Source organism: Chryseobacterium sp. JAH (genome assembly GCF_001507335.1).
GTDB lineage: Bacteria > Bacteroidota > Bacteroidia > Flavobacteriales > Weeksellaceae > Chryseobacterium.
The window spans coordinates 576715-634385 of record NZ_LMAH01000001.1 but is presented as its reverse complement, the minus strand read 5'-3'; the positions used below and the strand labels follow the sequence as shown (position 1 = coordinate 634385).

47 protein-coding genes and 1 tRNA gene (1 of these 48 running past the window's edge) are annotated in these 57671 nt (G+C 35.8%); 24 read left to right on the top strand and 24 right to left on the bottom strand.

What is annotated here, in order from left to right; translation table 11 throughout:
- Window positions 1-279 precede the first annotated feature (279 nt).
- Together AR685_RS18240 and AR685_RS02935 are read left to right on the top strand one after the other, a co-directional pair.
- Entirely contained in the window at window positions 280-858 is a 579-nt protein-coding gene (locus AR685_RS18240; protein WP_228376375.1) for a hypothetical protein, read from the top strand.
- The gene (locus tag AR685_RS02935; RefSeq protein WP_228376374.1) at window positions 859-3282 is read left to right on the top strand and encodes a LamG-like jellyroll fold domain-containing protein; all 2424 of its coding nucleotides are present in this window, start codon (window positions 859-861) and stop codon (window positions 3280-3282) included.
- Between the two features lie 150 nt (window positions 3283-3432).
- Here the strand turns inward: AR685_RS02935 and AR685_RS02930 are convergent, their stop codons facing one another.
- The 4 genes from AR685_RS02930 to AR685_RS02915 form a co-directional block, all read right to left on the bottom strand.
- Window positions 3433-4590, bottom strand: coding sequence for a hypothetical protein (locus tag AR685_RS02930; RefSeq protein ID WP_059123664.1), 1158 nt, complete (start codon window positions 4588-4590; stop codon window positions 3433-3435).
- A gap of 158 nt (window positions 4591-4748) precedes the next feature.
- Entirely contained in the window at window positions 4749-5231 is a 483-nt protein-coding gene (locus tag AR685_RS02925; RefSeq protein ID WP_059123663.1) for a CPCC family cysteine-rich protein, read from the bottom strand.
- Window positions 5232-5405: 174 nt separating this feature from the next.
- Window positions 5406-5717 carry a nuclear transport factor 2 family protein gene (locus tag AR685_RS02920; protein ID WP_047446473.1) on the bottom strand — a complete coding sequence of 104 codons (312 nt, stop codon included), beginning with the start codon at window positions 5715-5717 and terminating at the stop codon, window positions 5406-5408.
- A 259-nt stretch (window positions 5718-5976) separates the two neighbouring features.
- Window positions 5977-6771, bottom strand: a complete 795-nt coding sequence (locus tag AR685_RS02915) for an SDR family oxidoreductase (RefSeq protein WP_059123662.1) — start codon at window positions 6769-6771, stop codon at window positions 5977-5979.
- Window positions 6772-6896: 125 nt separating this feature from the next.
- Between AR685_RS02915 and AR685_RS02910 the strand changes: the two genes are divergently transcribed.
- Window positions 6897-7262: a winged helix-turn-helix transcriptional regulator gene (locus AR685_RS02910; protein ID WP_059123661.1), complete on the top strand. Its 366-nt coding sequence runs from the start codon at window positions 6897-6899 to the stop codon at window positions 7260-7262.
- 32 nt (window positions 7263-7294) lie between these two features.
- Here the strand turns inward: AR685_RS02910 and AR685_RS02905 are convergent, their stop codons facing one another.
- The 9 genes from AR685_RS02905 to AR685_RS02860 form a co-directional block, all read right to left on the bottom strand.
- Window positions 7295-7498: a hypothetical protein gene (locus tag AR685_RS02905; protein WP_059123660.1), complete on the bottom strand. Its 204-nt coding sequence runs from the start codon at window positions 7496-7498 to the stop codon at window positions 7295-7297.
- Window positions 7499-7812: 314 nt separating this feature from the next.
- On the bottom strand, window positions 7813-8184 hold the full coding sequence (locus AR685_RS02895; RefSeq protein WP_059123659.1) for a hypothetical protein: 372 nt from the start codon (window positions 8182-8184) through the stop codon (window positions 7813-7815).
- Between the two features lie 4 nt (window positions 8185-8188).
- The gene (locus AR685_RS02890; RefSeq protein ID WP_047446242.1) at window positions 8189-8923 is read right to left on the bottom strand and encodes a YggS family pyridoxal phosphate-dependent enzyme; all 735 of its coding nucleotides are present in this window, start codon (window positions 8921-8923) and stop codon (window positions 8189-8191) included.
- Window position 8924: 1 nt separating this feature from the next.
- Window positions 8925-9638, bottom strand: coding sequence for an AAA family ATPase (locus AR685_RS02885; RefSeq protein ID WP_059123658.1), 714 nt, complete (start codon window positions 9636-9638; stop codon window positions 8925-8927).
- 15 nt (window positions 9639-9653) lie between these two features.
- On the bottom strand, window positions 9654-10265 hold the full coding sequence (locus tag AR685_RS02880; RefSeq protein ID WP_047446252.1) for a MarR family winged helix-turn-helix transcriptional regulator: 612 nt from the start codon (window positions 10263-10265) through the stop codon (window positions 9654-9656).
- On the bottom strand, window positions 10266-10532 hold the full coding sequence (locus tag AR685_RS02875; RefSeq protein ID WP_047446260.1) for a DUF2024 family protein: 267 nt from the start codon (window positions 10530-10532) through the stop codon (window positions 10266-10268).
- Window positions 10533-10618: 86 nt separating this feature from the next.
- The gene (locus AR685_RS02870; RefSeq protein WP_047446267.1) at window positions 10619-10852 is read right to left on the bottom strand and encodes a thioredoxin; all 234 of its coding nucleotides are present in this window, start codon (window positions 10850-10852) and stop codon (window positions 10619-10621) included.
- 163 nt (window positions 10853-11015) lie between these two features.
- Window positions 11016-11519, bottom strand: a complete 504-nt coding sequence (locus AR685_RS02865; protein WP_059123657.1) for a MepB family protein — start codon at window positions 11517-11519, stop codon at window positions 11016-11018.
- A 578-nt stretch (window positions 11520-12097) separates the two neighbouring features.
- Entirely contained in the window at window positions 12098-12829 is a 732-nt protein-coding gene (locus tag AR685_RS02860) for a DNA-formamidopyrimidine glycosylase family protein (protein ID WP_059123656.1), read from the bottom strand.
- Window positions 12830-12900: 71 nt separating this feature from the next.
- Between AR685_RS02860 and dgt the strand changes: the two genes are divergently transcribed.
- On the top strand, window positions 12901-14256 hold the full coding sequence (gene dgt, locus AR685_RS02855) for a dGTP triphosphohydrolase (RefSeq protein ID WP_059123655.1): 1356 nt from the start codon (window positions 12901-12903) through the stop codon (window positions 14254-14256).
- Between the two features lie 76 nt (window positions 14257-14332).
- On the opposite strand, the gene AR685_RS02850 is transcribed toward dgt, so the two are convergent.
- From AR685_RS02850 to AR685_RS02825, 6 genes are all read right to left on the bottom strand, one after another.
- On the bottom strand, window positions 14333-15406 hold the full coding sequence (locus AR685_RS02850) for an NAD(P)H-dependent flavin oxidoreductase (protein ID WP_059123654.1): 1074 nt from the start codon (window positions 15404-15406) through the stop codon (window positions 14333-14335).
- Window positions 15407-15437: 31 nt separating this feature from the next.
- Window positions 15438-15818 carry a nuclear transport factor 2 family protein gene (locus tag AR685_RS02845; protein WP_228376373.1) on the bottom strand — a complete coding sequence of 127 codons (381 nt, stop codon included), beginning with the start codon at window positions 15816-15818 and terminating at the stop codon, window positions 15438-15440.
- A 74-nt stretch (window positions 15819-15892) separates the two neighbouring features.
- Window positions 15893-16624 carry an SDR family NAD(P)-dependent oxidoreductase gene (locus AR685_RS02840; protein WP_059123652.1) on the bottom strand — a complete coding sequence of 244 codons (732 nt, stop codon included), beginning with the start codon at window positions 16622-16624 and terminating at the stop codon, window positions 15893-15895.
- Window positions 16625-16631: 7 nt separating this feature from the next.
- Window positions 16632-16850: a tautomerase family protein gene (locus AR685_RS02835; RefSeq protein ID WP_059123651.1), complete on the bottom strand. Its 219-nt coding sequence runs from the start codon at window positions 16848-16850 to the stop codon at window positions 16632-16634.
- Window positions 16851-16885: 35 nt separating this feature from the next.
- A complete protein-coding gene (locus AR685_RS02830) occupies window positions 16886-17419 on the bottom strand; it encodes a YceI family protein (RefSeq protein ID WP_059123650.1) in 534 nt (177 codons plus the stop codon).
- A gap of 246 nt (window positions 17420-17665) precedes the next feature.
- A complete protein-coding gene (locus AR685_RS02825; RefSeq protein WP_059123649.1) occupies window positions 17666-18238 on the bottom strand; it encodes a Crp/Fnr family transcriptional regulator in 573 nt (190 codons plus the stop codon).
- Window positions 18239-18444: 206 nt separating this feature from the next.
- On the opposite strand from AR685_RS02825, the gene AR685_RS02820 reads away from it, so the two are divergent.
- Window positions 18445-19380, top strand: a complete 936-nt coding sequence (locus AR685_RS02820) for an SPFH domain-containing protein (protein WP_117584612.1) — start codon at window positions 18445-18447, stop codon at window positions 19378-19380.
- A 49-nt stretch (window positions 19381-19429) separates the two neighbouring features.
- Here AR685_RS02820 and AR685_RS02815 read toward each other — a convergent pair whose 3' ends face one another.
- The 3 genes from AR685_RS02815 to AR685_RS02805 form a co-directional block, all read right to left on the bottom strand.
- Window positions 19430-19780 (bottom strand): DUF4377 domain-containing protein, encoded by a 351-nt coding sequence (locus AR685_RS02815; protein WP_059123648.1) that lies wholly within the window; start codon window positions 19778-19780, stop codon window positions 19430-19432.
- A 25-nt stretch (window positions 19781-19805) separates the two neighbouring features.
- The gene (locus AR685_RS02810; protein WP_047446307.1) at window positions 19806-20129 is read right to left on the bottom strand and encodes a DUF962 domain-containing protein; all 324 of its coding nucleotides are present in this window, start codon (window positions 20127-20129) and stop codon (window positions 19806-19808) included.
- A gap of 125 nt (window positions 20130-20254) precedes the next feature.
- Window positions 20255-21925: an APC family permease gene (locus tag AR685_RS02805; RefSeq protein ID WP_047446310.1), complete on the bottom strand. Its 1671-nt coding sequence runs from the start codon at window positions 21923-21925 to the stop codon at window positions 20255-20257.
- Between the two features lie 252 nt (window positions 21926-22177).
- Between AR685_RS02805 and AR685_RS02800 the strand changes: the two genes are divergently transcribed.
- From AR685_RS02800 to AR685_RS18360, 7 genes are all read left to right on the top strand, one after another.
- Entirely contained in the window at window positions 22178-25141 is a 2964-nt protein-coding gene (locus AR685_RS02800; protein ID WP_059123647.1) for a tetratricopeptide repeat protein, read from the top strand.
- 82 nt (window positions 25142-25223) lie between these two features.
- Window positions 25224-26993 carry a TonB-dependent receptor gene (locus AR685_RS02795; RefSeq protein ID WP_059123646.1) on the top strand — a complete coding sequence of 590 codons (1770 nt, stop codon included), beginning with the start codon at window positions 25224-25226 and terminating at the stop codon, window positions 26991-26993.
- Between the two features lie 70 nt (window positions 26994-27063).
- Window positions 27064-27137: transfer RNA gene (locus AR685_RS02790), tRNA-Arg, on the top strand.
- 885 nt (window positions 27138-28022) lie between these two features.
- Window positions 28023-31928 carry a response regulator gene (locus tag AR685_RS02785; protein WP_047446314.1) on the top strand — a complete coding sequence of 1302 codons (3906 nt, stop codon included), beginning with the start codon at window positions 28023-28025 and terminating at the stop codon, window positions 31926-31928.
- A 14-nt stretch (window positions 31929-31942) separates the two neighbouring features.
- Entirely contained in the window at window positions 31943-32299 is a 357-nt protein-coding gene (locus AR685_RS02780; RefSeq protein WP_059123645.1) for a response regulator transcription factor, read from the top strand.
- Between the two features lie 9 nt (window positions 32300-32308).
- The gene (locus AR685_RS02775) at window positions 32309-33367 is read left to right on the top strand and encodes a HEAT repeat domain-containing protein (RefSeq protein ID WP_059123644.1); all 1059 of its coding nucleotides are present in this window, start codon (window positions 32309-32311) and stop codon (window positions 33365-33367) included.
- Complete coding sequence (locus tag AR685_RS18360; protein ID WP_047446320.1) at window positions 33364-36792, top strand: sulfatase-like hydrolase/transferase; 3429 nt, start codon at window positions 33364-33366, stop codon at window positions 36790-36792. Before AR685_RS02775 ends, AR685_RS18360 begins: the two co-directional genes overlap by 4 nt.
- Before the next feature lie 193 nt (window positions 36793-36985).
- On the opposite strand, the gene AR685_RS02765 is transcribed toward AR685_RS18360, so the two are convergent.
- Window positions 36986-38215 (bottom strand): YaiO family outer membrane beta-barrel protein, encoded by a 1230-nt coding sequence (locus tag AR685_RS02765; protein ID WP_059123643.1) that lies wholly within the window; start codon window positions 38213-38215, stop codon window positions 36986-36988.
- A gap of 401 nt (window positions 38216-38616) precedes the next feature.
- Between AR685_RS02765 and AR685_RS02760 the strand changes: the two genes are divergently transcribed.
- Window positions 38617-39036, top strand: a complete 420-nt coding sequence (locus tag AR685_RS02760) for a hypothetical protein (protein ID WP_131777589.1) — start codon at window positions 38617-38619, stop codon at window positions 39034-39036.
- A 161-nt stretch (window positions 39037-39197) separates the two neighbouring features.
- Here AR685_RS02760 and AR685_RS02755 read toward each other — a convergent pair whose 3' ends face one another.
- A complete protein-coding gene (locus tag AR685_RS02755) occupies window positions 39198-39554 on the bottom strand; it encodes a response regulator transcription factor (protein ID WP_047446327.1) in 357 nt (118 codons plus the stop codon).
- 276 nt (window positions 39555-39830) lie between these two features.
- Here AR685_RS02755 and gndA point away from each other — a divergent pair, with 276 nt between their 5' ends.
- The 11 genes from gndA to AR685_RS02700 form a co-directional block, all read left to right on the top strand.
- Window positions 39831-41249, top strand: coding sequence for an NADP-dependent phosphogluconate dehydrogenase (gndA, locus tag AR685_RS02750; protein WP_047446329.1), 1419 nt, complete (start codon window positions 39831-39833; stop codon window positions 41247-41249).
- Between the two features lie 12 nt (window positions 41250-41261).
- Window positions 41262-42743 (top strand): glucose-6-phosphate dehydrogenase, encoded by a 1482-nt coding sequence (gene zwf / locus AR685_RS02745; RefSeq protein ID WP_047446331.1) that lies wholly within the window; start codon window positions 41262-41264, stop codon window positions 42741-42743.
- Window positions 42744-42769: 26 nt separating this feature from the next.
- Entirely contained in the window at window positions 42770-43480 is a 711-nt protein-coding gene (pgl, locus tag AR685_RS02740) for a 6-phosphogluconolactonase (protein WP_047446333.1), read from the top strand.
- Between the two features lie 265 nt (window positions 43481-43745).
- On the top strand, window positions 43746-45125 hold the full coding sequence (locus tag AR685_RS02735; RefSeq protein WP_047446335.1) for a glycoside hydrolase family 28 protein: 1380 nt from the start codon (window positions 43746-43748) through the stop codon (window positions 45123-45125).
- Entirely contained in the window at window positions 45122-47977 is a 2856-nt protein-coding gene (locus tag AR685_RS02730) for a glycoside hydrolase family 2 protein (protein WP_059123641.1), read from the top strand. The genes AR685_RS02735 and AR685_RS02730 overlap by 4 nt, the downstream gene beginning before the upstream one ends.
- Before the next feature lies 1 nt (window position 47978).
- On the top strand, window positions 47979-49301 hold the full coding sequence (locus AR685_RS02725) for a rhamnogalacturonan acetylesterase (RefSeq protein WP_059123640.1): 1323 nt from the start codon (window positions 47979-47981) through the stop codon (window positions 49299-49301).
- Between the two features lie 365 nt (window positions 49302-49666).
- A complete protein-coding gene (locus tag AR685_RS02720; RefSeq protein WP_059123639.1) occupies window positions 49667-52444 on the top strand; it encodes a glycosyl hydrolase in 2778 nt (925 codons plus the stop codon).
- A gap of 9 nt (window positions 52445-52453) precedes the next feature.
- Window positions 52454-53257, top strand: a complete 804-nt coding sequence (locus AR685_RS02715; RefSeq protein ID WP_059123638.1) for a DUF4350 domain-containing protein — start codon at window positions 52454-52456, stop codon at window positions 53255-53257.
- A gap of 387 nt (window positions 53258-53644) precedes the next feature.
- Entirely contained in the window at window positions 53645-55519 is a 1875-nt protein-coding gene (locus AR685_RS02710; protein WP_059123637.1) for a rhamnogalacturonan lyase, read from the top strand.
- 260 nt (window positions 55520-55779) lie between these two features.
- A complete protein-coding gene (locus AR685_RS02705) occupies window positions 55780-56556 on the top strand; it encodes a GDSL-type esterase/lipase family protein (RefSeq protein ID WP_059123636.1) in 777 nt (258 codons plus the stop codon).
- 5 nt (window positions 56557-56561) lie between these two features.
- Window positions 56562-57671, top strand: partial view of a glycoside hydrolase family 88 protein gene (locus tag AR685_RS02700; RefSeq protein WP_059123635.1) — the 5' portion only. Its footprint extends 51 nt past the window's final position; 1110 of the gene's 1161 nt are visible here — the first part of the coding sequence; it begins with the start codon at window positions 56562-56564; its stop codon lies beyond the right edge, outside the window.

Sequence of the window (57671 nt, the reverse complement as noted above, 5' to 3'; positions counted from 1 at the left end):
TAAATCCAAGATATATTTCCTTAAAAGTAAATAAATATCACCAGCAAAACAATTTTATATTCAAACTCAAATAAAAGGCAAAATCTGAATTTTAGATAAAAAAAATGAAAGATTTTAGATTGTTCTCTCCTATGATTTTCAGTATGTTAAAATCTGTTGATATAATGTAGAAGTGAGAAATGAACGTGTAAATATTTGATTTTTAGGTAATAGCAGGACTGTGCAGGATGCTCATATTTGCGTTTGTTTTTAGCTTGGTTAACACAAAAATTAATATTCATGAAACATAAATCTTTACTTTTTAAGCATGCTCTTAAATCTTTGATGCTTTGTGGAATTACCTTATCTACAGTTGATCTGGATGCACAAACCTTGGCATTTCCGGAAGCTACCGGCTTTGGTAGATTTACCACCGGAGCCAGAGGCGCAGCTAATCCCCAAATTTATTTGGTGACCAATTTAAATGACAGCGGTGCTGGTTCTTTCCGTGATGCGGTAAGTCAGCCGGGTCGTTTTGTGATTTTTAAAGTAGGAGGTATCGTTAATTTACAATCTGTAGTTGCTGTTGCTGCCAATACTACGATTGCCGGACAGACGGCTCCGGGAGAAGGGATCTTATTTTTAGGACCGAGAGTGTCTTTTACCGGAGCCAACAATACCATTGCAAGATATATGCGTATCCGTTATGGAGGAACCTCTCAGAATCAGGATGCATCAGGAATCGCCAACGGAGCCAACATTATCTTAGATCACATGACTTTTACATGGGGAACTGACGAAGTGTTTTCCGTAAACTGGGATAATAACGGTACAAGTCCGGATAATATCACGATTCAGAATTCTATCATCGGACAGTGAATGCACCGTCACAATCATTCTGCAGGCGGCTTGATGCAGCCGCCAACTGGAGGGAAGATCAGTTTGATTGGGAATTTATACATTTGTAATAAAACCCGTAATAATAAGGTAAAGGGAATCAACGAATTTGTCAACAATGTTGTGTACAACTGGGGTAATTACGGAAATACTTATGGACATACTCAATCAGGAGAGGCTTACATTATGGGCGGAGATTCGGCAGGAGCTTCCTATGCCAACATCATCAACAATTATTTTATAGGAGGTCCCAATACAAGTTCTACAGTTACGACGCCCTTCAGTGTAGGTAATGCGAGCTTCAATTTGTATGGTTCCGGAAATTATTTTGATAACAATAAAAACGGAGTGCTGGATGGAACTTTAGTTCCTCAGGATTTAACAGGATATCCAGTTGGAGATGTCACCGCAATACAGACATCTTCTTATGATTATCCGATGAAGAATCCAACATTAACCGCACAGGGAGCATTTACTAATATTGTTGCAGGTGTGGGCGCATCTTATCCGATGCGTGATCAGGTAGACCAGCTGATGATTTCTGATCTGCAGTCGAAAGGAACAGTGGCAACTTATGTGTATGTACAGACTGATTTAACCAGTCAATTTGGGTTTACCAATGGTGGGGCAGGACATATTTATGGTGCTCCGGCTCCTTTAGATACTGATAATGACGGAATGCCGGACGCGTGGGAAACTGCCAACGGATTAAATCCAGCTGTTTTCGATGCTTTGGCAGTAAGTACAACCCATGCACCTTACCTAAACATCGAGGTCTATATTAATGGTTTACCCAATACAGTTCCTCCGGCTTTTATCATTCCGCCATCTAATTTAAATTTCACTAATGCATTGACATCAGGAACTCCTGCGGCAAGTTCTTTAACGGTTAATTGGAACGATAATGCTACCAATGAAACCAATTATGTACTGGAACGTTCTCCCAATGGAACAGCTTTCACGGTGATTGCAACATTGCCTGCCAATTCAACAAGTTATAACGAAACGGGGCTAACGCCAAACACACAGTATTATTACAGGATAAAAGCAGTGAATGCTACAGAATCTTCGGTGTATACAGCGAATGCAACCATTACTACACCTCCGGTTCCATCTGCGCCGACACAGACATCTAATCCTAATCCTTCTAATGGAAATAACAATATCCAATTAGACAACGGCAATCTTGTTCTGAAATGGACAGGCAGTGCAAACACAACAAATTATACTGTTCATTTTGGAACGGATCCTCAGAACTTAACAAATGTAGCGACCGTACCTTATTCTGCAACACCATCGCATCAGCTTACTAATTTAAGTACAGCAACCAATTATTATTGGAGAGTTGATGCTACCAATAGTTTAGGAACTACAACAGGAATTGTATGGAATTTCCGTGCAATCACTCCGGCGCTTGTCGGGAACTGGCCATTTGCAGAAGCTCCGTTATCAGGTACACAGATTGCAGATGTTTCTTCGTATGCCAATCACGGATTATTAAATGCAACCTATGACAATGCAAGTGTAAGAGTACCCGGAAAAGAAAACAATGCACTGGATTTGGCCACTTCACCTTCTACGCCTTACATAGCAAGTATTCCGAATCAGAGCCAGATCTTGTTTGATAACAATTCTTTTTCTGTTTCTTATTGGATGAAAGCTCCTGCAAGCATGATCCCGTCTTCTTCGGCAACCAGTCTTTACGTATTATGTAAAGGTTCATTTACAAAAAATCTTACTACAGGAGCAACAGGTAAACGTTTTAATGTAGAAATCAAAGGAGGTCTGCTTCGTTTTGCCATCGATGATGATGTGACGAAGAAAGAAATCACTTCTCCTATAGCTAATTATTTTACCAATAACTGGGTACACGTAGTGATTCAGAGAGATATTGTCGCGCATAAAATGAGAATTTATACCAATGGTGTTTTAAGTAGCGAAGGTGACGAAACAGCAGTTACCGGTATTGGGGAAGCCAGTGCTTTTGTCATTGGAAATATTGGTCAACTTGAATTTTTAGCAACTATCAATGCTCCGGCTCCTTACAAAGGTGCTTTTGACGAACTGAAAATGTACAATTACGCATTAACTCAAACGGAAATATCTGCTCTGTACAATCAGGCGGTATTGAGTAATGCCGAATTCAGCATCAGCAAAAATGTGGGATCGGTATACCCAAATCCCGTAAAAGATCAGCTGTACATTAAACTTCCTGAATATAAAAAATCAAGCTTAACCGCAACGGTGATGGATATGACCGGAAAAGTGATTATCAAAGAAAAGTTAAATGCCAACGTAGATGGAACATTTAATCTGAATATGGGCGGAAGAAAAGTATCCGGAAATCATATTCTGAATGTTACAGGAGACAACCTGAACAGCACCTTTAAAATTATTGTTCAGTAAAAAATAAGAGCACACTTTAGTTAATTTCATATTTTATTAGAAGAATCCTTTCATTTATTTGAAAGGATTTTTTGTTGTATTGTAAACCACCCCACCATGGAAGGGGAATTAATTGTTGTTTGAAATTTTTGCGATGTGTAATGTCGGATTTTATTTTGTAATTTCCTTTAATTCAATTTCTAATTGTTTCTTTTCTTCTTCTGTATAAAATTCAGAACTGAGTTGTAATTTTTTGAATTCTTTTATTGTTTCGGAATAGCTCTGTTTTAATTGAATCTGAGCTTTTATGATGTTGAGGTAGGTTTCTGAGAAATTTGGATAAGTTTGTAGTAAGATTTTCCAAGCCTCAATTGCTTTGTTGTATTGTTTTTCATTATAAAAATACCAACCCTTACCATTTAAAATGCCTAAAGAAAAATTTAGCTTGACTCCGTAATTTGATACTATTTCTTTATCAAGACTTTTTTTAATATTTAAATCTATTTGTTTGTTAGAAATATATTTTGACTGGATTGAGTACCAATCTTCAAATATTTCATAAAGTGCAGTATTGATCAGTAGTCCCGGAGTTGCATTGTGGTCTGCTTCTTTAAAACGGTATCCTTTAATATCTAAAAATGGATGATGAATACTTTTTATAGCAGAATCCATTTTGTTAAAATCTTCAGGATAATCGTTTCCGATTCCAAAACGATAATACTTTTTATGCGGGTAAGAATGGTTGTTTAATTCGTTTATTGAAACAGTTAAATCAGTGTCTTTTTGAACAAAAAAAGGACTCATAGAAATGACAGCATTCAAATCATTTATTCTTGACTTAAAAAGTGATGTGGTAAAATAACCATACCTTGAATGACCAATCAAAATTCTAAAAGAAGAAGCCTTGAAGTCTCGTTCTGCAACCGGAATCAGTTCTTCAAAAATGAATTTTTCATTCTCAAGTGCCCGTCCGTTGGGGTCAGAAATTTTGTACTGTGTTTCAATATAACGATAGCGTTGCTCAGATTCTACACTGATGATTACGGATGACGGCATTTGTTCATTGCTTGTCAAATAATCAATGGTATTCAGTATATAATTATGACTTCTTTTATTCTGTTTATCAAATACAATAATCAGTGGGAAATCGTTGTTGATTTCTTCCTGCCATTCTACAGGAACCATTACTGAAATCTTTTTCCCGAATCCCAAATTGGTAGAGTTTATTACTGTGTCTTTTAGTTTTTTATATCTCTCATAGTTTTGAGCAAACAGAGAAGAGGATATTAAAGTAAAGATAAAAAGGAATGTCTGGTATTTTTTGATCATCGGAATTTTTTAATGTCTAGTAACGTTGCGGGGTTTTGCGATGGTGGCGTAAATCGAAGTACAAATGTTCAGTTTTGCAGAAAAGTTCAATCGAAGAAATACCGTTAAATTCTGCATTTTCGCGCCAATATTGCAAACCTTTGTTAGCGATTCGGCTTTTATTTATTGAATAGTTTCTCTAATCCATTAACTTTATTTTTAGTCAGCAAGTCAACAATTTCATTTTGTAATCTAATTATTTCAGACTTGTCTAAATTTTTTTGGTCTATCGAATTGTCTAGGTTTATGAATTTATTTTTCAGATTGTCAATTAAACTGTCGTCACTAAGGGTTGCAGTTAATAGTCTTTTTTTTGCTTCTTGGAAAATTTCACGTCCTTCTTTAAGTGTCATATGGTTTGGCCCGCTGTCATTATTCACCTCAAAGTCATCTATTCCATCGTCTTCCCAAAAACATATGGAACAAATGTCAAACGAATCTCGTTCGTCCAAAGTCAAGTAGCCACAAACTGGGCAAGAGTTCTTTAAAATGTCTTCGCTCTTTACATCAGTTCTTTGTCTACTGATTTTTAGTGTAAAGTTTTTCTGAAAGAAGTCTCTTCGCTGATAAAAATTGTCGCTATAATTTTGCTGCTCTTTCATTCTTTGGTTGTCTCTAAAGCTGACCGCTAACTTTTGGATTCACGCATTGCGTCAAGCTAAACTAATTATGCTAAAAATAAAAAAAATATCCCACCAAAACCAATTTTTATTTCAACTCCAAATGAAAAAAGCCGAAGTTCTCACTTCAGCTTCATTCATAAAATCCTTTTATTTTTATCCTGTAATTTTCAATGACTGTATCAACCCGTCACTCAACTCAAAATGGTATTTCAAAACAAGAGGACTTCCGGGAAATGTTCCTGAGATTTCTGCGGAGAGGATGTTTTCGTTATAATCTAATGACTTCATAGTGGCTTTGTATTCTTTATTGGCTTTATCAATCCAGTTTTCAATTTCAGCTTTTCCGATGTGGGTTTTGCCTTCATCAAATACTTCCGCATTTTCAGTAAAACAATTTGCATATGCTGTACTATCAAATTCGTTTTGTGCTTTCACTAATTCTGAGATAATGTTTGGTAAATTCATTTTGTTTTTTTTAAATTGTTGTTTTTATTTTTTATAGCAAGGATAGACAAGGTTTTTTTGATCTGCTTTTTGTTTTTTTTAAGATAAAAAATCTCTTTTTTATTCTAAGTTTAGACACAGCTTCCAATTAATAGGCAGTCTTTTACTAACAGATTCTCGATACATTTTTCTCCGCTTTGCTTCGAAAAACACTCCAATTGACGGAAGTTTCAAATGTTACAATTTCGACCATCAACTATCAACCATTACCAATTACTCATTACACTGTTGGTATGGTTCCGCCGTCTATCACATATTCTGTTCCGGTGAGGTAACTGGCTCTTGGGGAAACGAGAAAGCCAACAAGTTCGGCAACCTCTTCCGGTTTTGCGGGTCTTCCAAAAGGAATTCCTCCGAGGGCAGTCATAACGCTTTGGGTAGCTTCTTCAATCGTGGAATTGTTTCCTTCAGCGATGCGTTCCATTAATCTTTCGGAGGCGGTGGTCAAAATCCAGCCGGGAGAAACAGTTAACACACGGACGCCTTTTGGAGAAACTTCGTTGGATAAACCTTTGCTGTAATTGAGCAAACCTGCTTTGGCAGCGGCATACGGAAGGGTGCTATCGTATAAAGGTAATCTTGCCTGAATGGAAGCGATGTGAATGATAACCCCAGTTTTTCTTTCAATCATCTGTGGGAGAAAGCCATGGTCTAAGCGAACTGGAGAAAGAAGATTGGTCTGTAGTGATTGTAACCAATCATGATCTGTAAGTACAGAAAAACCGCCACTTTTAGTTTCTGAACCTCCGAGATTGTTGACAAGAATATCCAGTTTCCCAAATTTCTGCAGAACTTCATCGACTACTTTTTGTGTTCCTTCCGACTTGCTGAGGTCTGCGGAGATAAAGTGAAGGTTTGGTTTTTCTTGTTCAGGTGGATTTCTTGCCGTGATAATGACGGTTGCTCCTGCGTTTTGCAGTCTTTCTGCGATTTCTTTTCCGGCTCCTTTTGTACCACCTGTGACAAGAGCTATTTTGCCTCTCAGTTCGTTGTTGAAATTTAGTTGGTTTTCCATTTTGTTAATTCTTTGGTACAAATTTCTGCAGTATCACCCAATCAGGCAATAACGGAAAACCGAATGGCATAGGGATAATTTTTTCCCCTATTGTGCATTTTGGTACATTGGGCTAATTTTACAGTATGCATGAGAGAAAAATTCCCCTGAACTTAAACTGTGGCCTCGATCTGATTGGTGAGGTGCTTTACGGCAAATGGAAAATCCGTTTGCTATGGTTTATCAATGAAGGTCACCTGCGCCCCAGCGAACTGCAGCGCAAAATTCCTGATGCTTCAAGACGTGTTCTGAATATTCAGCTGAAGGAACTTGAGGAACATGAATTGGTTTCAAAGAAAATTTATGCACAGGTTCCGCCCAAAGTAGAATATTTTCTGACCGATTTTGGGAAGACGCTGATTCCTGTTATTTCAGCACTGGGAAATTGGGGTGATCAAAATGAGGAGAGATTGCGGGCGGTGATTTTGGGGAGGATGGGGAAGGAGAATTAGTGATTAGAAGATCGGAAGCTTGGGTTGGCTTATTATTTTCTCTGTTTTCTGTAGCTTAACAGATCGATAATATGCTGCTGGGTGTGACTAGAAAAAACAAGCTGAAAATACCAAAGTCCGTCATCAGGACTATTGTTTTCTATTCTCCATTTTATTTGTAATAGATCAAGGATGATATCTGATAGATCGTCTATTGCATCACCGATTGCAATGTTATCTTTTGCATAAGTATCCATAATATCAAGAGCAATGTTGTAAAAACCAAATTCTGGAAAATTAATTTCAACATTTTTTCATATGTCAGCATATTTGTGTTCATTGTATTCTGAATAATCAGTATTGTCATATTCATAGTTAATGTCAAAATATAAATTGTAAATAATTATTAGAGATTTTTCCAAAGATAGATCTCTTTCATTTTTATTAATTGTTAAATCTGGTTTTAGTCCAAATTTTATGATTTGATCTATCGTATGAATTAGTTTTGTTATCATTATTATTTCTTATGATCAGGTTTTTGCAGTGGCTTGTTTCCATGACTAAAGGATTTTTATTCTATCAAAATTCTATAGTCAAAAATTTCTTTTCTGTTCACTAAAATCGAATCAAAATCATTTCTTTTAAATGACTTTCGTCTGTGAAAGTAATCCATATCTGCGTTGTAAATCTCAAGAATCTTTTCTTTGATTTCTTCATCCCGATTTTGAAGATATTTTTCACAAAGACAAAGAGCCAATTCCTGTCTTGCCGACTCAGATCTCCATTGATTTCCAATCATATTCTGACCATACAATTGTTTCTCCTTTTTCTCATCAATAACATCATATCTCACCTTACAGGATTTAAAATGCACTTCTCCATCATATTTTTGAGAACAAGAAAGTAAAGCTGAAAAGAGAAAAAGAACAGTAAGATTTTTCATTCAATTATTTTTTATTTTCATGCCAATAATAAGAATCCGGATAAATCCTCGCACCGAAAACTGCGGTTCCTACTCTCACAATCGTAGCGCCTTCTTCAATGGCAGTTTCCAGATCACTGCTCATTCCCATGGATAGTTCTTTCATTTCTACGTTTGGGATCTTTTGTTGAATGATTTTCTGCTGTAAATTTTTAAGAATTTTAAAACATGGTCTTACTTTTTCGGTTTCTGCACTGAAAAGTCCGATTGTCATCAGACCTTTGATTTTTAAAGTTTGAAATTTAGAAACTTTTATAACCAGATCAATGGCGGAATCAGGATGAATCCCGAATTTACTTTCTTCATCAGAGGTATTTACCTGTATTAAAACATCCATCGTTTTTCCTTCTGCAAAAAGCTTTTGATGAAGTTTCATGGCGAGTTCAAAGCGGTCAAGTGATTGCAGACAACTTACATCACAATTTAAAATGTCTTTGATTTTATTGGTTTGAAGATGCCCGATAAAATGATTTTGGTGAGAAATACTTTTTAAATCATCATGCTTTTCTCTCAGCTCCTGCACTTTATTTTCGGCAATTAAAGTATGTCCGTTTTCTAAAGCTATTTTTATTCTCTCTGCTGAAACGGTTTTGGTGGCTAATAATAATTTAACATCATCGACGTTCCTCTCTGATTTTTCACAGGCTGTTTTTATTCTGTTGTTGATAATTTCGAGGTTGTGGAGAATATTTTCTTTCATTTTAGACTTTGTGTTTAGCTTCTAATTTATTAATCAATGCTGATTTAATAATGGTAAAAGTATAATCTTTTGCCTCTGCATACGAAATTTCATATTTCCTTTCAATATTCCTCATGTCTTCAGGGAATTTCGATAGCAGACTTGCGTAAAAAGAATCCAGAAATTCTCGTGAAGGCATTTCATATTTTATTTTGAGCTGAAAACGTCTGATAATAGCAGTGTCAATAATTTCTGCGTGATTGGTAGCGCACAGTAACAATGCATTTTCGGGATAATAATCAATCAGCTGAATCAGCGTGTTGACCAATCTTCTCATTTCACCCACATCTTTATCGTCACTGCCACGAGCTTTCCCGATTTGATCAAGCTCATCAAGGAATAGAACGGAGCGCTCTCTTGCTGCTTTATCGAAAATCATTTTGATATTCTGTGAAGTTTCACCGATTCTTGAGGAGATGATATTGCTGAGGTTCAGTATGATAATGTTTTTACCTAATGCATTGGCAATCGCTTTTGCAGTCATGGTTTTTCCGCAGCCTGAACTTCCTTCGAGAAGGATTTTATTGTTGACAGGAAGTCCGTATTCCTGCAACTCTTTGGCGTAGGTCTGTTCCTTAATAAGCTGTACAAACTGTTCCTTATTTTTACGTTCAAGGAAAACATCATCGAGCGTTACTTCTTCTTTGTCTTGAATAATAAGATTGTACAGATTCATAGTATAAATTTAAATTTAAGCTTTCATTTGATGTTCGGGACAGTCGATTCTGAGGTCTTCAGCGTACAAAACCTTTTGAAGTAAGCCACAAACAGGCTCTTTCCCTTCAGATGATGGCCGGAAATAGGCACAGGTTGTACACATCCTCTGAATGGTAATTACTCCTGATTTATTCAGATGGTTAATCATTGCAAACAGACTTTCCAAAAGATTATCTTTGGTTTCTTCATCTAAATTCTGCAGCGGAATGCTCATCTGCCGGGTAAAATAAGATGTTTTATCAGCAATTTCCTTTCCTTTCTGGGTAAGATGAATGATGTAGCTTCTGGTGTCGTGAGGCTCGTATTCTTTGGTAATCAGATTTTTTTGTTCGAGTGATTTTATGGTTTCGCTAATGGTGGCTTTTGTCATGTTAAACTCATCAGCCAGATAGCTTACTTTTCTTTTTTCGTCGCTGTGATTCAAAAGAAAAATCAAAACCTGCACCTGAATCGGGCTCAAAGCATGTTCCTTACTTTCCTGCCAAAGCAAAACACGGAAAGCCTGCGAAATCCTTTCTAAGGAAGCCACGATTTTGCTTTCAGTGCTATGGTTTTGATGCTTTAAATTAAAATCTGATTCGTTCATTTATACATTACAATTTTCCATCTCTACAATGGTGTAGCCTTTTTTATTAATCTCGGTTTCCCATTGTGACAGAACTGTTTCTATATGGCAGAAACTGCATTCCTTAGAAGAAAGTTCCTGATCTTCCTGTCCTTTTCCTTTTAAATAATCTTTTCCGTATCCGTAGATTACTTCTGTTGCGACAATTTCTTTCGGAGCAATGATATCGAAATGCATTACTGTTCCGTCTTTTTTAGTGACATACGTGTCCCAAACTGCTACTTGCATATTTATTAAAAATTTAATTATTGTTTTAAGTAAGAAATAAAATGCTTCACAAAGGTAGTAGTCCTAACTATGTGAAGCAAATTTTTTTAACCTTTTACTTCATCCATAGAAGCACCAAAGTTGATGTGAAGAACATTTCCAGTAGGAGTTACCAAAGCCGGAACAGATTTTATACCCGCTAGAACCGCTTCAGCAATTTTTTCTTTGTTATCACCAAGATGTATGATTTCTACATTGTCTTGACCGATTAGACTAATGATGTCATGTTCTGCACTTACACAAACCGGACAACCTGCATGATAAAAAACTGATTTTTTCATTTTGATAAATTTTAATTGTTTAGAATAATTTCTACTGCAAATATAGTTAGGAATCCTAACTATTTATTAAATTAGTTTGAATTTAACAAAAATTTAACATTTATTAAAATTATTAAAATTATCAAAATTCAATTATTTTATTAATTAATTGGAAATCAATATTTTATTTAGATTTATTGTGTAAAATTGATTTTAAATCTTCAACTAAGTTTTCGTTTGAAAAATCAATAAAGAAATGTTTTTGCCAATCCTGAGTTTTTATAGACTGTATATTTTCGGGAATATCCCAAGGTGGATAAACTCTGAAACCTCGCTTACCATCTTTAGAAAGGGTAGTGAGAATATTTTTCTGAATAAGAATTTCCTTTGAGAAAAAGAAGAATCCGGATTGATCATTATTATCACAGAAGATAATGTAAAAATCAAAAGGATCTTTAGAAGTGAAGGGTTCGGTTTGTTTGCTTTCGGGATTTCTCTTCCATAAAGTTACAAATTGGCCGATTTTCTTAGGTGTAATTTTAGCCTTTCTGAATTTGATGCCGAATTGATTCAGTTGAAAACTGTGACCAAGATATTCTTTGCATTCTGGATCGGGCTGGAGAGAGGAAATGACTAAGTTGAGCGTAGAAAAAACTGAATTTTGAAGTTGCTCGAGTTCTGTAATCATTTTGTTATGTTTTTTTGCGCTGCTTTACTCCGGTTGAGTAAAACAGCGGGCAGTCATTGAGACTACAAACATAAATAATACTAACTGATAAATTTGCTAAATAGGCAGATTTATTTAAATCCTGATTAGTTATTTTCTTTTTTCACTGTTGCGATATAAGAAGATACTAAAACTGCACATGTTGCTACTCCGACGATTGCGATCATAATTTTTGAATTTTTAATTATTTAAATATTTATTGCGAATTCTGTAATGCAATATTACGGCTTTATAATCGTAGCTGCAATATAAATATTATGATGTATATCAGTTTGTTACGGTAGTATTAAGTGGTTTTTCACTAAGTATTAATTAACTTATTTAAAATATTTTGTATAAAATACCTGTATAATAAATTATTTTATTCGTAAAATAATGTGAATGTGTTAATGTATTCGCATTTTATATTTAAGACTTGATAATCCAAATAGGATAAGAATGCGTAGCATAGTAAAAAGAAAAAGCGTCTAAAAATCATGTTTTTATAATGGAGATGAATAAAATTTAATGATAAAATGAACATCATCAATTCTTGGAGATCAATATAGTATCTGATCTTTCTTACAGAAAAAACTTGTCCGTTTGCTTTTTCCGGTATTTTTTTTAATGACTTCTGCGCCACAAATAGGGCAGTTTTTCTGATGATAAATCTGAAAATGCTTACTTAAAACATTTGCTTTTTTCCATTTTTTAAAATCGAAACCGTAATTTCTTGCTTCTGTAATAATTTCTTTCAGTTTTTGCTGAGTTAGATTTCCAATCAGACTTTCCGGATGAATGCCGACCCTGAACAACGCTTCATTTTTAATAATATTACCAACACCAGAGAAAATATCCTGATTCATCAAGGCATCGCAAATCATCATTTTTGGAGCTGCTTTTAAAGTTTGCTCAGTTTTTTTTGGATTCCATTTGTCACTCATGATATCGGCCTCCCAATCAATTTTTAATAGATAACTTTCGTTATCGACCTTTACAACACAAGTATAAAAATACATTCCGCCATCGTTAAATGTCAATCCTAATCGAAGCGTGTCTATATCTTTTCTTTCGTACAAACTATAAGAACCAAACATCATCAGATGAACTTTAAAAATAATGGTATCGAAAATCAAGAAAGTCTGTTTTCCAAATGTTTTAATTTCGCTTAAAATTTCACCTTTAATTTTTGAATCTGCTGGAATTTCACTTCCGCTCACTTTATGTACTTTTTCACCTACAAATTTTTGCAGATCTTCTTTCATGAGAACAATAGTTGGACCTTCTGGCATTGCTTTGGTTTTAGAGAAAAACTCAAATATTATTCCTTTAAAAGCAAAATTTGAATTAATTTTGGAAAATGATGAATTTGAACCAGATTTTTACCAGTCAGCGTACCGGTAACAATCCAAATACTGTTGCTTCAAGAACAGATTTTCAAAGAGATTTTGACCGTATTATATTTTCGTCGGCATTTAGAAGACTGCAGAATAAAACCCAGGTTTTTCCGCTTCCCGGAAGTGTTTTTGTACACAACCGATTGACGCATTCACTTGAGGTTTCTTCTGTAGGAAGAAGTTTGGGAAGTGTCATCGGAGAATTTATTGCCGAAAATCATCAAAGTGATCTAACCGAAGAGTCCCAAAATTTTTACAACCATAATTTAGGGAATGTAATTGCAGCAGCCTGTCTGTGTCACGATGTCGGAAATCCTGCTTTCGGACATTCAGGTGAAGATGCCATTGCAAGTTATTTTGATAAAAACGAAAATGATCTGAAACCAAAGTTTTCAGAAAAAGAATGGGCAGATTTAGTTAATTTCGAGGGAAATGCCAATGCAATTCGTGTTCTTGCTCACCAACAGCAGGGAAAAGATTTGGGTGGAACCCAATTAACCTTTACTACTTTGGCAAGTATTGCAAAATATCCTTGTGAAGCCATTGCCAAGAAAAGAGGAATTATTCACAGAAAAAAATTCGGCTTTTTTCAGAACGAAAAAGAAACTTTTTTAGAAATAGCAAAAGGCGTTAACCTGATTCAGGAAAATGATGAGCCTTATATTTTTAAAAGACATCCGTTTGTATGGTTGGTAGAAGCTGCCGACGATATTTGCTACAATATTATCGATATGGAAGATGCGCATCGTCTCGGCATAATCTCCAGTGCTGATTGTGAAAATCTTTTCTTAGATCTTATTGCATCTGAGAATCAGGACACAAAGAAAGTAAAAGATAAACTGGTTGCGATTTCTAATGATAACGAAAGGGTTTCTTATCTGAGAGCGAAAGTGATCAATGCGTTGATTAATAAATCGATTGAGAGCTTTAAAGCCAATTTTGATACAATTTTAAAAGGCCAACTAGATAAAGGTCTGCTCGATATTTATAGAGATGGCAATAAAGCTTTGCAGGAAATAGAATCGTATTCTATTGCTAAAATTTATAATCATAAAGCGGTTGTTGAAATCGAAAATGCGGGGTACAATGTAATGTATGAATTGCTAAATCATTTTATACCGTCTATCTTAAAACCTAAAGATGACAGGAAATCCTATGATAAAATGGCGTTGAAACTTCTTCCATTACAATTTGTATATGAAGAAGGTAGTGATTATCAAAAAGTTCTTGGTGTGATTGATTTTGTTTCGGGAATGACCGATAATTACGCCACAGATCTTTACCGAAAAATCAAAGGAATTGACATAGGAATGACCATGTAGAGTTTTGATAGGGGAGATGGGAGTTTATTTAATTTAAATATTAACTTCCAGCCTCCAACTTCAAACTTTCAGCAAATCAAACGCACAATTTAGTTGCCTCTTCAATTAGTGATTTCATTAATGTTGATGCTTTTTTATGTTTTAAAATGGGAGCGATTTGTCCTGACCAGAAGAAAACCAATTCGTGTTTCTTTTGTTCCAGCGCTGCTTTTCTCATTGATGAAATGAATGTTGTCTGCAAAGGAAACGGCAACGTTTGATCTGTTGCTGTCAATAATTCTCGTGTGATTTCTGTCGTAATTCCGCGTCCTAATCTTCCTGTGTAAGCTCTGGAAAGGGTAGTGGATTTAGCCGCTTCTGAAAACAAAAATTCTTTGTGAATCGGCAAGGCTCCAGATTCTTCGGTTGCTAAAAATGCAGTTCCGATTTGTGCCGCTTCTGCTCCCAAAGTCATTGCTGCTGCGATTCCGCGACCATTAGCGATTCCTCCGGCGGCTACGATTGGAGTTTTTACTTGATCTTTAACCAATTGAATTAAAGCAAAAGTTCCTGTCGTTGAAAGTTCGGCTTTATCCAAGAACGAAGGTCTGTGGCCACCACTTTCAAAACCTGATGCGACGATTACATCAACACCGATGTTTTCTAATGCGATGGCTTCATCTAAGGTTGTGGCATTTCCGGCAACAATGGTTCCCTGCTTTTTCAGTCTTTCAATAATATCAGGATCCAAAAGCCCAAACATGAAACTGAAAACCTTAGGTTGAATATCAAAAACAACCTGCAACTGATTCTGAAATCTCGATTCAAAAGATGGAGGCAGCACAGGAACTTCAATATTTAAACTGTCATAATAAGGTTTGAATATTTCAACCGCATTTTTATATTGATTTTCTGTGTTTTCCTGATCAATAATATCATGATCGTTCACCCAAAGATTGAGATTGTAAGGCTTGTCTGTCTTTAATTTGATCTGTTTATCAATTTCATAAATTTCTTCTGGAGATAATGTGTAAGCTCCGAAACCACCTAATCCTCCGAGATTGCTAACTGTAGAAGTCAATTCAACGGTAGATAATCCGCCACCAAAAGGTCCCTGAAAAATTGGATATTCTATTCCCAATAAATCTGTTATTCTGTTTTTATTCCACATGATTTTAATGATTTTGGGTTAAAATTTAAAATTAAAGTTCTACATCAGTTAATGTTTTATTGACGATGAGCCATTTACCATCAATTTTATGGAAAGTTATAAAATTATAGTAATTGAAATCATACATTTTTACATTTAATTTTGCTGTGGCAATCGTGTTTATCACATCGATAGAGATGATTGCCGGCTTAAAATCTTTTCCCGATTTTTGGGGACTCACTCTGCTTCCGACACCTTCAATATATAGTGCGGCGGCCTTGTAGTAAGGAACTCCTTTTATATCTCCGAAAAGTAGAGCGTCTTTATGAAAAACCTGTTTCAGAAGTTCGGTATTTCCTTCATAAATTCCTTTAAAATAATATTGCTCGATGGCATTTCTTATTTCTGTTTCTTGTGCTGTGTTTGCTTTCATGACTTTGATTTTTTGAGCAAAGCTGTTTACCGGAAAGATAAACAGCCATGCAAATAATAGTAGAATTCTCATTTTTACAATTGATGACCGGCGCCCATTCCTCCATCTGCATTAATGATAGCGCCTGAGATAAATGTATTTTTAGCAATAGCATGAACCATTTGAGCTATCTCCTGAGGTTCTCCGATGCGGTTGATCAGATGCATTCCTGCATTGTTGTCAATATTTTCATCGTGCATTGGTGTTCTGACCAATCCCGGTGCAACTACATTTACTCTGATATTATCTTTTCCGAATTCTGCTGCCAGTTGCACTGTCAAAGCGTGAATGGCTCCTTTGCTCGAAATCGGTGCTGTTGACGGAGATTGTGCGACCGCGTGATAAACCAATGGTGTGCCGATATTGATAATAACTCCATCTTTTTGTTTCTGCATTTGAGGAATTACGGATTGTGTTGTGAAGAATGTTCCTTTTAAATTGGTATTTAAAAATTTGTCTAAATAGTCTTCCGTAACTTCTAAAAACGGTTTGTTCTCGTAAATTCCTGCATTGTTGACCAATACATCAATCGACCCGAATTTTTCAAGAGCCGTTTTTGCTAATTTTTCTCCAACTGCTTTATCCGCAACGCTTCCTGTGACCATCGCAAGGTTTTGGCCTGCTCCCAATTCGTTGTAAACTTGTAGTAATTTCGATTCTGTTTGTGAATTAATTACTACATTATCTCCTCTTTCCAGAAAATAACGGGCAATTTCCAAACCGATTCCTGATGAAGCTCCTGTGACGATTACTGTTTGTTTTTTCATGTCTGATTTATTTTTTTTCAGTTGAAAATCCTTGTTCTTTCAAAACGGTAACCTGTTCTCCGGCGTATCCCCAGTTGTCGTCTTCGATTTCATTAATCACGATGTGTGTCAAGTGTGGATCTTTATTCAAAACTGTTGTGACAGCTTTACTGATTTCTCTGATTAATTGTTGCTTTTTTTCGCGATTAAGATCTTCGCGCAAAACAGCTACTTTTATGAATGGCATGATGTTAAATTTTTAAGGTTAATTTTTAATTTAGGTTAAATTGCTTCCGCAACTAAGTGAACAGTCAAGTCAAAATTGTTATAGATCAGTGTATCTCCAAGATTGCTGAAGAAATTTGATGATCTGAATTTAATGTTGAATTTAGTTCTGTCGATCACGATTTTAGTGTCTAAAATAGCAATATTGTCTGTCTTTACGATCTGTAAAGTCGTTTCCAATGAGTGTGTAATTCCTTTGATGGTAAGGCTTCCCGTTACATGGTAAAAATTGTTTTCACCTGGTTCAGCATGTTTGATCTCGAAAACTGCTTCAGGAAACTGATCTGAGTTAAAGAAATCGTCAGAAGCCAGATGATTGGCGAATTGAGCGTTTGTTTCAGAATCATTGATGTCAAGAATTTTTATTGATCTTGTGCTGATGATAAATTTTCCTGAAGAAAGGATGTTGTTTTCAAAAGTGAAATTTCCTTCTTTTACTTGGATTGTTCCATTGTGGGCTCCGGTTACTTTTCTTCCGATCCATTCAACTAAACTGTTTTCGCTGTTTACTTTAAAATTTTTTGTATCCATTTTGATTTGTTTTAAATGATGATACAAATGTCAGCCGATTGACAGAAAAAGTCACGTGATGTAGATCACGAAATATGGGGAGTTTTTAAGGGCTGGAAGATGGGTATTCGAAGTCAGAAGTTGGGGGATGGAAAATATGATGCTTGAAAGAATAGGTTAAAATCGAAGTCAGATTTGTGTTTAACAATCAGAAATTACCGTTTCAATAGTAACTTCCGGCTCCCATCTTCTAGCTTCCAGCTATTTCTACTGATGAAGTCTGCTTAAAGTCTCTCTCGTGACTCCCAAATACGCTGCAATCAGATGTTTAGGAACTAAATTATACAATTGAGGATACATCGCTAAAAGCTCTTCATACCGGAATTTAGCATCATTATTCATGAAAGAAAGAAGGCGTTTTTGGGCTGCAACATAACCATTATTCGTTCGCCACCTGAAAAAATGCTCGACTTCATGAATTTCTTTGCAGATTTTTTCTCTGTCTTCATTTGAAATTGATAAAATACTTGCGTTATTGATACAATCGACGTTAATAGTTGCTCTGTTTTTGTTGTAAAGTGCGTCAAAATCTGTTACCCACCAGTTGGGCATCGCAAACTGCAGGATAAACATTTTCATGCTGTCATTAAGGTAAAATGCTTTCAGACAACCATCGACAACGAAATACTCATGATCCACAAAATCTCCTTCTGTGATCAGGCTTTGTCCCTTCTTTAATTTAATTGTATTAAAGTGTGAGAAAACATAATCAAACTGCTCATGAGTAAGAGAAGCATATTGTAAGATGTGTTCTTTTAATATTTCTTTTGCATCAACCATAATGGGTAATTAATATTCAAAATTAAGTTTTTTATTAAAATGTTTTCTATGAGCTTACTGAATATTGCGTGAATTTTAAATATGGCGTCAAGGGTTTTGATATTCATTAGCTTAAATAAAAATATTTTACCTATTTTTGAAGATATGGGCTTTGAATAGTTCTGATAATATAACACAAATATCTTCTACATTTAAAAATTAAAACTATGATATACTTAGGCATTTTGGTCTTTTTCGGACTGATCACATTATTCGCATCTTTTTTCACGGTCAAGCAGGAGTCTGCAGCGGTGGTAGAACGGTTAGGTAAATTTTTAAAAGTAAGCCATGCAGGTCTGCATTTGAAAATTCCTTTTTTGGATCAGATTTCAAAACGTCTGAATCTTAGAATTCAGCAATTGGATGTTATTATTGATACAAAAACGTTGGATAACGTTTTTATTAAAATGAAAGTTTCTGTGCAGTATCAGGTTATCAGAGAAAACGTAAAAGATGCTTATTATCGTTTAGAAAATCCTGAAAACCAAATTACCTCTTATGTATTTGATGTAGTACGTGCAGAGGTTCCAAAAACGAAATTAGATGATGTTTTCGTAAGAAAAGATGATATTGCGGTTGCTGTAAAAAGTGAGTTGCAGGAGGCAATGCAAAGTTATGGTTACGATATTATCAAGGCTTTGGTAACTGATATAGATCCTGACGAGCAGGTAAAACATGCCATGAACAGAATCAACGCTGCAGAGCGTGAAAAGACAGCTGCAGAATACGAATCTGAAGCTCAGAGAATCAGAATTGTTGCAGTTGCAAAGGCTGAGGCAGAATCGAAGAAACTTCAGGGACAAGGTATTGCGGACCAGAGAAGAGAGATTGCAAAAGGTCTTGAAGAATCTGTTAAAATGCTGAATGCTGCTAACATTAATGCGCAGGAAGCTTCTGCCTTGATTGTGGTTACACAGCATTATGATACTTTACAATCCATTGGAGCCAACAACAGAAGTAATTTGGTTCTATTACCAAATTCTCCTACTGCAGCAAGCTCAATGCTGAATGATCTGGTTGTTTCTATGGCGGCAACACAGAAAATGGATGAACTGAATACTGCTAATTATCCAAAACCGCCAAAGGAATTTGGACATTCTTAAAAAATAACTAAATAAAATCCTCTCAGCATCATGATCTGAGAGGATTTTTTTATTTCTTAGTTTTAGAAACCTGTTTTACTAAAGTGTATTTTATAGATGAACCATCCATAGGAGGATTTTGAATTTTTTCTGTTTTTATTTTTAAAACATATTCAAAACCTGGCTCATAGGTAAAACCTTCTATGTTGCTGTAAAAATTTCCCCAGCTGTCGGACTCTTTTTCTTTTATCTGTAGACATTTCATGGGAGCAACTCCGGTACAGTCAACGGTTTGTGATGCTATAATGAATGTTTTCTCATCCTCTGAAGATGAATTATTCTGCATCGGCTTACATTGAGTTAAAATAAGTATGACTGCTATCGGAACAATGATGGAAAAAGATCTTATACTATTTTTCATAACAAATATTTAAGGGTAATCAAAGTTAAGCTTTTTCCTTTGTTCTGAATTTCTGCCTACCAATAAGTAATTCGAAAAACAGTTTAAAATCAGACATTAAAGACCACAGCGGATATTTAAATGTTGCGGGTTTATTTCTTTCTATAAAAATATGACTCAGCCACGCAAAACCATACCCAAAAATAGGAATGTACCACAGAAATCTTTCTTTTTCGGTATAGATGACAAACCCGATGACGAAAAATACAAACAGAATTCCAAGAAAGTGAAAAATTCGTGTTCCTAGTTTTTTGTGTTCATCAAGATAAAATTCGTAGAACTCTTTGTATGTTTTAATTTTTTCAGACATGGCACTTGTTATTTAAAGTTCTGAGAATAACTTAGCAATTATTTCGCCAAATGCATTCGGATACAAAAAGAGTCAAAATACATTCACGTATTCTGACTCTCCATATTTTTCAGTTATTTTTTGAATTATGCGTTTCTAAGCTTGCTGTTTTGATATCCGTAACAGAAATAAATCACAAGACCTACGGCAAACCATATTCCGAAATAGAACCAGTTTTCGTGGCTCATTCCAGTCAATAAATATAAACAAGAACTTAAGCCTATTAATGGGATTAGCGATAAGTTTTTAATAAATGTCAATACACAAAGACCTAAATTGATCAAGATAAAAAAGAAAATAGAAGCTCTGAATTCACCGTTTTTATCATCATTCCAATTCATCAAAGTGTCAAAAAATTCAGGTTGAAAATAGTAGAATCCAACCAAAGCACCGATAAAAATAACCGGGAAAATTATTTTCCCATTAATATATGGAAGGTGGAATCTGCCTTTGATTTTTTCTTTAGGAGGAAGCATCAAAACTCCCGCACAAACCAGTACAAAGGCGAAAATAGTTCCGATACTTGTAAAATCTAGAATGAAACTTTTGTCGGTGAAAATAATTGGAATTCCCACGACAAGACCCGTCACAATCGTTGCAAACGCTGGTGTTTTGTATTTTGGATGAACCTGCTGGAATTTCTGAGGCATCAAACCGTCACGGCTCATTGCATACCAGATTCTCGGCTGACCCATTTGGAATACTAATAAAACTGTGGTAATTGCTACAATGGCCACAAATGAAACCGTCAGTTCCATCCATGCAACATTGGCATTCGTTTTTTCGAATATAAAAGATAAAGGATCTCCAACTCCGTCGAATTTTCTATAGTCTACCATTCCGGTTAAAACTAAAGTCAGGCAGATGTAGATAACTGTACATAAAGCCAACGAAATAATCATTCCTTTTGGTAATGTTTTTTGTGGGTCTTTTGTCTCTTCGGAAAGTACACTTAAAGCATCAAAGCCAATATAGGCGAAGAACACTCCTGAGACCGCACTCATCACTCCTGCAAAACCATTGGGCATAAAAGATGAAGTGCCGGTTTCTACACTTACAGGTGTCCAGTTGTCGGTATTGATGTAAGAAAAACCAACTAAAATAACCAAAACTATTACCGCTAGTTTTAAAATTACTAATGAGTTATTGAAGTTTTTACTTTCTTTCACTCCGCGGTAACACAACCAGGTAATCAATCCATTAATGACCAATGCCGGAATATCGACGATAAGCTTTAAGCCACCCAATAACGGTGCAGATGTCCAGGCATTGATGAGTTCTTTATTTTCGGAACCGTTTTGAAAAGCTTTTTTAGCTTCGGTGTAACTGCATGTCAAATAATCAGGAATATGCATTCCGAGGCGCTCGAGGAAGCTTGTGAAATAATCAGACCAAGAGAAAGCGACATAGATATTTCCGAAAGAATATTCCATAATTAAAGCCCAGCCAATCACCCAGGCCATTAATTCACCGAAACTGGCATAAGCATATGTATAAGCCGACCCTGCTGTAGGGATTCTGCTGGCAAATTCTGCATAGCATAAAGCTGTGAAACCACATGCAAAACCACAGATCAGATAAAGTAGGATAACACCTGGGCCGCCTCTGAAAACGGCTTCACCCAAACTGCTGAAACTTCCTGCTCCAATGATAGCGGCTATTCCAAAAAAAACGATGTCCCAAGTTCCTAAAACCCGCAAAAGATTGGTGGAAGTGTCTGTTGCTGAATAGTTTTTCCTTCTGAAGAGTTGATTCATTCAATGATAATATAAAGTTGAAAAAAACAAATGTAATTATTTCTGAGAAATAATTAAGATTTTCTTAATATTTCTTGTTGAAAAGTTAATTAGTATTAAAAAATAATCCACAAACTAACAATATGTTAAAACGCTTGTTTATACAATATCTTTTCGATATTTTCGTTGATAATTTGTGGATAAAATCTTATCTTAAAATTAAAATATTTGGTCTCATTTTTGAAGGCCTTTCCATTTTAAAATTTGATGTTAATGAAATCAAAAAAAATACTTTTAGCGGCTGCTGTCTTCTATTTCGGTGTTTCCGAAGCACAACAGTCACAATACTTTACCCAAAAGGAAAACTACAGGTTTAACTTAGCTCAGAATCTTTATCAGACCAAAATATACAACGCTTCCCAATACGAATATGCAAGGCAGTATTTCTACAATCAGAATCTGGAGCAGTCGAGAAAAGAAGCTGCGCAATTTTTTGATAATGTAATAGGCGTTATTCTTCAGAAAAATCATGCAGAGGAAGGTTTGACGGCTTTTATGAAAGAATATCCTAATTCTGCGTACTTTGCTCAGGCGAATCTTCCGCTGGCAGATTATTATTTGGCGAAAAAAGATTTTAAGGAAGCTTTAAAGACTTTAAAAAAGGTTAATCAATACCAACTGACCAAAGAGGAAAATACTCAGTATATTCTGAAATTAGGGTATGCTAAATTTATGATGGGCGATTCTAAAGGGGCAATTGACGCGCTGGAAGAAGTTCACAAAACGGCTGACGATTCGCAAAAAGGTGAGATTGCCTATATGTTGGGGCATTTGTACTATTCAAGCAAGCAAAATGATCAGGCATTTCAGTATTTTGATTCGATAAAAGATCAGCCTAAATTTTCAAAACTGGTGCGTCCGTATTATGTTCAGATGCATTACAATGATAAAGATTACGATAAAGCGATTTCTGAAGGAACTGCTTTATTAAACGAAGATATTTCTGAGTCTTACAAAGCGGAAGTTCACAAAATCATCGGTGAATCATATTTCATGAAGAATGATTATGAATCGGCTTATCCGCATTTGAAGGATTATCTGAGCGTTCAGCAAAACCCGTCGGAAAATGATTTGTATGAGATGGGATTTGTGGCGGCTCAGCTTAAAAAATATGATGAAGCAGTTTCTTACTACAATCAATTGATCAACAGCAATTCTGCGTTGGCTCAGAATGCATATTACCAGTTAGGAAACGCATATTTGGCAGTTGATAAAAAACAGGAAGCACTTTCGGCATTCCGTTCGTCATATCAGATGGATTATGATGCGAGTGTAAAACAACTGGCTCACGAGCAGTACGCTAAATTGGGTTACGACATCGGAAATCCGTTTGAAAGTCCGACGACGGTGATTCAAAATTATATTGCGGCCAACCCGAGTGGTCCTAAAAATGCAGAAATGAGATCGCTTTTGGTGAAGTCTTATCTGTACTCCGGGAATTTTAAAGAAACTCTGAATGCAATTGATAAATTGCCAAATTCTACTCCTGAAACGGATAAAGTTGATCAGGAAGTTTCTTATTTATTGGGGACTGAGGAATTCAATAAAGGTAATTTCGACGAAGCTGAAAAATACTTTCTCAGAAGTTTAGAATTTGATTTAAATAAAGAATTCAACAGCAGAGCTTTGTATTGGCTAGGGCAGGTGTATTATCAGAAAGGGAATTATCCTTCTGCAATTGCCCGTTATGAAAAGCTAACCAATGAAACTTTCCCTGAAAAACAGCAGTTGCCTTACGATCTGGGGTATGCTTATTTTAAATCTAAAAAATTCGATCAGGCAGAGCAGTTTTTTACACAATATTTAAAGAATCCGAAACCTGAATTTAAAAATGATGCTGAGCTTCGTTTAGCGGATATCAATTATGCCAACAACGATTTGGATCAGGCAATTGCGATTTACGATAAAAACGAAGACGCTACCGATTATACGTTGTACCAAAAAGCATTGGCTTTAGGATTTAAAAACGATAATGTTGCGAAAATCACCAATTTAAAATCGTTGATTTCTAAATATCCGGGTTCTGAATATATTGATGACGCGCAGTACGAAATTGGTGTGGCTTATGCCGCGCAGGATGACTTTAGCAATTCTAATGATTTCTTCGGAAAAGTAATTAAATCTTCTTCTGATAAAGATTTGGTAGCAAATGCATCTATTTACAGAGCGCAGAATTATATTGACCAAAACCAAAACGATAAAGCGTTATCTGAACTGAAATCTTTAGGCGAACAGTATAAAAATACAGCTTACGCTCAGAAAATCGTTCAGGCTGCGAAACCTATTTTTACAAAAAGCGGCGATGTATCTGGATATGCTGAATTTGCACAAAACGTAGGTGTCAATATTGATGCTTCTGAGATCGACGAAATCAATTTGTCTACCGGAAAACAGTATTTCACGAAGAAAGATTACAAAAACGCCATTTCTTATTACGAGAAATATTTGACTCAAAATCCAACTGGAGAAGGTCTTTATCAGGCGAAATACGAATTGGGTGAAAGTTATTACCAAACCAATAATCCTACAAAAGCATTGTTGGTGTTGCAGGAAATTGCGAACATTCAGAATGACTATCAGGACGATGCGGCAACTAGAGTATCTCAGATTTATATCGCCCAAGGAAATTCTGCTGAGGCCAAGAAATATTTAGAAAATATTAAAAATTCATCTAATATCAACGTTAAAAATTATGCTAATGTTGAGTTGATGAAAATGTATGCGGAAGAAAAGAATTTCTCTGAAGCCGAAAAATTAGCAGACGCCGTCATTGCCAACAATAAAAACTCATCAGCGGTTATAGAAACAGCAAGAGTAATCAAGGCTAGAAGTTTGATGAATTCAGGGAAAGATAAAGATGCACAGACCGCTTACACTTCACTTGAAAAATCTTCAAACACTGAAGTTGCGGCAGAAGCTCTTTACGCAAAAGCATTCTATCAGAACAAAGGAAAAGCATTTAAATCTTCTAATGAAACCATTTTCAAATTGGCGAACAATTACGCGTCAGAAGATTATTGGGGCGCAAAGGCACTGGTTTTGATGGCGAAAAATTATATTGGTCTGAAAGATAATTACCAAGCGAGTTACACTTGCGATCAGATTATTTCAAATTATGCTGATCTCCCTGAAATTGTGGCAGAAGCGCAAGAGGTTAAAAAACAGATTAAAAAGTAAAATGTACTGTCGTATTCATGTAAAATCTATTTGGGTGATTTGATCATCAATACTTTTTACTTTATACATTAATACAACATATATGAATAAGAAAATTCAAATACTATCTATATTATTTTTGGGAATTTCGTCGGTGGCGTTTTCTCAGATTAAAGAGGAAAAACTGATTCTTAACAAAAAAAGAGAACCGGAAGTAAAGAAAATTGAGAAGAAGAAAACCTCAGTAGAAACGGTGAAAAATTATCCGCCGGAAGAGAAGTCTGCCAATCCGGTTAAATACAATATTACAGACGTTCCTGCGGTTTCAGATTTTAAAACTTCTACCATTCAGGGTGAGGATGTTGCTCCGAAATTCGACGGAACGGCTCAAAATAACTATTTCCAGTTTGGAATGGGGAATTATGGGAAGATTTTGGCCGATGCTAATATTTCAACCACGCTTGAGAACAAACTTGAAGTCGGTGCAGATGTTCATGTTTTATCTACAAGCGGACTGAAAAAAGTCTATCCTTGGGATTCTAAACAAAACACTGCAACTTTAGGTGCTTTTTTAAATTCTTATGGTGAAAAAGGGAAAATAAATGTGAATGCCGAATATGGTTTAGATAATTATAACTATTACGGAATTTATGCATTGAATCCTTCTGCGGATGTTGATTTGCAACAAAAAGTAAATCAGTTTAAAGTCAATGGTTATTATGATTTCTATTCGAATGAAATTTTAAATGATGTAAGAGTAAAATCTTCATTTTTGAGCGACCATTTTGATGCTAGAGAAAATCAGGCTTCCATTTTGGCTAATCTTTCCAAACACGCTGTGAAGCTTTCTGATAACGGAATTGTTTTAAATGCAGATTTAGGTCTAGGTTTAGAAACGGTAAAAACTGATTTCGCTTTATTAAATAAAAATTCATCTACATTCTTTAATGCGAGTCTTGCTCCGAAAGTTACTTTTGCAAAAGGTGAATCATATCTAATGGTAGGTTCTTCTTTTTCATTTTTGAATGCAAGAAATTCAAATTTAATCTTAGCTGAAGAATTAAAAAATAACAAAACCTATTGGTTTCCACAGGCCGAATTTCAGGTGGCTGCTGCTAAAGAGTTTAAATTCTATGGCGGAGTGGACGGTGGTTTAAAACTGAATACCTATAGCGAATTATTACAGCAGAACCCATTTTTGGTTTCAGACCAGATGTTGAGACCAACGGAGACACAATATCACTTTTATGCAGGTTTAAGAGGTGATATCGACGAGACTTTTAAATATGATGTTTCTGCAGGATTTGGAAAAATGAGAAATATTATGTTTTTTCAAGGAAATACATTATTCAATAATGGCTTTACTTTAGACCGTCCTGGTTACGATTTTGCGAATACTTTTTCTGCAGTCTATGATGATGGGAATGTGAGCGATATCAAAGGAAGTTTACAGTATTTTCCTCTAGAAAATCTGATTGTGGATGCGGATGTAAGGTTTTTAAAGTATGATTTAAAGAATTATGACAATATTTACAACGTTCCTTTGGTAACGGGAAGCATCGGAGCAAAATATACCATGTTTGAGAAAAAACTTTCTTTCGGTTTCAAAGGAATATTCGCAACAGACAGAACAACAAACTCATACACGCTTGAAGGAGTTGGAAATCCTTCAGTGATATTTCAGTCAACAGAAGACACAAATGACAAAGTTGGTGGTTATGCAGATTTAAACTTGTCTGCAGAGTACAAAGTTCACAAAAATTTCAGTATTTTCGCACTTGGAAACAATCTTCTAAGTTCAAAATACCAGACCTACAAAGGCTACAAAGTTCTTGGCGCGCAGGTTGTGGGAGGAGTGAAGATTACTTTCTAAAAATATTGGTAATGAGTAATCAGTAATATTTGCATTACTTATCATTGATTACTCATTACTTATAAAAACCGGCTTCGTAGTTCAACTGGATAGAATATCGGATTTCGGCTCCGAGGGTTGGGGGTTCGAACCCCTCCGAAGTCACTAATGGAGACAACTGTTTAATAGTTGTCTCTTTTTTTACGCATAAATTCTATTTAGTAATCCTTTAAAATCTGACTTTTTGTGTTTGATATTTTAAACGTAAAATGCTTATTCTATTTGCAATAAACAGTCTGAAATTGCCACATGTATGCTTGTACTTACAATAATTAAGTGTTTGAAATCTATAAATAATTTTCTACCTCGAGAAAGCTTTAATTTTTCCTCTTTTATCTTTCTGTCTACTAATTGTTGAGCATACAAATAACTTGCTTTCTGAGTCTTTATATTCTGATCTTCCAAAATATTCTTAAACAAGTCAATCGTAATGTCTTTTAGTATTAATTTTTTTGATAACCATCATTAAGTAAAACAGTGCCAATTCCAGTTTTACAACGATTATGGAAATGGTAATAGGAGTGGAGGCTCTTTAGGAATGAGCTTTTTTACTATCCTTTAATATCCGATCAAACCATTTTATTTTCGTAAGAAACGATTGCAAAAAGTATTGGTTATAAAATATTATGCATGATATTACCACGAATTTGCCGTTCACCGATACCATTAGTTTAAAACTTGTTATTAATTTAATAGAGTAAAAAATTGTTTTTTTAGAGATAGATAAAAAGTATAATAGTATTGAAGTCGTGAAGATGATTTACTTTCATGCTGAACTTTCGTCGCAGATACTGTATGTAAAGTATACTGGAACTCACATATGAAGGAATTTTGGAAGGTTAGTGAAAAAGAGCAAGATCATTTACTAATTCAAGTAGAATAGGTATTTGAAATAGGAGATATAAACTGTCAATACATATTTATAGCGTTTACATGCGAAATAATTTGTAATTTGTGCTAAAATTTCTAAAATTAATCGCTGTTATTTATATGGATACATTTCCACTTCCTGCTAATGAAATTGAAAGAATCAATAAGCTTAAGTTTTTTGACTTATTTAATCTGGCAAAGGATCCCCAGTTAGACATTTTTACTGAAACTGCTGCTATAATAGCTGATTGTCCCTCTGCTCTCATTGCAATGATGGAAAGTGAAATGCAAGTTATACAAAGTTGCGTAGGCGTCGACATGGATTTTGTAGATAGAAAAAGTACATTATGCCAATATGCAATTGCAAGTGGAGAGGTTGTCATAATAAATGATACACTTTCAGATGAACGATCATCTAAAAATCCATTAATAATAGCTGGAGGAATTCGATTTTATGCAGGTGTTCCACTTGTAGATGATGAAGGGTTCGCATTGGGAACTATCTGTATTTTTGACTATAAACCAAAAATGCTAGATGAGAAGCAGATAGCTACACTAAAAAAAATAGGTAAAGCGGTTACCGAATTACTGATAGGAAAAAGAAAAAAGATTGAAGCTGAATATTTTCATCAGACATTTAATATTTCTAATAATCTTATTTGCGTTCTGGGGAGCGATTTTGTGCTTAAGGACATAAATCCTACTTTCGAGAAGGTTTATCAACTTGTTAAAGCGGAAGCCCTTGGAAAGACTTTGTTAAACATTGTCGGTGAGGAGAATATTGAACTCCAATCGATAATTAAAAACATGTGTGATAAGCAGGATGAGGTAAAATTCTCTACATCAACAAAAATTAATGATTCGTCACCAATTATTGTAGAATGGTATTTGAAAAAGAATAGAAAAAGATCTGAAATTTTCTGCTTTGGTATTAATATTACTGAGCAGATAGAAGAAAAACAAAAACTTGAAAGTTCAGAGCGCCGCTTTAGAAGCTTTTTTGAAAATGCAATAGGATTAATGAGTATGCATGATATGGAAGGAAACATCATTGCAGTGAATGAAAAAGGAAGAAAAACACTTCATTATTCGGCGGAAGAAGTCAAGGGATTGAACTTAAAAGATCTTGTTCCTGAAAAGAATTGGCCGCAACTTGCAGAATATCTTGAAAGAATCAATAACAATCATGAGGATTTGGGAACTATGCTCCTAAAATCTAAAGTTGGAGAAGAATTTGTCTGGATGTATCATAATCTGGTAGAAACTAATACAGAAGGAATGCCATACGTTGTAAGTACGGCTTTGAATGTTACAGAAAGAATGTCTCTTGAGAAAGATTTGCTTTACACTAAGAAGATACTAGAACAGACAAGTGCAGTAGCTCAGGTTGGAGGTTGGGAGGTCAATCTTAAAACCAATAATGTTTTTTGGTCGCAATCTACTAGGGAAATACATAAAGTCGATCAGACCTTTGATCCTACTTTTGAAAATGCATTGAGATTTTATAGTGACGATAGCAGAAAAAAAGTAGAATCATTATTTGAAAGAGCTGTACAAGAAGGAATACCGTATGACGAAGAGTTACAGCTTATACGTAATGATGGAGTTATGATATGGGTAAGGGTGAAAGGAATACCAGAATTTGAAGATGGTGTATGTACAAAAGTATTTGGGATTATCCAGAATATTGATACCTTCAAAAAAATATATATAGAGCTGGCTACCAAGGAAGCTATGATGCAGTCATTTGTAACCTATGTTCCTACTGCAGTGGCTATGTTTGATAAGGATCTGAATTACCTTTCGGTAAGCAGCAGCTGGAAAAATGAGTTTCAGATGCATGATCTTGATCTTATAGGCAAAAATATGTTTACGGTTTCACCGAATGTGCCGGAAGATAGGAAGAAGATATATAAAGATGCATTGGGCGGAAAAACTTATATTAATAAGGATATGGCCTTAAATGTTCCTCATAAAGAAGAGACACAACATTATAACATTGTCGTAAACCCATGGTATTTATCAGCGGATAATATGGGTGGAGTTATTGTTTCTGCACAGAATATTACGGAATTGGTAAGCACCAATGAAGAACTCAAAAATGCAAAGGAGATTGCTGATATTGCCAATAAAACGAAGTCTGAATTTTTAGCCAATATGAGCCATGAGATTAGAACTCCCCTCAATGGAGTCATAGGATTTTCCGACCTTTTACTTCAAACCCCGTTAAATGAAATACAAACGCAATATCTTAATTATATAAATGAGTCAGGTGAAAATCTACTGAATATTATTAATGACATTCTTGATTTTTCTAAAATAGAGTCAGGGAAAATGGAGCTTTTGATTGAGAAAGCCAATGTCTATGATATGGTGAGCCAGGTGATTAATGCAGTTCTCTATCAGTCTCAGAAAAAAAATATCGAACTTCTTTTAAACATTGAACCCGGATTGCCAGATACAATCTGGATTGATGAAACAAGGCTGAAGCAGATTCTTATCAATCTTCTTGGGAATGCTGTGAAATTTACAGAACAGGGTGAGATAGAACTGAAAGTGGAGAAGCTGAATTTAGACGGTAAAAATATAAAATTACGATTCTCAGTGAGAGATACAGGAATTGGTATTCCAGTAGAAAAACAAAAGCATATCTTTAATGCTTTCACTCAGGAAAACAGCTCTATCAGTAAACGTTATGGAGGAACCGGGCTCGGACTTACCATTTCAAATAATATTTTGAAATATATGGACAGTAATCTTAGTTTGATAAGTGAACTAGAGAAAGGTTCTGTTTTTTATTTTGATATAGAAATTCCTTTCGAGATTTCTGATCACAGCGATGATGAAACACTCAAGATCAACAAAGTTCTGATTGTTGATGATAATGAAGCAAACAGAGTTATTCTTCAGCATATGCTTGCTTACAAAAATATAGATTCTAAGCTAGCCGCCAACGGAATGGAAGCTCTCCAGATGTTACTAGCCGGCGAGCGTTTTGATATTATTTTGGTTGATTACCATATGCCTGTTATATCTGGTTTGGAAACAATTGAGAAAATAAAGCAGCTATTTAACGAACAAAATGAGACTTCACCTCTCGTAATCCTTCACACATCTTCGGAGGAACATGATGTTATCAATTCATTCAGGAAGGAAGAAAGCTCATACTTCTTGCTTAAACCTATTAAATCTGAAGAATTGTACAAGACATTACGACGTGCAGTCAAAAGTTCAGAAAAAGAATTGGCTACCGCTAAACCGTCGCAGAAAGAAGAGCATTTTCCGTTCATGACTTCTCCTCATGTTTTGCTTGTTGATGATAATCCTGTTAACATGGTTCTTAATAACCGAATCATGAAATCATTAATACCAGATTCACAGCTGGTAGAGGCTACAGACGGACTGCAGGCATTGGAAAAATGTCGTGATCAGTTTTTTGATATCATTCTTATGGATGTACAGATGCCTGTAATGGACGGTATAGAGGCCACAAAGCAAATACGACTTCTACCAGAATATTCTACAGTTCCTATTATTGGTGTTACTGCAGGAAACGTAGTGGGAGAAAAAGAAAAATGCCTTAATTCGGGAATGAATGATTTCCTTCCCAAACCTCTTAGACAGAATGATCTTTTAGAAATGTTAAAGAAGCATATCGGCACTGATATTCAGGTAGAATCTGAAACAAATATCAATCCTGAAATGTATCTGGATAAGAATCTTCTGAATGAGCAGATGGGTGATGATGATGATTTCAAAAAAATATTTTTAGACTTAGTGATTCAGGAGCTTTCTCAGGCGGAAGAAAATGTAAAATTAGGTGTAGCAGAAAAAGATAACGAAAAGCTAAAACAGATACTTCATAAACTTAGAGGAACTGCCGGAACTGCAGGCTTAATTAGGCTGAAGGATCAAACTGCATATTGGGAGACACGTATTGAAGAAAATATGGATTACAAATCTATGGAGTCTGAAATTTCTCATGAAATTACTGTAGGTTTGCAATTAATGAAGGATATAATATAAAAAATAACACTATTATGGTAATTCTAATTGCTGAAGATGACGAACTTATTTTAAAAACAATAGAGCACAAATTACTAAAAGAAGGACATGAGGTAATCTTAAGCCGCAACGGCAAAGAAGCTATTGAAACCTTGAAAAACGAACACGTAGATCTTGCGATTACAGATATTATGATGCCTTTCGCATCAGGAATTGAAATTTTATCTGCTATACAATCAATGGGAAAAAATATACCTGTCATCATGCTTTCAAGTATGGGACAAGAAGAAGTGGTATTAAACGCTTTCGATTTAGGTGCCTCAGATTTTATTGTTAAACCTTTTAGTCCGAATGAATTGATGTTAAGGATAAAAAGATTTTCTTCAAAATAAACAGTCAAGATGCTAGATTCTGTCCATTTTATTTTTCTGATTTTTCTAGGAATGCTCTCATTGGTACTTGTGATGATTATTATAGTCATTATTTACAGCATTTATCAGTACAGATTGTCAGTCCGCATTTCGGGATGGTCTGAAATAATTAATAAAAAAATCACAAAAGTTATTGTTTATGAGGAAGATGAAGAGTCGACAGATCATGGATTTCTAGAGGCAAACAAAAATTCTCTATTCAGAAATCTTTTTTTACAAAAACTGGTCGATTCCGAAAAGAAATTTTCCGGAGCTGCAAAAGATAATATCAAACATCTTTTTGAAAACTACAATCTTCAGAATGACGCTTTAAAAAAACTGAGTCAAAATAAGTCTCATCTGATTGCTGGCGGAATACAGGAACTTACCGCCATGAACTCAGGACACAGCCTGCCGGAAATTTCAAAATTTCTTACACATTCTTCACCCCAAGTATACCAGGAAGCACAATACGCAATGGTGAATTTTAAAGGATTTGAAGGATTACATTTTTTAGCGACTATCCAGTCAGTAATATCAGAATGGCAGCAATTGCGTCTGCTTGGTTCAATAACGCACATCCCAGAAAATTCTGAAGAGTTAATAAAGGGTTGGCTTGAAAGTGCAAATGACTCTGTGATTATTTTCACGCTTAAGTTGATAAGAAAATTTCAGTTACTATCAGTTTATTCTATGATTACCCAACTTTTAACACATTCTTCTACTGAAGTAAGAGTACAGACAGTACAAACTTTACTATCCGTAGAGAATGCCTCAACGATTACGTATCTTATTGAAGCCTATCCCGATCAACCTATCGAAGTTCGGTTCGAAATTCTTAAAGCAATTAAAAGTTCAGGAGATAAAAGCGCTCTAAATTTCCTAAAAAATCAGCTACTCAACAGCAAGGAATCTGCTGTAAAAGTGTACGCTGCTGAAGTACTTTTTTCATTTGGACAACAAGAATTTTTAATGTTGGTTGCTCAGGATGAAGCTTCATCTGAAGAACTTATAGAAATAATAAAACACGCAGTGCAGGAAAAAATATGATAGAATTCTCACATATCATTTACGAAGTTATTATATGGCTTTACCTTGTTTATGGTGTTGCTGTGGCAATTATTTACGGATGGATAGGGATCTATGCTTTAGGAGCTGTATTACGATATAAAAAAGAAAATACATTTACCGATTACAGCATTATTGCCGCAAATCCAAACGCTCCGACCTTCAGTATCATTGCTCCCGCTTACAACGAGGGAATGACCATTGTAGAAAATGTACGCTCCCTTCTTTCTCTTTACTATCATAATCTCGAAATTATTATTGTGAATGATGGCAGTAAGGATGATTCTATACAAAAACTGATTGAAGCTTATGATCTTGAATCTATTGCTTATTTTATACAAGGTAAAATAGAAACCAACAAAGTAAGGGGTGTCTATAAAAGTAAAAATCCGGCTTTTAAAAAACTGATTGTTGTAGATAAAGAAAATGGAGGTAAAGCAGATGCACTCAATGTAGGAGTTAATATTTCTTCAGGCCAATATCTTGTCTGCATAGACGTAGACTGTATTTTGGAGCAGGATGCTATTCTTAAACTGGCAAAGCCATTTTTGGAACAGAAAGATAAAAAGTTTATCGCATGTGGCGGTGTTATTCGCCTGGCAAATAACTGCGTCATTGAAAACGGTAAAGTCATCAGTGTCAATATGCCAAGAACACTGCTTGGAAGAACTCAGGCATTAGAATATATTAGAGCTTTTGTCCTCGGCAGAATGGCTTGGTCACGAGCATCGGGCTTGATTTTAATTTCAGGAGCATTTGGCGTTTTCGACAGAAAAATTGTGCTGGCTTGCGGCGGATATGATAAAAATACTGTAGGTGAAGACATGGAACTCGTAGTCCGTATGCGAAAGTATATGGAAGAGAGAAATGAGCCTTACGAAGTGCTTACCATCCCTGATCCTTTATGCTGGACCGAAGCTCCGGAAACAAAAGATATCCTTAAAAAACAGAGGAACAGATGGATGCGCGGTACGATAGAAACATTGTGGAAACACAGGAAAATGATGTTTAATCCCAAATACGGAAAACTGGGAATGATAAGCCTTCCTTATTGGCTCTTTTTTGAACTTTTGGGTCCATTGGTTGAATTTTCAGGATACATTATTTTTATTATTTTTCTGCTATTGGGAATTATCAGTTGGCCATTTTTCACAGTTCTTTTTGCCTTGGTTATTTCTATGGGATTTTTGTATTCCATCTATGCAATATTGGTTGATCTGGTTAGTTATCAGGTTTATACAAAAAGAAAAGATTTTTTTTCGCTTATTATTACTGCCTTTTCCGAACCGTTTTATTTTCACCCAATTGTTGTAAAAGCTGGGGTTAACGGTTTTGTTGATTATTTCAGAAACTCTCATGGTTGGGGAGAAATGACACGACAAGGCTTTAATCAAAATACAAAAAATTTACCGTTAAAAGAAAGAATTTTAGTTACTCTTCAAGCTGGTCTAAAACAGTGGGGGATTCTGGCTGTAGCATTCTTGATTCTTTTTTCAATAGGAATTGCCGCAGAGGCCCTTTGGTATTCATACTCTCTTCCCTCAATAGATACATCACAAATAATTGGTCACCTTTTATTTGAAAATATTTTATTTGCCTTAAAGCTTATATCAGTAATGGGTATTATTTATCTGATGATGTCTTTCATCAAGAAAAGCTGGGCAAAAACACTTACCACAGCAGTATTTCTTACGGTAGCTGTTACACAGTATATTTTGTTCCTCTATTTTGCTGAAACTCATAATCTGCTAGGAGCAGAGGTTTTTTATTACACTAAAGACGAAATTAAACAGATTTTACAGGCAAGTGGAATGCTTAATTACAAAAATTTCGCATTAATGGGTATTTTGATTGTCTTGGTACTCATCCCTTTATGGATGATGGGTAAAAGAGCTTTAAAATCAATTTACACAGGCCTTACATTGTTGATCATAGGATTGCTGGCGTTCTTTGTTCCTTCATTTCTTTTAGACACCAAAGACTTGCAGAATTCTAATGAATTTAGTCAGTATGCGGCAAAAAGCAAATGGGTCTACTTTTTTAATTCAAATGAAGATAATTTTATTAGTGATCATCCCGAGATTGCTGAACTTTGGGGTGGCAGTCATAAGTTTCAAGGCAATTCTGAAATGCTGGACGAAACTTTCCCCTTTTGGAGAAAAGAAACTACTCCTGACTTTTTAGGTACTTATTTTACAAAATCTGAAAAAACACCTAACTTGGTTTTTGTTGTGATGGAAGGTTTTGGACATGCATATACGTCTCCGAAAGGATATGTTGGGAATTTTGCTCCTTTCCTAGATTCATTATCAAATAAAAGTCTGTATTGGGAAAACAGTTTAAGTTCTGCAGGAAGAACATTTGGCGCATTACCTTCATTGACGGGATCTCTACCTTTTGGAAAGAATGGATTTTTAGAAATAGACAAAATACCGCACAACTTTAATTTATATAATATACTTAAAGCAAATGGTTTCGAAACAGGCTTTTATTATGGGGGCCGCATAGAATTTGACCGTTATAGAGAGTTCTTGAAATATAGTAAAGTAGATCATATTGTTGACCAAGCTCTATTTAGCAAGCCTTATCGTAAACTGCCTTCTAATCATGGAGAAAGCTGGGGGTACGAAGATCAAGCTGTATTTGGAAAAATGCTTGAAGTACAGAATCTGAGTAATCGCCCTTACTTTAATATGATACTTACTTTGTCAACCCATAATCCGTTTTTAATAAACAATAAGAATTACTATGAGGAACTCTATACAAAGAGGGTAGAATCCAATATTCTGAAACCAGAGCAGAAAAAGTGGGCGATGATGCATAGAAAAGAATTGATTTCTGTGTTGAATGCCGATGATGCTCTAAAAAAATTCTTTGAAAATTACAGTAAGCGTCCCGACTTTGCTAATACCATTTTTGTAATTACAGGAGACCACAGTATGCCGGAAATCATCCTACAATCTAAAATAGATAGGTTTCATGTACCTATGATGATTTATTCGCCATTACTAAAAACACCTACGAAATTTAATAAAATTGTGAGCCATTTTGATCTTGCTCCTTCTTTGTTGTCTTATTATAAAAACAATTACAGCTTACGTACACCTTCTACAGTGACCTGGGTTGGAAGAGGACTTTCTATGGGTACAGAAACTTTAACTTCAGGTATTCCTATGATGCAGAGTAAAAACCTTTTGACCGATTTTGTTTTTAAAAATTATTATCTTCATGATGGGCAGCTGTTTATTACAAAAAATTTAGAAGAAGATGCTCTAAATGATGACGCAGAATTAAAAAAACTTAATGCCAGATTTAATCAATTTAAAACAATGAATGCCAGGTTTTATGCTTCTAAAAAGCTGATGCCGGATTCGGTGGTTGTTAATTTTATGAAAAGAGTGAAATAAGTTTTTAAAGTAAAGTATCCGAAATTATTTTTCACATTAAATAAAATCAAAACTTTGAACAGCTGTTAAATTATTTTTTAAAATTTTGAAGCATAAAAAAAGGTTTATTGAATCAATTTCAATAAACCTTTTTTTATTTTAATTAATGGATAATTTTCAAAAAAACTCACCAACTATTTTGACTATTAAATCTTTAAAATTTTCTTGTATATCCTAACGTGACATCAAACTGACTACCTTTCATATTTGGAAGATATTCCTGATTATAGTACATGGTTCCCACCGAAAAGAAATTTCTGTAAACAGAAAAATTATATTCAGCTCCTACTTTAAAAGTCTTTAGCTTAAAGGTTTCATTTTCCAAGAGGTTGTTACGGTTTTCTTCAGGGCTAATCCCTGTTCCGATCTGAAACGCAAAATAATCACGGCTGCTTTTCGTATAATAACGTACTGTTCCTGTATAAGAATGTGAAATATTTTTATTATCTGGACTTATATATGTACGTAGATTAAACCAAAAATTCTTGTAATACTTACCTACTGAAGCAGTATATAACCAAATATTATTCGTGAAGTAAAGTTGTCGGTATCCTATTTCAGCTTCAAAGCTGTGTGGTAAATTGGCGTTCAAAGAAACTCCCGTACGATATTTCGGGAATAGACCTACATCCTCAGAATATCCCGCACCTACATAAAGATAAAATGTCTTAGACAATCTAGGGTAAGCTTCTAGCTCTATCTGTGTGCCGTTTTGTGCAAATTTGTTGGCGTAATTTCCCCTTAAAATTACTGATCCCAGCGAAGTCATTCTCTTATAGCTTACTCCTACAATATGCCAGTCATCAGCAAATTGTTTGTCAAAATGTGAATAATTATAAGTAATACCCACTTCGTTTTTAGACGAAAACTCACCTATTCTTACAGCAAGAGCTCTTGCCTCTGTATTTTTTGGATTAATTAATAAAAGACTTGCGGTGGCTTTTTCTGCTTCGGCATAATTATTCAATCCAAAATAAACTTTTGCTTTTAACAGCCATAATGGTTCAGAAGAAGGATGATTGGCCAATCCCTCATCAATCAACTTAATGGCATTTGTATTTTGATCATTCCAATACTCCAGCGAAGAATATGCAATAAAAAAATCTTCATCCTTCACTCCTTTATTACGCAAATCTTCAAAAACAGCTCTGGCAGAAACAATATCTTTATTCCAAGTATAAACTCTTCCTAAAAAAACAGAAATCTCTGTATTGTAGGGAGCTTTCTCTAATGCTTGCTTTGCGAGTGCAATCGATGCTAAATAGTCTTTTTGCTCAAAAGCGGTAGTACGTGCTTTTAGAAACAAATCATCAGCCGTGGGACTCTGCTGTGCTGAAATCGTAATGGAAAATAACAGCAAAAATAAAAAGTGACATTTTTTCATTGAAGATGATAATTAATGATAATGTTTTCCACAAATGTATTGAACTTTTACCTTGAAAACCAAACTAAATATCTTTCATCAAAACGTATTTTGTTTTAGATGGTAAGTATGTAACGATATATGCATTTACGAGCTTTCCAAAGAATTTATATGCCTTTTATGTCTTTTAATAGTATATATTGTTACAAATAATTAAGGAGAATTTACGGTACGCATCGACTTTGCTTATCAGCTAGCGAGATGAAAATTATGCTTTAAAAAAAGGTGTTCTACTTTAGATTATTTTGTTTTTACAGATAATTAATTGTTATTATAAAAAAAACTCTCAATCTTAATTGTAAACTTATTATTTTTGCACAAAAGATTATCCATTTTATCAAATGAAAATATCCAATTTAAGGGTGACAAAATTTTTAGCATACAGTCAATTGATTTTGGTATGTGCGCTTTTAATTGTAATTCTTTACATTAATAAACTTCTTCCTATTTCTGTATTATCATTTTTTGTTGTGCTCATGATTTATTCGTTTATAAATACAAAAACGGTCACATTTGAATGTTCTGGTGGATGCGTAACCGTAAGGAAAGCACATCCGTTCACATATAAAAAATTTATATCTCCCGAATTTGAACTTCCATACACCCATGTACAACATACGATCATCACCAAAAATCTGTGTGCTACAAAGGTAAGATTGAATATCAAATCAAATAAAGATAAGAAATATTCGGTGAAAGTTACTTTATTGGGACTCAGTCAGACCGAGAAAAAAAAGTTGAGTGATGCACTAAAACTTATTGAAAATAAAAATTTAGCTTAGAAATAGGGACAATAATTTAATCCGTTGCACCTATTGCTAAGAAATTTTCTACAATAAATAAAGTAAAGCTTATGCTTAGTTTATGATTGAATGTAACATTATTTCTTAAATCCTTTGTCTCACTTTTCCTAGATATCTTTCAATAATATTTGAAACAGTGACTATTTAATCAGTTTTTCGATTTTGATAAGAACGTCGTCAATATCAAATGGTTTGCCGATAAATTCGTCTGCTTCACAGGCTTTTATGACATTTTCGGATTTTGCGTGTGCACTGATTATTATTACAGGAATCTTAGATGTATCAGGCTCATTTTTAAGCTGATTACATACATCTGTTCCTAACCCATCAGGTAACATGACATCCAAAATAAAAAGGTCAGGTACTATAGATTTGTCTCTTTCATTGAATATTTTGACACTAGAAAAAGAACGTACATCATAATTTTCGAATGACAGGAGTAATTGTAATGCATCTCTGATGCCTGTCTCATCTTCCACGATAAAAATTGTTTTCATACCCTTGCTCGGCAAAAACAAAGCCAATATTTCAAAGTTGCTGAAATCTTTTGAAAAAAAATGTGGGAATTTTCTGATGCTCCAAACCGGATGGTTGTTTTTTTTTACTTATCATAAAAAACCTAAAAAATACTTCAAAAGTTTATTTTTGTTATGAATTTGGAAATCAGACACATGTAATAAAGAGTGTGATTTTTTATACCCTTTTATTTTTTTCATCTTTGGCATTTCCGTAAATTTATGGGCTGATAACAGAATTCATATAATATCAGTAAAATGGAAGGATATAATTTCGGAATGATCGGTCTCGGTGTAATGGGGCGAAATCTTCTTTATAATATTGCCGATAACGGCTTTTCAATTGCAGGATTTGATCTTGACGAACAAAAAATAAAGGATTTACAAGATGGTGCCACTTCAGAAATGAAAGTAAAAGGTACCCAGACTTTAAAAGATTTTGTAGCTTCTTTAGAAAGCCCGAGGAAAATTATTCTGATGGTTCCTGCCGGAAAACCTGTAGATGCTGTTTTAGGAAATATCACCCCACTTTTAAGCGAAGGAGACATTGTGATAGATGCAGGGAATTCCTACTTCAAAGATACTGAAAGAAGAATTGCTGATCTAACATCTAAAAATCTGCACTTTATGGGAATTGGTGTTTCAGGAGGTGAGCAGGGAGCTAGAAGAGGACCGAGCATTATGCCAGGAGGTAACCTGCAAGCATTTAAGTTAATTCAACCCATGCTGGAAGCAATTTCTGCAAAAGTAAATGGAGAAGCTTGTACAGCATATATGGGAAAAAGTTCCGCAGGTAACTACGTGAAAATGGTTCATAACGGGATTGAATATGCAATTATGCAACTCATCAGCGAAGCTTACGATTTATTGAGAAAAGGAGCAAAACTAAATAACGAGCAGCTCTACGAAGTTTTCAGAGACTGGAACTCAGGTGAGATGAATTCTTTCTTAATTGAAATTACAAGAGATATCTTCAAACAAAAAGATGATTTGAAAGATGGCTATCTTGTTGATCAGATTTTAGATAAAGCAGGAGCAAAAGGAACCGGAAAATGGACTTCGGAACAAGCCATGGAAATTGGTGTTTCTATCCCAACCATAGATATTGCAGTCACTTCAAGAATTTTATCTGCTTATAAAGAAGAACGAGTAAAAGCATCCCAATTGTATTCTAAAAATGAAATTGTAATTCCTGAAAATACAGAATTGTTTATTAAAGAAGTAGGTGAGGCACTTTATTTGGCAACATTAATCAGCTATGCACAAGGATTGGCATTATTAGTAAAAGCTTCTGAAGAATATGGGTTTGAAATTCCTTTGCAAGATGTGGTGAAAATCTGGCGAGGTGGATGTATCATCCGTTCCGTTTTATTAGAAAAATTCTATGTAGCCTATTCGAAAGATTCTAATTTATCAAATATTTTGTTGGATCAGCATATCTCAGAAATCGTCAAAAATAAAATTTCTTCATTAAGAAAAACTGCTGCCTTCGCTGCTTCAAACGGAATTTCAAGCTTAGGAATTCAGACGGCTTTAGGATATTTTGATGCATATACTACAGAATCTTTGCCGGTTAATTTAATTCAGGCACAACGTGATTATTTCGGAGCACATACCTTTCAGAGAACAGACAGAGAAGGCATTTTCCACGCTTCTTGGAAAACTGCAAACAACTAATATTCGGAAAAAATGAGTGATAATAAAATCCTGCAGCCAACGACAATCATTATTTTTGGTGCAACGGGAGATTTAGCCAAAAGAAAACTCTTTCCGGCGTTTTACAATCTATACATCGACGGAAGAATGCCGAAAGGCTTCAATATTCTGGCATTGGGAAGAGCAGATAACAGCGATGAGTATTTTAAGAATTACATCAAAGAAAATCTAGAACAATTTTCCAGAAAAAAAGTAACTTCAGAAGATTGGGCGGGTTTTCAGGCACACATTACCTATTTTCAGCATCAGCTGGATGAAGAAACTTCCTATAAAGATCTATACCAGAAATTAGAAAAATTTGATACCGTGTACGGAAAAAGAGGAAACAGGTTGTTTTACTTGTCAATCGGACCGAATTTCGTTTCTACAATTTCCAATCATATTAAAAATACTTCGTTAGCTTCTGATCCACAGAAAGACCGAATTATCATCGAAAAACCTTTCGGACACGATAAACAGTCGGCAATAGAACTTAACAATTTGCTTGCGGAGACTTTTGAAGAAGAACAGATTTATCGTATCGACCATTATTTGGGGAAAGAGACGGTACAGAATATATTAGCGTTCAGATTTGGAAATTCTATTTTTGAACCTTTATGGGATTGCAAACATATTGAATCGGTGCAGATCACAGTTGCTGAAGAAGTCGGCGTAGAAACACGAGGAAGTTTTTATGAACAGACCGGAGCACTTCGTGATATGATTCAGAATCACTTGTTGCAGATTCTTTGTATGGTGGCCATGGAGCCGCCAACTTCTTTGGAATCAGGCGAAATCAGAGATCGAAAAGTAGACGTTTTGAAATCAATCCGCAGGATTTCTTCGGATAAAGTGGATCATTATGCTGTTAGAGGTCAGTACGGAAAAGGAACCATCAATGGTGTTAAAGCCAAAGGTTATCGCCAGGAAGACGGAATTGCTCCTGATTCAAATACAGAAACTTTTGCAGCCGTAAAGTTCTATCTCGATAACGAAAGATGGCAGGATGTACCTTTCTACGTTCGCACTGGGAAGAAAATGCAGGAAAAACATTCTTATATTACCATCCAGTTTAAACCGCTTCCGAATTCTACATTTTCCGAAAGTTCGCAATTGTTGTCTGCCAATAGATTGATTATCAATATTCAGCCTTTGATGGATATCAGACTGCAGTTTATGGCAAAACAACCTGGGCTTTCTTTGGTGTTAAAACCTGTAGAAATGATTTTCGATAATTTTGCCTGTCAGGAAAATACACCTGAAGCTTACGAAACTTTATTACTGGATGCACTTATTGGAGATCTTACGTTGTTCATGCGCTCAGATCAGGTAGAAGAAGCTTGGGATGTAGTAAAAACGATACAGGAAACTTGGGAAGGAAGAAAAGATTCTTCATTTCCCGATTACGAAGCAGGAAGTTGGGGACCTGAAGACAGTTTCGCTTTGGTTGAAAGACAAGGTCACCGTTGGGTGTAGGATGATTTAATTTAAAGAAAAAGAAAATGAATACTACTGTATTTGAAGATTTAGATACTTTATATAAAAAAGCAGCGGATAGTTTTGTTGAATTGTCTAAAAAATCAATAGAAAAACATGATCGTTTTACGGTGGCGTTAAGTGGAGGTTCATCTCCAAAGGCTATTTTCAAATTGCTGGCAACTCAGAAATACGCAGAAAAAATTGAATGGAATAAAGTATACTTTTTCTGGGTTGATGAGCGTTGGGTTCCTTTACATGACGAAAAAAGCAATGCGAAAATGACTTTCGAAACGCTTTTGGATCAGGTTCCTGTCAGTAAAGATCACATTTTTCCAATGTACAAAGACGGAACTGAGCCTGAAAAGTATGCTAAAGAATATGAGCAGGAAATCAAAAATGTTCTTGGAGATGAAGGTGTTTTCGATTTTATTCTTTTAGGAATGGGTGATGACGGTCACACCGCTTCGTTATTTCCGGGAGAGAGTATTTTGAATGAAACTGAAAAATGGGTAGATGCTTACTATTTAAAGCCTCAAGAGATGTATAGAATTACTTTGACGGCACCCATTATTAATAAAGCAGAAAATATTCTGCTGGTCACCTTTGGCGAATCAAAAAAGCACGCGTTGAATGAAGTTTTAAATGGAGAATATAATCCTGAAATGTATCCGCTTCAGTTGATTAACAGAAAGGAAGGTTTTCATCTGTTGACAGATGAAAAAGCGATGAATTAGAAAAGCGGTTGTTTACATTCACTTACCAAATAAAGCAAACGGCACCATTAGAATTCTAGTGGTGCTGTTTCTTTTAAATTAAATTTAAATTACAGGCATATTCTCAACATGAAAGAGCAGGATGCTGTAAGCATTAAGAATGTATATTTTTATGAGAATGAAATGAAAGAATAATTTTTCTTTAAGAATGAAAGTTATTTACTGATTTTTGTTTTTCTAAACAACTATTCGGAAAAATCAGATCATACAGCAATAAAATTAAATTATGAAATTTCAAAATACATCCAAATTTGTTGGGTCTCTATTAATTCTCGCATTATGTTCGAACGGTTTAAAAAGTCAGGACAAATGGCCAGATGGAACTAAAATCGAAAAATGGTTCAAAGAAAACAAACCGACAGACATCAACAAATTAGGCAAAAAATACATTCTTACAGCAAACGGCGTGAAGAACGACAGTACGGTTCTTCAGACCAAAGAACTACAGGCAGTCATTGATTTGGCAGCTAAAAATGGTGGTGGAGTTGTAGTGGTTCCGAAGGGAACTTTCCTTATCAGTTCGGTTTTCTTTAAGCAGGGAACGCATCTGCATTTGGAAAATGGAGCAAAATTAAAAGGAAGTGATGATATCAATGACTTTCCGGTTGTGATGACGAGAATGGAAGGTCAGACGGTAAAATATTTTCCGGCTTTAATCAATGCTGACGGATTGGATGGGTTCACAATTTCAGGTAAAGGAACTTTGGACGGAAACGGACTTCGCTTTTGGAAATCTTTCTGGAAAAGACGCGAGTGGAATCCTAAATGTACCAATATGGATGAAATGAGACCTAGAATTATCTACGTTTCAAACTCCAAAAATGTTCAGGTGGAAGGTATTACCATTAAAAATTCACCTTTCTGGAGTACACATTATTATAAAAGTGATTTCGTAAAATTGTTAAATCTGACAATTTTAGCTCCGAAAGAACCAGTAAAAGCACCAAGTACAGATGCGGTTGACATCGATGCGTGTACCAATTTCTTAATTAAAAATTGTTATATGTCAGTCAATGACGACGCAATCGCTTTGAAAGGTGGAAAAGGTCCGAAGTCCGATAAAGACCCGAACAACGGTGAAAACAGAAACATCCTTATCGAAGACAACAGCTTCGGATTTTGCCACAGTGTTTTAACCTGCGGAAGTGAATCGATTCACAATTATAATGTGATACTTCGTAACTCTAAAGTAAATGATGCATCAAGATTGTTACATTTGAAAATGCGTCCGGATACTCCTCAGCATTACGAATTTCTTACGGTTGAAAACATCACAGGAAATGTAAAAACTTTCTTATATGTGAAAGGCTGGAACCAGTTTTTTGATTTGAAAGGCGAAGAAAGACCGAGAAAAGGTTTGGCTAACAATATCACCATAAAAAATATCGACATCAGTTGTGAAACGGCGTTCTCTATTGAAAAATCTGACTTATTTGATTTAAAAGATTTCACATTTGAAAATTTCAAAATCAAAGCTATAAAACCTGAAATGCAAAACCTGAATCACATTCAGAATTTAAAGCAAAAAAATATCAATGTGACGCAAGTCGCTTCTCTCACGCAATCTTACGACAAAAAAGACGATTCCGATATCTCTGCTAAATGAGTTTTTATTCCAAAATATTCGTTCTTTTATGCTTTTGCTCACAGTTTCTGCATGCTCAATCTAAGGAAATCCAATTCCTGAGCGGGACAGATTCTGAGCATACGAAAGAATGGGATTTTTGGATAACCGGCGGAAGAAAATCAGGAAGTTGGGATAAAATACAGGTTCCTTCACAATGGGAACAGCAGGGATTTGGCTCATACAACTACGGACGGGATTACTTCACCTACGGCAAAAATTTTAAATTCAATGATGAAGTAGGTCTGTACAAACATAAATTTTCAGTTCCTAATTCGTGGAAAGGAAAATCGGTCAACATTGTTTTCGAAGGTTCGATGACCGACACCGAAGTGAAAATTAATGGCAAATCGGCTGGAGAAATTCACCAGGGCGCTTTTTACGAATTTAAATATGATATTTCCGATAAAATACTATTCGGGAAAGAAAATATTCTTGAAGTTAAGGTTTCTAAAATGTCGGCTGATAAATCGGTCAACAACGCAGAACGTCTGGCGGACTATTGGGTTTTAGGCGGAATTTTCAGACCAGTTTATTTAGAATCCACACCCAAAGAAAATATTTCATCAACATCCATCGATGCCAAAGCAGACGGGAGTTTCAGTACTTATATTCATTTAAAAGGAATCAATTCTGTCAACAATGTAAAGGTCGAAATTTTTGATGCTAACAATAATCTCGCTGGCGAATCTCAGGTGACCGTTCAAAAAGGTGATACTTTAAAAGAAATTCAATTCTCAGTTAAAAATCCAAAACTCTGGACCGCCGAAACTCCTAATTTGTACACGGCGAAATTCAGTTTAAATAAAAATAGAAAAAACATCTTCAATACCGAAGAAAAATTCGGTTTCCGAACTATTGAAATCCACAAAGGCGACGGTATTTACATCAACGGTACCAAAATTAAAATGAAAGGCATCAACCGTCACGTTTGGTGGCCTGAAACAGGAAGAGCTGTCAACAAAAACATCGATTTGATGGACGTTCAGCTCATCAAAGAAATGAATATGAATGCCGTTCGCTGTTCGCATTATCCACCGAATAAATCCTTTCTCCAGATTTGCGATTCTTTAGGTTTATATGTTTTGGATGAATTGGCTGGCTGGCAAAAAAAATACAGCACCGAAGTTGGTAAAAAACTCGTCAGAGAAATGGTGACGAGAGATGCCAATCATCCTTCGATCATTTTCTGGAGCAATGGAAACGAGGGCGGACATAATTTTGATTTGGATGCGGAATATGCAAAATATGACTTGTCAAACCGTCCCGTTATTCACGCACATCACAAGCCTGGAAACGCGTTCAACGGCATCGACTGCAATCATTACGAAGATTATTACAGCACCAAAAAAATTCTCGAAGGAGAAAATATTTATATGCCGACCGAGTTTCTGCACGCGCAGGATGACGGCGGTGGCGGAACTTCTCTGGCCGATTATTGGGAACTTCACTGGAATTCCAGAAAAGGTGCGGGCGGTTTTCTCTGGGCGTTTGCGGACGAAGGTTTGGTACGAACCGATTTTAACAATCAACTTGATGTGAACGCAATCAACGCTCCTGATGGAGTGGTGGGTCCGCATCGTGAAAAAGAAGGAAGTTTTTACGCCATCCGCGAAATTTACAGTCCGGTAAAAATTGATTTGAAAACGTTGCCGGATGATTTTAATGGAACAATTCCTGTTGAAAACCGGTATCATTTCACGAATTTGAATGAATGTCAGTTTGAATGGAAACTGCTTAAATTCAAAACACCATTTTCGTCAGAATCTGGTTTTGATATTGTTCAAAATGGAAAAGAGGAATCTCCGAATATTCAACCGACAGAAAAAGGAAATATTAAATTAAATCTTCCTATCAATTGGAAAGAAAATGAAGGTTTACAGTTAACTGCGACTGATTCTTTCGGAAAAGAAATCTACACTTGGACTTGGAAATTGAAGTCTAATGATGATATTTTAAAACAGTTTTCAAAATCCTTAATCAAAGAATTTTCGGTTTCAGTGATAGAAAATGATTCATTATTTATTTTAAAATCAGACGAAAAAGAATTTTCATTTGGGAAAAAAGATGGATTATTAAAGTCAATCATTTTAGACAAAAAAGGAAAAAAAATGACCTTCCGAAACGGACCGGTTTTCGTTAATGGAAAGACGGAATTATCATCTTTTAAATCTTTTCTAGAAGAAGGAAATGCGGAAATAGAAGCTCGTTTTAAAGATGGAAAAGTAATAATTTGGAAACTGAATCATAACGGAATTTTAGAATTGAATTATGAATATTCGCATTCCGGAGATTATCAGTTTGCGGGCGTAAGTTTTGATTATCCTGAAAATTATGTCATCGGCGCAAAATGGCTCGGGAAAGGTCCATACCACGTTTGGAAAAATAGAACTCAGGGACAGACTTATAATGTTTGGCAAAATCTGAGAAACTCAACACGAACTGGTGTTTCGCCTTGGATTTATCCTGAATTTAAAGGCTATTTCGATGATGTATCGTGGTTACAACTGAATACTGCAGAAGGAAAAATAACAGTCGGAACGAAGGAAGAAAAAATGTTCGTCAGACTTTTTGATTTTTACGGAATTTACGGCGCTGAAGGTTACCCGAAACTGCCTACCGGAAATATTTCTTTCCTCGATGCGATTCCGCCGTTGGGAACTGCTTTGGCGTTTAACATTAATAATGACACTGCGACTTTAGGACCGGAAAGTGAACCGAATCATTTGAAAGGAACATTCAAAAGAACTTTGTATTTCTATTTTGGTCTGCCTGATTTGGGCGATGAAAATAAGCAGTTTACAATGCCAAAAGAAAATATTTTAACAGATTAAGATGAAGAGCTGGATAAAATTTTTGACGCTGTTTTTAGGTCCGTTTTTGTTCGCACAACAGACGAGTTTCAAGTTTGATTTTGGTACAGACAGAACCGAAAACGGATTTATTCCCATCACGTCAACATCGAAATTTGACAAGAAAATCGGTTACGGTTTTATGGATATTTCAGGTTTGAAATCTGTTGATAATGGCGGAAATGCTTTAACGGGAGATTTTATAACCAGTGAAAAACCATTCTATTTTTCAGTCGCGATTCCTGAAGGAAATTATAATATTACATTAAATCTTGGTGATTCTAAAGGAAGTTCTGAAACAACCGTACGGGTAGAAAACCGCCGTCTGATGCTGAATGATATTAAAACAAAAAAAGGTGAAATTGTCGAAAAACAAATCACAGTTCACGTCAAAGACAGCATCATCAGAAAACAGGACGGAACTCAAATCGGAATTATAAAACTGAAACCAAGAGAACGAAAATACCTGCATTGGGACAATCTGCTGACGATTGAATTCAATAACGAAGCACCAAAAGTTTGTTCGGTCATCATTCAGCCCAACAAAACGGCGAAAACTATTTTTATCACCGGAGATTCCACGGTTGTGGATGCGCAGTACGAACCCTGGGCGTCGTGGGGACAGATGTTGCCGTATTTTTTCGTTCCGAATGAAGTCGTGATTGCCAACTACGCCGAAAGCGGAGAAACCCTGAAAGCCTTCGAAGACCGTCACCGAATAGATAAAATCTGGAATAAAATAAAGCCCGGAGATTATCTGTTCATTCAGTTCGGGCACAATGACCAGAAAGCAGGAAACAGTAAAAAATCCGGTTACAGAAAAAGATTGAAAGAATGGATTTCGAAAGCCAAAGAATTGAAAGCAATTCCAGTTTTGGTCACTTCAATGAACCGAAGAGTTTTTGACGAGAACAATAAAATCGTCAATACGTTAGATGATTTTCCTGATGCAATGCGTGAAATTGCGAAGGAAGAAAAAGTCGATTTAATTGATTTGAATGCATTGAGCAAAACCTTATTCGAAGCGATGGGACCGGAAGAAGCAAAAAAAGCATTCGTGCATTATCCCGCAAATTCATATCCCAACCAACCGACAGCTTTGGCGGATGATACGCACTTCAACACTTATGGCGCTTACGAATTGGCAAAATGTGTCGTGAAATCTATTGTAGACCAAAATTTACCTTTAAAGAAATATATTTCAAAAAATTATAAAAATTTCAACCCCAATAAACCTGATAAAGTTGAAGACTTCCATTGGCCGGAATCTGTTTTTATGGAATCGTTAAAGCCTGATGGAAATTAGGATTTAAGAGTGATTCGAAAAGAAATTTTGTTTGCCCCAGCCCTAAAGGGAGCAAAATTTCTGTGAAGATTTCATCAAAATCACACCCCTTAGGGTCGAGAAAATAATTTTGATGAAATTGTTAGTCCTGAAAGGACGTTATCAAAAGCATTGGTTGAAGCCAAATGATAAAGTGAAAGAAATAGCAAACAAGCCCTGAAAGGGCAAAATCAGAAACGTATCAAAAAATCTTTGATTTTTAAAACTAATGTGTTCTTTTAAAAAGCCGAATCACACACTTAAAAATAACTAATGTGTCCAAAAAATCTTTTGTGACTTTTATGATTAAATTTAAAAGTTAACAGCGGTAAATTAAACAGTCAAAAATGAAAATTAAAAATATAGTCAGTCTCAGCCTCCTCTGTTTTGCCTTCGGAAATATCTCCGCACAAAACCCGTGGCCAAAAACCACCGAGACCGCAAAACCGTGGACCCGCTGGTGGTGGATGGGAAATGCAGTCGACGAAAAAGGATTGGATAAACAACTCACCACGTTACATAAAGCAGGTTTCGGAGGCGTGGAAATCGTGCCGATTTACGGAGCAAAAGGTTTTGAAAAACAATACCTGACTTACCTTTCTCCGGAGTGGATGAAAATGCTTCAGTTTACGACCAATAAAGCCAAAAGCCTGAATATGGGCGTTGATATGTCGGTAGGAACAGGTTGGCCGATTGGCGGACCGCAGGTTGATGAACAGGATGCGGCTACAAAAATGATTGTTCAGACCTACACGATTGCATCGGGTGAAAAATTTTCAGATAAGATCATTCTGAAAGACGAGAAACAGAAGACTTTAAAAACAGTAAAACTCGATATTGTTACGGCTTACAATGAAAAAAATGAAGCAATAGTTTTAACGGATAGAATCAATGCTGACGGAACTTTGAACTGGAAACCAGGTTCAGGAAAATGGACGATTTACGCAGTTTTCGTAGGTAAAACTTTACAAAAGGTAAAACGTGCGGCGCCAGGTGGCGAAGGTTACACTTTAGACCACTTTTCGCCGGACGCAACGAAGGATTATCTGAAAACTTTTGATAAAGCTTTTGGAAATTCCAATTATGGGATTCGTTCTTTTTTCAATGACAGTTATGAGGTTTATAACGCTGACTGGACGCCGGATTTTTTAAATGAATTCAAAAAAAGAAGAGGATATGATTTAAGTCCGTTCATCAAATATCTCGTGAGCAACGAAGAAAATGAAATTGCAGGAAGGGTGAAATCGGATTACAGAGAAACTCTGAATGAATTGATTTTAAATAATTTCACCAAAGATTTCACCAACTGGGCGCATTCCAAAAACTCAAAAAATACCAATCAAGCACACGGTTCGCCGGGAAATTTGTTGGATTTATATGCAGCAGTAGATATTCCCGAATCTGAAACATTCGGAAGTTCTATTTTTGAAATTCCGGGATTGAAGAGAGATACTGCGGATATTCAGAAATCAGATATGCCGGATTTCAATATGTTGAAATTTGCTTCTTCAGCAGCAAATGTGACAGGCAAAAAATTAACTTCCAATGAAACTTTTACCTGGCTGACAGAACATTTCAAAACCTCTTGGTCACAGGCAAAACCGGAAGTAGAGCAGGTATTTTTATCAGGAATCAATCACGTTTTTTACCACGGTACGACCTACACTCCGGCAGACGTGAAGTTTCCTGGATGGCTGTTTTATGCGTCGGTAAATTTCGTTCCTGAAAACAGTTTATGGCCACATCTGAAAGGATTAAATTCTTATATCGAACGCACGCAATCTGTTTTGCAAAGCGGAAAATCGGACAATGAAATCCTAATGTACTGGCCGGTTTATGACCAATGGGCAAGTCCGAAAGGGAAGGATGTGACTTTCAAAGTTCATAATGTTGAAAAATGGTTGGTGCCGACTCCGATGTATGAAAATATGAATAAGCTCAGTAAAATGGGGTATTCTCTCGATATGATTTCGGATAAAATGATTGGCGAATCGACGTCGCAAAATCAGAAAATTCAGTTTTCGAAGGAAGGCTCGGCTTATCAGGTTTTAATAATTCCTGAACTGACGTATTTGCCGGAATCTACTTTAAAAAGCATAATAGATTTAGCTCAAAACGGCGCATCAATTATCTTTCAAAACGAACCCAAAGATATTCCCGGAAACTTTGAAGTGGAAAAAAGAAGAACGCAGTTAAAATCTTTATGGAATCAGATTCCGTTTCAAAACCAGGCCGAAAATGTGAAAATGGCCAGCATCGGGAAAGGAAAAATTGTTTTAAGTTCTGATGTAGCAAAAGCTCTGGAATATTTAAAAATTGAAAGAGAAAAACTGACCGACACTGGATTGAAATTCGTCAGAAGACAGTTCGATGGCGGAAAATATTATTACATCGTCAACCATACTTCAAAGGAAATCAATCAAAATATTACGTTAAATAATATTGGAAAACAAGTGACTATGATGAATCCTGAAAATGGAGATTATGGACTTGCTCAGACTCATAATAATTCAGTGAGAGTTCAGTTGAAATCAGGAGAATCCTTAATTATAAAAAATACCGAAGATATTTATACCTCGATTCCCAATTGGTATTACTCTGAGAAAACCGATGCGCCGATTGGTCTAAATCAACCTTGGCAACTCACTTTCAAAGAAGGCGGTCCCGAACTTCCGAAGACCAGAACTTTAGACAAACTTCAGCCTTGGACCAATTTCACAGAAGATGCTTCAACCCAAAGTTTTTCCGGAACCGGAGTTTATACGACGACTTTGAAATTAAAAAAGAAAAACGCCGATGATTATCTTTTAAAATTTGATAAACTCTACGAAAGTGCAAGAGTGATTGTCAATGGTCAGGATGCCGGAATTGTCTGGAGTTTGCCTTTTGAAATCAACATCGGAAAATATTTAAAGAAAGGAAAAAATACCTTCCAAATCGAAGTCTGCAACCTGATGGCGAACAGAATCCGTGATATGGATCAGAAGAAAATTCAGTGGCGAAATTACCACGAAATCAATTTTGTGAATATTAACTATAAGCCATTTGACGCATCCAACTGGAAAGTTCAGCCTTCCGGTCTGGACGGCGAAATTCAATTAATTCCAATTCATTATTCAAAATAAAAATTAATTATGACTAAAAATATCATAAAAACATTCGCATTAGGAACTTTGCTGACCTTCAGTTTTTCCAATGCTCAGCAGAAACCGAAAGTGGTTTTAGACAACTTTTTCAACAACGAAAAAAAGGAAAATAAAGAAACCAAAGTTCTCGAATCTTGGCATTACACGTGGAACGACACTTCCAACGGCGGATTCTCTTTGCTTGGAGAAATCTTTACAAAACAGGGTGCAGAAATCAGTACTTTGACCACGGCTCCGACCAAGAAAGATTTAAAAAACGCCAATATTTACATCATCGTCGATGCGGATATCGACAAAGAAGCATACGGCGGAAAGGCGAATCAGATTGACCCTGCAAGCATCAAAAATTTGGTGGAATGGGTGAAAAAAGGAGGCGTTTTAGTATTGATGAGCAATGATAACGGCAATTCGGAATTCGAACATTTCAACAAACTGGCTGGAGAATTTGGAATTCATTTCAACGATGACAGCTACAACCGCGTTCAGAAACGAGAATTTGAGCAGGGAAAAGTAATGGTTCCGGCCGGAAACGAAATTTTCTCTGAGCAGAAATTATATATGAAAGAAGTCAGTTCCATCGACGTGAAATTCCCTGCCAAAGCCATTTTGACGGCAGAAGGAAAAAACATAGGAGCCATTTCAAAATTCGGCAAAGGGACGGTTTTCGCATTGGGCGACCCGTGGTGCTACAACGAGTACATCGACGGCAAAAAGTTACCTTCAGATTTTACCAATTATCAGGGAACTGAAGAGTGGGTAAAATGGCTGTTAAAGCAGACTTCTAAGAACTAATTTTTGTGAAGTGCAATCGGTTGAAAATTGTTGGAGAACATTTATTTGGGCAGCTATTTCCGCCTTCCGCTCCCAATCTTTTTTGCAAGACGCTTCAGTTTAAATAGAACTTGCAGTCTAAGCAAAAAAGGATTTCCGCTCAAGTCGGGCTGCAAGAAATCGAGAAACGAGATTCATTGATTCAAAGTAAAAATAGAAACTAAGAGATAGATTCACGGTTTTAAAATGTTTTTAAATTTTAAGCCCTGAAGGGGCAACATCAAAAGCATTGGTAAAGCCCATTGATAATTAGAAGTTTAGATTTCAACCAGCCCTGAAAGGGCGAAATCAATTAAATGAACCTTTGTAAAACGGCAACCATTAGCCAAAACATATAAAATCAGAATTATGAATGTAAAATTCAAATTTATTTTAGGCGCCATTCTTTTTTCAGAACTCCTGTCTGCACAAAGACAAATGGAATATCTGAAACGGGGAATCGTTGCCATACCTTCAGATTCAGGTGTTTTTGTAAGTTGGCGTTTGCTCGGCACAGAAGCTCAGAACACCCATTTTGATTTGTATCGGACTGAAAATAATTCAACCAAAAAGCTGAACGACAAACCAATTTCAAGCGAAACCAATTTTTTAGATAAAACCGCAGACAAAGCAAAAAATTACACCTATTTCGTCAAATCAAATACGCAGGATAAATCAGTTGACAACGATTTTGCAAACTATGTCGCAAATCAAAAACCGTATTTTTCAATTCCTCTAAAAACGCCAGCAGGTTATACTCCAAACGATGCTTCAGTAGCAGATTTGGATGGCGACGGCGAATATGAAATTATCCTTCATCAAACTGGAAGGTCAAAAGATAACAGTCAAAAAGGAGAAACCGACCCGCCAATTATTCAGGCTTACAAGATGGAAGGAAAGCTTTTGTGGGAAATTAATCTAGGTAAAAATATTAGAGAAGGAGCGCATTACACGCAGTTTTCAGTCTACGATTTAGACCAGGACGGAAAGGCTGAAATTGTAATGAAAACCGCTGATGGAAGCAGAGATGGCAAAGGAAAATTTATTGGTGACCCGACAAAAAATTACGTTAACGAAAACGGAATGATTCTCTCCGGACCGGAATATCTGACGGTTTTTGATGGGCAAACCGGAGCTGAAATTTACACCGTTAATTATGAAGTTCCCAGATTTGCCGGCAGTTTAAATCCAACCGACGAACAAATGACCGAAACCTGGGGCGACGCAAAAGGAAACCGTCTAGACCGATTTTTGGGAGCCGTTGCTTATCTGGACGGCAAAACACTGAGTGTGATTATGTCGAGAGGTTATTACACCAGAACCGCTATTGCGGCCTGGGATTATAAAGATAAAAAACTGAGTTTGCGATGGCTTTTTGATACCGAAAGTTCGGAAGAAAATAAAAAATATCGTGGACAGGGAAATCATAATTTAAGCATTGCGGATGTCGATAACGACGGAAAAGACGAAATTGTTTTCGGAGCGATGACCGTTGATGACGACGGCAAAGTGTTGAACAGTACAGGCTTCGGTCACGGCGATGCTTTGCACGTTGGAGATTTAGACCCATCCTATCCGGGATTGGAAATTTTTGATATTCAGGAAAGATTTGATGATGCAGGAGCGCATTTCAGGGACGGTAAAACAGGCAAAGTTTTATGGAAATTACCGTCTACAGTCTATAGCAAACAAGGGAAATTTCAGGGGCCAGGAAGAGGATTATCGTTGAATATTGACCCTCGTTATAAAGGTTCGGAATCGTGGGCTGCCGGAGCCGGACTGAAAGGAGTTTACAGTACAAAAGGAAAAAAAATCAGCAACAAAAATCCGCCAGCGAATATGGGAATTTATTGGGATGGCGATTTTTTAAGCGAAATTTTAGATGGAACCAACGTATCAAAATGGGATTGGAAAAAAGAAAAATCTAATTTAATATTTGATGCTAAAATTTTTCAGTGTGAATCAAACAACGGGACAAAGAAAAATCCGGCCTTGGTAGCTGATTTGTTCGGCGATTGGCGGGAAGAGGTGATGTACAGAACAGCAGATAATCAGGAATTGAGAATTTTTTCTACGACCATTCCGACGAAACACAGAGTGTACACTTTGATGCATAATCCGCAGTATCGTTTGAGTATCGTATGGCAAAATGTGGGGTATAATCAGCCTCCGCATACCGATTATTATTTGGATGAATCAATTAAGGAAATCCCAAAACCGAATGTTGTAACCACGAAAAAATAGATTTAAAGGGAAGATTTTAACCACAAATCGAAGATTCGACGAAGTCAAAATCACAAAAGATTTTGGACACATTAGTAATTTGAAGTTTGTGATTCGACTTTTAAAAAGAACACATCAGTTTCGAAAATCAAAGATTTTCATTTGGGTCTTATGTAAGCGAAGCGGTTTTGTGAGCCTTGAAAAGTTTAGCATGTCGCAAAAACCTTTCTGAGCTTAGTGTTCAAAAATAAACATCAAAATATTAATTATAAATTAAATTCATGAAAATAAAATTCATCATTCCAATTATTGCCTTAGTTCTTTTAATCGGAGCATCTTTTCAAAAACTTCAGGATAAACCTGTACTCTACATTATTGGAGATTCTACGGTGCAAAACGGTTCAGGAAAAGGATCAGACTCACTTTGGGGATGGGGAAGTTTTATGAATCATTTCTTAGATACTACAAAAATTGAAATTCAGAATCATGCAAAAGGCGGAAGGAGCAGCCGAACGTTTTTGACGGAAGGAAGATGGGATTCGATTATGAAAACCATTAAAAAAGGAGACTACGTTTTGATACAATTCGGTCATAATGATGGAGGAGAACTCGCCGACACTTTAAGAGCGAGAGGTACCATCAAAGGAGTTGGAGATGAATCTAAAGATATTTACAACCCAATTCGTAAGGTGAACGAAACGGTATACACCTATGGTTATTACATGAGAAAATATGCGAATGAGGCTAAAGCAAAAGGGGCAATTCCAATCATTGTTTCACCAATTCCAAGAAATAAATTTAATGAGAAAGGTAAATTTGAAAAAGATCAATATGGTGTCTGGGCAAAAGAAGTAGCTCAGCAAACCAACGCTTATTTTTTAGATTTAAATACAATGGTTATTGAGAAATATGAGAAAATGGGAGCCGAAAAAGTAAAAGCCTTCTTTCCTAAAGACCACACACATACCAATGAAGCAGGAGCAGTTCTGAATGCAGAATTGGTGGCAAAAGGTATTAAGGATTTGAAGAAATGTGAACTTAGAAATTATATAAAATAAATAATATGCGAAAATTATTAACAGCAAGTTTTATTGCACTGATTATCGGAGGAATGACTTCCTGCTCGGTACAACAGAATGCTTCAGTAAGTAAAGTAGAAATTCCCAACAAAAAAGAAGTTTTGGAAGTTTCCAGAAGAGCGAATCAATACTTTATGAACAAGTGGCCTGATACCAAAAAAGATATCGTTGGTAAGAAAGTATGGCCCAGTAATCTCTGGACGAGAGCGGTATACTATGAAGGTTTGATGGCATTACACTCAGTAGATCCAAAAAAGGAATATTACGATTATGCAATGTCATGGGCAAACAATCATAATTGGGATTTACAGCGTGGAACTTACACTAGAAATGCCGATCATCAGGCTTGCGGACAAACTTATCTTGACCTTTACGAAATCGATGGGAGAAAACATCCTGAAAGAATTAAAAATGTGAAAGCTGCGATGGACAGTATGATTGCTACACCACAAGTTGATGACTGGTGGTGGATTGATGCGCTTCAAATGTCAATGCCGATTTTCACGAAATTAGGCAGAATTACAGGTGAACAAAAGTATTTTGACAAAAACTACGAAATGTATGCCTACACCAAGTACAAGCACGGTGGAAATGGTTTGTACAATCAGGCTGATAAAATCTGGTGGAGAGACAAAAGCTTCGTTCCGCCTTACAAAGAGCCAAACGGTGAAGATTGCTATTGGAGCAGAGGAAACGGTTGGGTAGTCGCTGCACTAGCCAAAACGTTGCAAGATACTCCGAAATCTGATCCTCATTATCAGGAATATCTGCAGGATTACAAAGATTTGTTGGCAGCATTGCTTCCGATTCAGAGAGAAGATGGTTTTTGGAATGTAAGTTTACATGACCCAACGAATTTTGGAGGAAAAGAAATGACAGGGACTGCTCTTTTCGTTTACGGAATGGCGTATGGTGTTAACAATAATTTAATTGACAGAGAGACCTATTTACCTGTTTTAGTTAAAGCATGGAATGCAATCGCTAAAGATTCTGTTCAGCCGAACGGATTTTTAGGTTGGGTACAGGGAACAGGAAAAGAACCGAAAGACGGACAGCCACTTTCTGTAAGCAAAGAACCTGATTTTGAAGATTAT

Excerpts from the sequence above, each read along its gene's own strand:
- dgt (WP_059123655.1), top strand. The coding sequence starts at position 12,901 with ATGAATTTGAACCAGATTTTTACCAGTCAGCGTACCGGTAACAATCCA.
- AR685_RS02930 (WP_059123664.1), bottom strand. The coding sequence starts at position 4,590 with ATGATCAAAAAATACCAGACATTCCTTTTTATCTTTACTTTAATATCC.
- AR685_RS02805 (WP_047446310.1), bottom strand. The coding sequence starts at position 21,925 with ATGAATCAACTCTTCAGAAGGAAAAACTATTCAGCAACAGACACTTCC.
- AR685_RS02860 (WP_059123656.1), bottom strand. The coding sequence starts at position 12,829 with ATGCCAGAAGGTCCAACTATTGTTCTCATGAAAGAAGATCTGCAAAAA.
- AR685_RS02755 (WP_047446327.1), bottom strand. The coding sequence starts at position 39,554 with ATGAAAACAATTTTTATCGTGGAAGATGAGACAGGCATCAGAGATGCA.
- AR685_RS02865 (WP_059123657.1), bottom strand. The coding sequence starts at position 11,519 with ATGATTACAGAACTCGAGCAACTTCAAAATTCAGTTTTTTCTACGCTC.
- AR685_RS02910 (WP_059123661.1), top strand. The coding sequence starts at position 6,897 with ATGCATGAGAGAAAAATTCCCCTGAACTTAAACTGTGGCCTCGATCTG.
- AR685_RS02835 (WP_059123651.1), bottom strand. The coding sequence starts at position 16,850 with ATGCCATTCATAAAAGTAGCTGTTTTGCGCGAAGATCTTAATCGCGAA.
- AR685_RS02870 (WP_047446267.1), bottom strand. The coding sequence starts at position 10,852 with ATGAAAAAATCAGTTTTTTATCATGCAGGTTGTCCGGTTTGTGTAAGT.
- AR685_RS02875 (WP_047446260.1), bottom strand. The coding sequence starts at position 10,532 with ATGCAAGTAGCAGTTTGGGACACGTATGTCACTAAAAAAGACGGAACA.
- AR685_RS02815 (WP_059123648.1), bottom strand. The coding sequence starts at position 19,780 with ATGAAAAATAGTATAAGATCTTTTTCCATCATTGTTCCGATAGCAGTC.
- AR685_RS02880 (WP_047446252.1), bottom strand. The coding sequence starts at position 10,265 with ATGAACGAATCAGATTTTAATTTAAAGCATCAAAACCATAGCACTGAA.
- AR685_RS02850 (WP_059123654.1), bottom strand. The coding sequence starts at position 15,406 with ATGTGGAATAAAAACAGAATAACAGATTTATTGGGAATAGAATATCCA.
- AR685_RS02725 (WP_059123640.1), top strand. The coding sequence starts at position 47,979 with ATGAAGAGCTGGATAAAATTTTTGACGCTGTTTTTAGGTCCGTTTTTG.
- AR685_RS02915 (WP_059123662.1), bottom strand. The coding sequence starts at position 6,771 with ATGGAAAACCAACTAAATTTCAACAACGAACTGAGAGGCAAAATAGCT.
- AR685_RS02775 (WP_059123644.1), top strand. The coding sequence starts at position 32,309 with ATGCTAGATTCTGTCCATTTTATTTTTCTGATTTTTCTAGGAATGCTC.
- AR685_RS02885 (WP_059123658.1), bottom strand. The coding sequence starts at position 9,638 with ATGAATCTGTACAATCTTATTATTCAAGACAAAGAAGAAGTAACGCTC.
- AR685_RS02905 (WP_059123660.1), bottom strand. The coding sequence starts at position 7,498 with ATGGATACTTATGCAAAAGATAACATTGCAATCGGTGATGCAATAGAC.
- AR685_RS18360 (WP_047446320.1), top strand. The coding sequence starts at position 33,364 with ATGATAGAATTCTCACATATCATTTACGAAGTTATTATATGGCTTTAC.
- AR685_RS02845 (WP_228376373.1), bottom strand. The coding sequence starts at position 15,818 with ATGAAAGCAAACACAGCACAAGAAACAGAAATAAGAAATGCCATCGAG.
- pgl (WP_047446333.1), top strand. The coding sequence starts at position 42,770 with ATGAATACTACTGTATTTGAAGATTTAGATACTTTATATAAAAAAGCA.
- AR685_RS02935 (WP_228376374.1), top strand. The coding sequence starts at position 859 with ATGCACCGTCACAATCATTCTGCAGGCGGCTTGATGCAGCCGCCAACT.
- AR685_RS02765 (WP_059123643.1), bottom strand. The coding sequence starts at position 38,215 with ATGAAAAAATGTCACTTTTTATTTTTGCTGTTATTTTCCATTACGATT.
- AR685_RS02780 (WP_059123645.1), top strand. The coding sequence starts at position 31,943 with ATGGTAATTCTAATTGCTGAAGATGACGAACTTATTTTAAAAACAATA.
- AR685_RS02800 (WP_059123647.1), top strand. The coding sequence starts at position 22,178 with ATGAAATCAAAAAAAATACTTTTAGCGGCTGCTGTCTTCTATTTCGGT.
- zwf (WP_047446331.1), top strand. The coding sequence starts at position 41,262 with ATGAGTGATAATAAAATCCTGCAGCCAACGACAATCATTATTTTTGGT.
- AR685_RS02730 (WP_059123641.1), top strand. The coding sequence starts at position 45,122 with ATGAGTTTTTATTCCAAAATATTCGTTCTTTTATGCTTTTGCTCACAG.
- AR685_RS02830 (WP_059123650.1), bottom strand. The coding sequence starts at position 17,419 with ATGGATACAAAAAATTTTAAAGTAAACAGCGAAAACAGTTTAGTTGAA.
- AR685_RS02840 (WP_059123652.1), bottom strand. The coding sequence starts at position 16,624 with ATGAAAAAACAAACAGTAATCGTCACAGGAGCTTCATCAGGAATCGGT.
- AR685_RS02785 (WP_047446314.1), top strand. The coding sequence starts at position 28,023 with ATGGATACATTTCCACTTCCTGCTAATGAAATTGAAAGAATCAATAAG.
- AR685_RS02735 (WP_047446335.1), top strand. The coding sequence starts at position 43,746 with ATGAAATTTCAAAATACATCCAAATTTGTTGGGTCTCTATTAATTCTC.
- AR685_RS02810 (WP_047446307.1), bottom strand. The coding sequence starts at position 20,129 with ATGTCTGAAAAAATTAAAACATACAAAGAGTTCTACGAATTTTATCTT.
- AR685_RS02720 (WP_059123639.1), top strand. The coding sequence starts at position 49,667 with ATGAAAATTAAAAATATAGTCAGTCTCAGCCTCCTCTGTTTTGCCTTC.
- AR685_RS02710 (WP_059123637.1), top strand. The coding sequence starts at position 53,645 with ATGAATGTAAAATTCAAATTTATTTTAGGCGCCATTCTTTTTTCAGAA.
- AR685_RS02825 (WP_059123649.1), bottom strand. The coding sequence starts at position 18,238 with ATGGTTGATGCAAAAGAAATATTAAAAGAACACATCTTACAATATGCT.
- AR685_RS02920 (WP_047446473.1), bottom strand. The coding sequence starts at position 5,717 with ATGAATTTACCAAACATTATCTCAGAATTAGTGAAAGCACAAAACGAA.
- AR685_RS02820 (WP_117584612.1), top strand. The coding sequence starts at position 18,445 with ATGATATACTTAGGCATTTTGGTCTTTTTCGGACTGATCACATTATTC.
- AR685_RS02715 (WP_059123638.1), top strand. The coding sequence starts at position 52,454 with ATGACTAAAAATATCATAAAAACATTCGCATTAGGAACTTTGCTGACC.
- AR685_RS02925 (WP_059123663.1), bottom strand. The coding sequence starts at position 5,231 with ATGAAAGAGCAGCAAAATTATAGCGACAATTTTTATCAGCGAAGAGAC.
- AR685_RS02890 (WP_047446242.1), bottom strand. The coding sequence starts at position 8,923 with ATGAAAGAAAATATTCTCCACAACCTCGAAATTATCAACAACAGAATA.
- AR685_RS18240 (WP_228376375.1), top strand. The coding sequence starts at position 280 with ATGAAACATAAATCTTTACTTTTTAAGCATGCTCTTAAATCTTTGATG.
- AR685_RS02795 (WP_059123646.1), top strand. The coding sequence starts at position 25,224 with ATGAATAAGAAAATTCAAATACTATCTATATTATTTTTGGGAATTTCG.
- AR685_RS02895 (WP_059123659.1), bottom strand. The coding sequence starts at position 8,184 with ATGAAAAATCTTACTGTTCTTTTTCTCTTTTCAGCTTTACTTTCTTGT.
- AR685_RS02705 (WP_059123636.1), top strand. The coding sequence starts at position 55,780 with ATGAAAATAAAATTCATCATTCCAATTATTGCCTTAGTTCTTTTAATC.
- gndA (WP_047446329.1), top strand. The coding sequence starts at position 39,831 with ATGGAAGGATATAATTTCGGAATGATCGGTCTCGGTGTAATGGGGCGA.